Source organism: Kribbella italica, assembly GCF_014205135.1.
Lineage (GTDB): Bacteria > Actinomycetota > Actinomycetes > Propionibacteriales > Kribbellaceae > Kribbella > Kribbella italica.
The window spans coordinates 959,420-1,016,332 of the sequence record NZ_JACHMY010000001.1 but is presented as its reverse complement, the minus strand read 5'-3'; the positions used below and the strand labels follow the sequence as shown (position 1 = coordinate 1,016,332).

Below are 56,913 nucleotides of genomic sequence, written 5' to 3'. Positions count from 1 at the left end.
CTGTAGAGCAGCTGGCCGTTCATCCAGCCGCCCCGCTCGGAACAGAGGAAGCTGATCAGGTCCCCGGTGTCCTGCGGAGTGCCGAGGCGACCGAGCGCGGTGGCGTCGGTCCCCGACTGCTTGATCTCCGCCGACATCCAGCCGGTGTCGATCGGACCCGGGTTGACGACGTTCGCGGTCAGCCCGAGGTGCTTGAGCTCTTCGGCGGCGGCCAGAGTGATCCTGTCCAGCGCGCCCTTGCTCGCGCCGTACGGCAGGTTGTGCACGGTGTGATCGCTGGTCAGTGCGACGATCCGGCCGGTGCCGTACGGCGCGTCGAACTGCTCGGCGTACGCCTTGATCAGCAGCCAGATCGCCCGCGCGTTCACCGCGAAGTGCCGGTCGAAGCTCTCGACGGTGGTGTCGAGGATGCTGCTGTCGACGCTCTCGCAGTGCGCCATCACCAGCGCGCGGACGGGTCCGAGCTCGTCGCGCACCGTGCCGATCAGCGCGGCCGGCGCGTCGACGTCCTGCAGATCGGCCTCGACCGCGAGCACCCGCGCGCCGTGCCCTTCCAGTACGGCGGTCGTCTCGGCACGCGCCTCGGCGTCCGGCCCCCACGGCATCCGCGCGTCGTACCCGGTCAGGTAGCTGAAGGCAACGTCCCACCCGCTCGCCGCGAGCGCCTCCGCGATCCCGGCACCGATCCCGACGCGTCGTCCGACTCCGGTCACCAGCGCAACAGGTCTGCTCGTCATCCCCTCATCCTGCCGTCCGCTCAGGCCCGGCGGCCACCTGTTATTCGGTCAGCTCGATCAGCAGCGGCAAGTGGTCGGAGCCCTTCGCGAGGTCGTCGCGAGTGACGCCGTCGATCTCGTCGAGCGGGATCAGGCGGCCGTGGAGCTCCGGCGACAGCAGGGCGCCGTCGATGCGGCGTTCCGGGTTGTCGGAGTGGAAGGTCGGGCCGGCGTCGATACCGAGATCGGTGAGGCCCTCGTCGGCCAAGCGCTTCCAGACCGGGCCGTCGGGTTCCTCGTTGAGGTCGCCGACCAGGAGGTACGGAAGGTTGAAGGAGCGACAGCCCTTCAGCACCTGTTCCAGCTCGTGCTGGCGGCCGCGGATGTGCAGGCCGAGGTGGCAGACGACCAACGCCAGCGGGGTCGAGCCGAGCGTCACGCGCCCGCCGACTCCGCCACCGGGCAGTTGGGTGGCGATCAGCCGGAACCTGCGGCGCAGGAAAGGCCGCCAGACCCGCCAGTGCAGGGGTTCCAGCACTTCGGTGCTTCCAGCAACCAAAATGGCGTTGCGGGCGGCGCCGGCGACGTACGTCATCCCGAACGACGCCGCCATCGCCCGCCGCTTGCGCCGGGTCCCCCACCAGGTCGGCGCCTCCTGCACCAGCGCGACATCAGGAGCACACGCCTGTACGACGCGCGCCAGCGCCTCCCGGTCGTCGCCCCAGCGATGCACGTTGTAGGAGAGCACCCGCAACGACGGGCCCACGCTCATGCCTCGGGGTCGCCCTGCAGCTCGGGGGTCTTGTCGAGTTGCAGCTCGCCCGGCGGAAGCTCCGGCGCGGCCGCGCGCATTCCGGTACGACGACCGGCCGACTTCCGGGCGGCGCGCTCGTGACGCGTCGAGCGACCACTGCGAGCCCCGGCCGTCTTCGCCGTCACCGCGGTCGTCTTCACCCGGACCCGGCGCAGCCAGGTCGCCTCCTCGCGCGCGAGGTCAGCCGCACCGACCATGCCGGCCTCCGGGCCCAGTACGGCGCGGACGATGCGCGCCTCCGGCCGGAACCCGCGCCCGGTCAGCGTCCGCTTGAACGCCTCACGCGCCGGCGCCAGCAGCAGCTCGCCCGCGTCCGACACTCCACCGCCGATCACGAACGTGCCCGGGTCGAGCGCGGCCGCGAGGTTGGCCAGGCCGATGCCCAGCCAGCGGCCGACGTCCTCGAGCAGCTCGACGGCGACCGGGTCGCCGTCCTTGGCCAGCTCGGTCACCATCGGCCCGTTGATCTTGCGCGGGTCGCCCTCGGCCGCCCGCAGCAGGTTGTGCGCGACCGGCGAACCGGACAGCGCCAGCTCGCGGGCCTCTCGCGTCAGCGCGTTCCCCGACGCGTACTGCTCCCAGCACCCGCGGTTGCCGCACTCGCAGCGATGACCGCCCGGCACCACCTGCATGTGCCCGAACTCGCCGGCGATGCCGAACTTGCCGCGCTGCAGCGCGCCGTCGTTCAGGATCGCGCCGCCGATACCGGTCCCGAGCGTCACGCAGACCAGGTGGCTCTCGCCCTGCCCGCCGCCGAACCGCCACTCCGACCAAGCGGCGGCGTTCGCGTCGTTCTCGACGACGACCGGGAGCCCGAGGCGGCGCTCGACCGCGTCGCGCAGCGGTTCGTGCCGCCAGGCCAGGTGCGGCGCGAACAGCACCGACGACCGCGTTCCGTCGACGAACCCGGCCGCGCCGATCCCGACCGCGATCACGTCGTGCCGCGACTCCAGGTCCCGGACGATGTCCGCGATCGCGTCCTCGGTCTCGCGCGGGTCCTTGGTCGGCGTGTCACGCCGCAACCTGTCCAGGATGTTGCCCTCGGGGTCGACCACCCCGGCGGCCACCTTGGTGCCACCGATGTCGATCCCGATCGTCAGCGCCTGTGTCAGAGCCATCGCACGACCCTCCTCGCCGTACCCCCAACAGCCCCCTGGACCACTTCACCGGACACATCCAGCCAACCACGCCCTGCCAACCGCCGCACACCGCACACCGCGGCCTCCTCCGCCCCGCCTGTACGCAGGGCGCGTACGGCGGACGCGCCGTCCCGGCCACGCGGGATGGGGACGAGCGACTCACGGTGACGCGGCACGCGCGCAACCGACTCACGGTGGCGGGGCTCAACCGACTCACCGTGGCCGGGCTCAACCGACCCACCGATGCGCGGCACGGGCGCAACCGACTCACGGTGTGGCGGCACGGGCGCGGAAGACTCGCGGTTCCCGATCGGTGGCCGGCACTTGGTAGCTGTCGGCGGGGTGAGGCGGAACGGCCCGCCGCGCAGCGGGCGGACCGGCGTACCGGCTGCTCGCCGCACTAGCGGTTCTCCACCGGGCGGCGGGCCAGGTCGGCGGCGCCGATGATGCCCGCGTCGTTGCCGAGCTGGGCCATCACGATGCTCGGGTGCGGACGGTTCGCGCGGGCCGGCAGGTTCTTCTCGAACGCGACCTGCGCCGAGTTCAGCAGCAGGTCCTTGGCCGCGCTCACGCCGCCGCCGATCACGATCGTGCTCGGGTCGAACAGCGTCGCGAAGCTCGCGAGTCCCTCCCCCAGCCAGCGGCCGAGGTCGTCGAGCAGCTCGACCGCGCACGGGTCGCCGCCCGCGGCGGCCTCGGTGATCATCGGCCCGGTCAGCTCGGCGGGGTCGGTGATGCCGATGACGCTCATCAGCTGCGCCGCCGCCAGCGAACCGGACTCCGCCTGCGCACGCCCCTCACGCACCAGCGCGCGCCCGGAGGCGTACTGCTCCAAGCACCCGCGCGCGCCACAACCACACCGATGACCACCCGGTACGACGCGCATGTGGCCGAGCTCGGCCGCGACGCCGTGCGCACCGCGCAGCAGCTCACCGCCGATGACGACCCCGCCGCCGATGCCGGTCCCGACGGTCACGCAGACCATGTGCTCGACGTCCTTGGCCGCGCCGAACGCGAACTCGCCCCACGCCGCGGCGTTGGCGTCGTTCTCGACGACGACCGGAACCTTCAGTACGTCGGCCACCCGCTTCCCCAGCGGCTCGTCGCGCCAGGCCAGGTTGGGTGCGAACAGCACGGTCGCCCGGTCCGACGACACGAACCCGGCCGCGCCGATCCCGACCGCCTCGACGTCGTGCCCCGCGATCAGCTCCGCGGCCGCGTCGCAGATCGCCTGCGCGGTCTCGTCGACCGATCCCGCCGGGGTGTCACGGTGCGCACGCGCCCCGATCGTCCCGTCGCGGCCGACCACGCCCGCCGCGATCTTCGTACCGCCGACGTCGATGCCGATGGTCAGTCCCATGGTTCGGGGTCCTCACTCACGTCGATCCGGTCCACCCGCGACCGAGCTGGTCTTTCCGTGTCCTGCTCCCCAGCGGCCCGCGACTCTGCGTCCACCTTCGCCTGCCGCGCCGCCTCGGCCGCGGCCTCCACCAAACCCCGCACAGCCCCCAGCACCCCCGCCGCCGCCGTGGACAGCTGCTCGATGGTCTCGGGACTGGTCTGCCGCACCTTGCCAATCAACTGACACACAGGACACCACTGACAGTTGGCCCCGTGCTCGTGATCGGCCCCAGCCCCAGACCGATCAGCCCCCGCACTCCCACGCTCTTCTCCGGCCGCAGCGGCCCCAGCCCCCGCGGCCTCACCGGCCGCATCCGCGCTAGTGGCATAGGCCCCCTCCGCGGCAAAGCCGCTGGAGGCCGAGCGCCCGCGGCCGCCCCGCTCACCACCTGCCGAGCGCACCCGGCCGCCCCGCTCGCCACCTGCTGTGTCGTCGGCCTCGGCACCCCCACGCTCTTCCCCGGCCGCAGCGGCCTCAGCCCGCGCGGCCTCGCCGGCCGCATCCGCGCCGGCCTCAGCCCGCGTGGCGGCGGGGTCGGCAAAATCCGCGGCACCAGCAGCCCGCAGTACGGCGAACAGCTTGGCCGCCTCCTCGGCGACGGACCCCACGGGCTCCTTCGGCGGTGTCATCGAGTGCCCTCCGGGATCGGCGTCTCGTCGAGCTCCATCTGTTCGCGGAACTCCTCGGCGAGGTCCGGCTCGAGGACCGGCCGCGGCAGCGGATCGCGCGGCGCGAACCGCACCTGCAGCTTCCCGTCGTCCAGCCGGGCCCCGGCGACGACCCCGCGAGCCAGTGCCGCCGGCAACGGAATCACCCGACGGTACGACCCGACGGTGATGATCAGCTCGTCCCCGTGCCGCGCGAGCTCGAGATCGGCGGCCGATGCCAGCGGCAACGGCAACGTCAGGATGTACGTCCGCCCGTCGGTGTCGATGTGCCGGTCCACCAGCAGCGAGGTCTCGTCGGAGGCCCGCGCGAACGGATCGTCCCCGCCGTACATCTCGACGGCGAACGCAGCGAGCTCCTCGACCCCGACCGGCTCGCAGGCCCGGTACGGCGACTCCCAGATCGGCAGCGGACTGAACGAGTCCTGGACGTCCTCGAGGATCCCCCGCTGCGCGGCGACCCACTGCCGCCGCCAGTTGTCGGCCCCGGCCGCCGGGAACACCCGGTTCGCCACGATCCCGTCCACGCGGTACCCGTACAAGGAAAGCGTCGTCATCGACCGACGAGCCTCGGCGACCACCACGGCCTCCGGCGTCAGCACCAGCCGCACCGACGCATCCGGCCCGGCCAGCAACGCCCGGATGTCCGCGAGGTCCTTCTGTAACCGCCGTAGCGCATCGAAGACAGTGTCGTCCGGCATCGGCAACCCCGACGCCTTGCCGAGCAACGGCCGGAACGACCGCAGCACCTTGCGCTCGGCGTTGATGATCCGGTCCATGTACCAGCTCAGGGCCTCCGGCAGCGCGAGCAGCCGCAGCGTCTCCGCCGTCGGCGCGCAGTCGACCACGACGACGTCCCAGCGCCCGGACCGCACGTGATCGCGGACCTCGAGCAGCGCGAGCACCTCTTCGGCGCCCGGCAGCACGGTCAGTTCCTCGGCCTCCATCGGGTCGACCCCGACGACGTGCAGCACCGACCGTAGGTAGGCCTGGATGTCACCCCAGGACCGCTCGAACCGCCGCTGCGCGTCGATCTGCTGCACGAACAGCAGGTCGTCGATCTCGGTCGGCTCGCCGCCGACCTCGGAGTCGAAGGCGTCCGACAGCGAGTGCGCGGCGTCGGTCGACAGCACCAGCGTGCGGAGGCCCCGCAAGGCGGCCAGCGTGGCGGTGCCGGCCGCGGACGTGGTCTTGCCCACGCCACCTTTACCTGTGTACAGCAGAACGCGTGTCACGGAATCAGGACTCGACGCGCTTCTTCAGCCCCTTGAGGGCCGTGTCGATGATGACTTTCTCCGCCTTGCGCTTGAGCATTCCGATCATCGGGATGGCCACGTCGACCGCCAGCCGGTAGGTCACCTCGGTCCCCTCGGCACCGAGGTCGCGCAGCACGTACGCGCCGTCCATGCCCTTGACCATCTTGGCCTGCACCAGCGACCAGGTCACCTCGTTGCGGGACCAGACGTAGTCCAGCGTGTACTCGTCGGAGATCGCCCCGGCATCCACCTTGAACCGGACCTGTTTGGGCCGGCCGGCCTCGTCGGTCGACAGCACCTGCGTCTCCCGCATCGAGTCCGCCCACTCCGGGTAGGCCTCGAAGTCCGCGATCACCGCCATGATCGCCTTCGGGGTCGCGTTCACGACGATGGTCGAGGTGGTCTGCTCTGCCATCGATTCACCTCTCCGCTGCCGGGACGGTCGCCGGTCCGCGTGCAGGTTGTTCTGCGGCACGGCCGGGTGCGGGGCACCGGTGCCCCTCCCGGAGACTATCGCGGGTTCCCAGCCGGACCTGCGCTCGCCCGCGGCGCGGCCCGTTTCGACTTCGTCCTTGAACCGCCAGATCCGCTCCCGGTACCGCGCGACGTACGACTCCTGCAGCCGCCGCAACCGCCGTACGCCGGTACGCCGTACGGGGTCGGCCCGCAGATACCAGTGCACGACGACACCGTCGCGGACCTCCTCCAGCCACCACTCCGCCGTACCGACCGCGGCACCGGTGACGGCCCAGCGGACGCCCTCCACCCCACGTCGCTCGGACGGGGTCAGGACGAGTTCGGGCCACCATTCACGCCACAGGGTGTCCGAACCGAGCCGCTGCGCCACGTAGGCTGGATCCGCGACGACCAGGTCGTCGCAGCTGATGTCCAGCTTCGTGACGTGCATGCATCTGTCCTTGGTTCCTTGGGTCACACTGACCTGGCTACTTGTGGGTAAGTGACTGTAACGTGCGCCGAAGCCGACATCCTGCCTGACATCTCGACCGAGGAGACGCGGATGCGTGAGTACACCGTCCCTGCTGTGATCGACGCCCCGACCACTGGCGGGCTGGCCGATCCGGTCTGGGCGAACGCATCGTCGCACCCGGACACCGCGGTGTTCAGCAAGCGGGTCGAGGGCGGCTGGCTCGACATCACCGCCGCGCAGTTCGCCGACCAGGTCGCGGGCGTGGCCAAGGGCCTGATCGCGGCCGGCGTGAAGCACGGCGACCGGGTCGCCCTGCTGAGCGCGACGCGGTACGAGTGGACGCTGATCGACTACGCGATCTGGAGCATCGGCGCCGCGACCGTGCCGATCTACGAGACCTCCTCGACCTCGCAGGTCCAGTGGATCCTGACCGACTCCGAGGCCGTCGTCGCCGTCGTCGAGAACGCCGCGCACGGCGCCGTCGTCGAGTCCGCCCGCGCGGAGGCTCCCGCACTGCAGGAGATCTGGCAGATCGAGTCCGGCGCGGTCGACGAGCTGACCGTGCTCGGCCAGCAGATCAGCGACGCGGAGCTCGACAAGCGCCGTACGGCGGTCGTGCCGGGCGACCTGGCCACGCTGATCTACACCTCGGGTACGACGGGCCGGCCGAAGGGCTGCCACGTCACCCACGCGAACTTCATGGACGAGCTCGGGTCGGCGACGAAGATCCTGCCGGACCTGTTCCGGCTCGAGGGCGCGTCGACGCTGCTGTTCCTGCCGCTGGCGCACGTGTTCGCCCGGATCATCCAGGTCGGCTGCGTGATGATGCGGGTCAAGGTCGGCCACACCGCCGACGTGAAGAACCTGGTCGCGGACCTCGGCGAGTTCAGGCCGACGTTCATCCTCAGCGTGCCGCGGGTGTTCGAGAAGGTGTTCAACACCGCCAGCCAGACCGCGCACGCGGCCGGCAAGGGCAAGATCTTCGACGCCGCCGCGGCGACCGCGATCGCGTACTCGCAGGCGCTCGACCAGGGCGGCCCGGGGATCGGTCTGAAGGCCAAGCACGCGCTGTTCGACAAGCTGGTCTACGGCAAGCTGCGCGGCGTACTCGGCGGGCAGGTCGACTACGCCGTCTCCGGCGGCGCGCCGCTGGGCGACCGGCTCGGCCATTTCTTCCGTGGCATCGGAGTCCCGGTGCTGGAGGGCTACGGCCTGACCGAGACCACCGCCGCCGTCTCGGTGAACCTGCCGAACGACATCCGGATCGGCACCGTCGGGCGCCCGCTGCCCGGTGTGACGGTCGGGGTCGCCGAGGACGGCGAGCTGTGCTTCAAGGGTGGCCAGGTGATGGTCGGCTACTGGAAGAACGACGAGGCGACCGCGGCCGCGATCGACGCCGATGGCTGGTTCCACACCGGTGACCTCGGCGAGTTCGACGACGACGGCTTCATCCGGATCACCGGCCGCAAGAAGGAGATCCTGGTGACGGCCGGCGGCAAAAACGTCGCCCCCGCTGTGCTGGAGGACCGGATCCGCCTGCACCCGCTGGTCAGCCAGTGCATGGTCGTCGGCGACGGCAAGCCGTTCATCGCCGCGTTGATCACGATCGACACCGAGACGATCGGCAACTGGGCGTCGAAGCACGGCAAGCCGACCGACCTCGAGACCTTGTGCACGGACAAGGACCTGATCGCGGAGATCCAGACCGCGGTCGACGACGCCAACACGGCGGTGTCCAAGGCCGAGGGCATCAAGAAGTTCACCATCCTGCCGACCGACTGGACGCAGGAGAACGGCGAGCTGTCCCTCAAGCTGTCGCTGCGCCGCCACATCGTGATGAAGAAGCACGAGGCCGACGTGGAATCCCTGTACAGCAAGTAGTTCTCAGCTGCTGAAGTCGGCTTCGGCAGTGGTGGTCGTGCCGGCGGTGCGGCCCGGGGCCTGGTGGTTGTCCCAGTACAGGTTGGTGTGGGCGATGACCAGGTCCGGCGTGGGCGCGCCCCACTCGGACAGGTCTTCCGTGGTGTGGGCGTCGGCGACGAGAGTGGCGTCGTAGCCGCGGGCGATGGCTCCGTGCAGGGTGGAGCGGATGCACTCATCGGTCTGCGCGCCCGAGACGAACAGGCGGCCGATGCCGCGCTCGGCGAGGACGGGCTCCAGGTCGGTGGCCTCGAAGGAGTCCGGGTACTGCTTGTGGACGACGGACTCGCCCTCGGCGCGGGCCAGCTCCGCGACGTACTGCCACTCGGCGGTGCCGCGCTTCAGGTTGTCGCTGCTGTGCTGGACCCAGACGACCTCGACGCCGGCCGTGCGGGCCTTGTCGACCAGCGCCGCGATGTTGGCGACCACGGACTCACGGTCGTGGGTGCCGTCCATCACGCCGTTCTGCACGTCGATGACGAGCAGCGCGGTGTTCGGTCGATCGGTCAGCGTGGTCATGGGCCCTCCCGGAGCGCTGTTCGAAGCCTGATCCCGCGATCGTAGATCCCGTCGCCGACAGTTTGTGTCTGTCCCGAAAGTTCTTCGGGAAAGTGCTCATTGGGTGAGCACTTATCCGGCGCAGGATGGTCTCATCGCGGTGGACACGCCACCGCGGAGACTCAGGGAGAACCCGATGTTCCGAGGATTCGCCACCATCAGCTTCTACGCCGACGACCTGGCCGCGGCCCGGGACTGGTACACCGAACTGCTCGGCCAGGAGATCGACTTCGCCTTCCCGGCCGCGCCGGCGCCGCCGGCATACATCGAGTTCCGGATCGGTGACGACGGCGACGAGCTGGGCTTCATCGACCGCAAGTACGCGCCGCCCGGCGCCGGCAACGCACCCGGCGGCGCGGTGATGCACTGGCACGTCGACGATCTGCAGGCGACGTTCGACAAGCTGCTGGCGATGGGCGCCCAGGAGTACCTGCCCATCACGTCGCACTCCGGCAGCGACTTCACCACGGCCTCGGTCGTCGATCCGTTCGGCAACGTGCTGGGCATCATGCACAACCCGCACTACCTGGAGATCATCGAAGCCCGCCAGGCGCGCTGAGTCGTCGCCCACGTTCCAGTAGCTGGGGAAGCCGAGGTCGCCGGAGCAACCGGACCGGGCGCCCGTGGCCACCACTGATCGGCCCACCTCGTCCGGCGGGGCGCCCGCTCAGGGCCGCGCGTCGGTGATCCTCGCCGTCCTACGCGGGGCGGCGTGGCGGGTGGGGTTGATCAGTGGTGGGCGTCGGCCGGGAGGCTGAAGGCCGCCGCGATCTGCTCCGCCGTCTGGTGCGCGGTGAGGTGGGTGTTGTCGATCCGGAGGTGGTCGTACTTCTCGATCAGGTCCTCGGCCTTCGTGCGCGGGCCGCCGGTGTTGAGGGTGTGCTTGGCGTCCATCTCCAGCAGGTTGGTCTGTGAGAACTCGAGGTCGCGCTTGCTGGCCTTGCGTTCGAGCCGGAACGGCGTGCTGTTGCGCGCGATCCGCTCGGACTGCTCGGCGTAGAGCTCGACCAGCCGGGAGCGGCCGCCGTGGGACTCGCCGATCTCGAGGTACGACGCGACCAGGTCGGCGTCGCCGGGATTGTCGAGGCCCCACACGAAGGTGAACACCAGGCCGGGCAGGTCCGAGGCCGCGGCCTCCTCGATGACGAGGCGGCGGAACTCCGAGACCAGGCGGGTGAACGGCGGCGAGCCGAACGGGAAGATCTCCAGCACCGGTTCGATGATCGCGTGGTTGTGGAACAGCTTGTAGCCGGTGAGTTCGCACAGAGCGTGCCCTACGGCCATTTTTCCGACGGCTGAGGGTCCGAAGATGATCACCAGGTCCACACCGGACATCGTGCCAGTCCGTACGCCGTTGGTACGAAGTGTTTAGGTCAGCACCTTCTCCAGCGCGGGCTCGAGGAACCGGGTGATCCGGCTGATCCGTTCGCCGTCGATCGTGAGGACGAACCGGCCCGCGTACCAAGGGTCCCGGCCCTCGACGAGGAAGTAGCAGATGAGGCCCGGCTGGTGGTTGCACCCGCTCGCGTCCAGCCGCAGCTGCGCATCACGGCGGCCGTCCGCGTTGGCGCTCGCCCGGAGGAACGCCGCGATCGCCACGGCGCCCTGGTACTCGTGCGGCGCCGGCGGCATCGCCAGCCAGGCGTCGTCGGTGAGCAGACTCGTCACCGCCTCGATGTCATCGGCAACAAACGCCGCCGCGAACCGCCGAGCGACCGCCCACTCACGCTCGCTGTCAACGGGCACGTTTCCCGCCCGCTCCCGCGCGCCGTAGACCGGCACATCGCCGGCGCGCTCGCCCGCGCCGTCACCCGGCACACCGCCTACCCGCGCCCCCGCGCCGTCACCTGGCACACCGCTCGCTCGCTCCCCCGCGACCGGCACACCGACCACCCACTGCCCCGCGCCGTCACCCGGCACACCGCCCGCTCGCTCCCCCGCGCCGTCAACCGGCGCGCGGCCCGCCCGTTCCCCCTCGCGGTCAGCAGCTCTGCGGGAGCGTGGTTGCTTCATCGCGGCGCGGGCGCGTTGCAGGGCGCCCTTGGCGGCCGTCGGGGTGGTGTCCATCTGGTCGGCGACTTCGGCGATCGTGAAGCCGAGGACATCGACCAGCACTAGCGTCGCCGTCTGGCGGGGTGGGACGCGTTGCAGTGCGGTGACGAAGGCGAGCTCGATGGTCTCCCGGCGTACGGCGTGGTCCTCGAGCCAGGTGTCGGGGTACGGCTGCAGCCAGGTGATGTCGCCGCGCCGGGTCGGCTCCGGTGGGTCGAACGGCGGGAGCGGCTCGGTCGGCGGGCGGCGCTTGCCGTCGCGGATCGCGTTCAGGCAGCGGTTGGTGGCGATCCGGTAGAGCCAGGTGCGCAGCGACGACCGGCCGGCGAATCCGTCCAGCCCGGTCCACGCCGCGAGCAGGATCTCCTGCAGTAGGTCGTCGGCGTCGGTGACCGAGCCGAGCATCCGGTAGCAGTGCAGGTGCAACTCGCGGACGTGCGGCGCGGTGAGCTCCTGGAACGCGCGCTCGTCCCCACCCTGCGCACGCTCCAGCAACGGACTCGTCATCGCCCCATCGTGTCAGTCAGCGTGGACAGTTCCGATCGTGGTCCGAGCGGTGTCTACCCATTCATCAGCCGTTCGACCGGAAGGATCCACCCGATGACCGCACTCGACATCGCCCTCGCCTACCACCGCGCCTGGACCGGCCACGATTTCGAGGCCGCGATGCAGTACGTCGCCGACGACATCGTCTGCCTCGCCCCGGCCGGACCGATCGAGGGCGCCGAGGGGTTCCGTGAGTTCATGGAGCCGTTCTCGAAGATCCTGCTCGAGGCCGCCCTCGTCGCGTCGTACGGCGACGAGTCGACCGCGCTGCTGATGTACGACACCCGCACGGTCCCGGTCGCCAGCGCGCCCGGCGCGGAACTGCTCACGGTCGAGGACGGTCGCATCACCCACCTGCGCATCATCTTCGACCGGCTCCCCTTCGCCGAAGCCCGGGCCGCCGATGCACCCTGATCGCCGCCAGGGCCAGGAACTCCTCGACGAGCTCGCCGCCGCGTACGACGACGTACCGGACGTCGATCGCTCGCTCATGTTCGGCAGCGAGGCGTTGCGGGTCGCGCCCGACAGCGGGGCGAGATCGTCCAAGGTGTTCGCGTTCGTGGGTCGCGAGGGAGAGCTGATTCTCAAGCTCCCCGCGCCCCGCGTCGCCGAACTACTGGCAGCCGGCGAGGCAGAGCCCGTACACATCGGCCGCAACCAAACCCGCGAGTGGGCCGCTGTGCCCTACCCGACCGACCCCACTCGATGGGGTGACCTCTTGGCCGAGGCGCACACCTTCGTCAGCCGCGGCGGCTGAAGGTCACCGTCTTCGCATGCGGGACGATCCCGGCGCCGTCGCCGAGCGCCCACTCGGCGACGCGGGACACGACGGCGGCCGGGATCGCCTCACCGAGCCCGGGCGTCCCCGGTACGCCGGTCGTGCCGTGCGCGTCGTGCGGCAGCACCACCCGGTACCCGCGATCGAGCGCCGTCCGGGCAGTCGCGCTCACACACATCTCCGACATCAGCCCACAGACCACCAGCGACTTCACCTCCGCCGCGGTCAGCAGCTCCTCCAGCGAGGTCTCCCGGAACGCGTCGTCGTACTCCTTGCGGATCACCGTCTCGCCGGCCACCGGCGCGAAGTGCAACTCCCACCCCGGAGTCCCCGGCGCGTCCACTTGCCCTTCCTCACCGTCGTTCTGGACGTGGACGACCAGCGCCCCCGCCTCCCGCGCCGCGTCGAGCAGCACTGCGACCTGCTCGGCCAGCGGCCGCGCGTCCGGTACGGCGTGGTCGCCCTGGACGTGCCCGACCTGGACGTCGATGATCAGCAGCCCGTCGACAGGCTTCCCGCGCTCAGACATGGGTGGATCATCGACGAGCACCGCCATCGGGTCAACCGGATTCCCCCGGCCCCGATCACCGCCCGCCCGTGAAGGTGATGCCGTTCGTGATCTGCTTCTGGGCCAGGAAGAAGATCGCCAGGCACGGCAGCGTGATCAGCACCGAGGTTGCCATCAGCAACGGGGTGTCGGTGCCGTTGACGGACTGGAAGCCGGCCAGAGCCAGCGGCAGGGTCTTCCACTGGTCGGAGTTGATGTAGATCGCCGGGCCGAGGAAGTTGTTCCAGTAGCCCATGAACAGCAGGATCGAGATCGCCACCACCGCGGGACGCGCCAGCGGCAGGTAGACGAGCAGGAACATCTTGAACCACCCGCACCCGTCGACCACTGCGGCGTCGGCCAGCTCGGCCGGCATCCGGGAGAAGAACTGCCGGAACAGGAAGATGTAGAACGGCGACCCGAAGAACGCGGGCAGGATCAGCGGGTACAACGTGTCGATCATGCCCAGGTTGTTGAACAGCATGAACTGGGGAACCATCGTCACCTCCCCCGGCAGCAGCATCGTCGCCAGGACGACGGCGAACACGACCCCGGAGAACCGCACCCGCAGCCGCGCGAACGCGAACCCGGCCAGCGCGCAGGAGAACACCGTGCCGACGATCGGGATCAGCGTGGTGAGCATCGAGTTCAGCGCGTACCGCCAGAACGGGAACGACGTGATCGCCCGGGTGTAGTTGCCCCAGAGGAACTCGCTCGGCCAGATGCTCGCGCCGGCGTTGCCGACCCCGGCGAGCGAGCGCAGCGACGTCGCGATCATCCAGAGGAACGGGTACACGAAGGCGAGCGATCCGAGCCCCAGTACGACGTACAGCACGAGCGTGAGTGGCAGGTTGCGCCGCCAGTAGGGCCGGTCCGCGCGGCGAACGGTCGCTGCCGTGTCGGTGGCGCGGCCGGTGTCGACCAGTGCGGCCATGGCTCAGCCCCTCCTCACGCGCGGACGGCGGCGCCGCCCGCCCATCTCGGTCTCGTAGTAGATCGCGAACGCGCTCCCGCGCAGCGTCACGGCGGTCAGCGCCATGATGATGACGAACAGGATCCAGGCCAGCGCCGACGCGTAGCCCATCCGGAAGTTCTGGAACGCGTTGTCGTACAGGTAGTAGACGAAGAACAGCAGCGAGTCCTTGGGGCCGCCGTTGACGATGAAGCCCTGGGTGAAGATCTGCAGGGCGCCGATGATGCCGGTCAGCACGTTGAACAAGATGATCGGGCTCAGCTGCGGCAGCGTGACGTGCCAGAACAGGCGCAGCGGTCCGGCACCGTCGAGCGCCGCGGCCTCGTACAGCGTGGTCGGCACGTCCTTCAGTCCGGCCAGGTAGATCACCATCGCGCCGCCGACCGTCCACAGACTCATCAGGATCACCGTCGGCAGCGCCCAGGATGCGTCGTTGAACCAGCCCGGCCCGGCGATCCCGACCTTGCCGAGCATGTCGTTCACCAGCCCGTACTGCGGGTTGAAGACCCAGAGGAACAGCACGATCTGGGCCACGCCGGACACCAGGCTCGGCAGGTACCAGATCGTGCGGAACAGCCGGATCCCCGGCAGGTCGACGTTCATCAGCAGGGAGACGGCGAACGCGAGCGCGGTCTGCAGCGGCACGCTGATCACGGCGTACAGCAGGGTGACCTTGATCGCCTGAGCGACGCGCGGGTCCTGGAAGGCCTCGGAGTAGTTGGCCACGCCGACGAACTCCGGCGGCGTGATCAGGTCCCACGAGGTCAGGCTGACGTAGATCGAGGACAGCATCGGGCCGACGGTGAAGATCAGGAAGCCGATCAGCCAGGGCGAGATGAAGAGCCAGAACGCGATCGTCTTGTCGGCTCGCGGCCACTTGCGCAACGCCCCGTACGCCGCAAGCCCGATCACGGCGTACAGGACGATCAGCAGGACCAGGAACGGGACCAGCGGCACCAGGACCGCGGGAACTCCCCAGGACTCCGCGAGCTGGCGGATCCATCCGATGGTCGGGTTCACGGTCTACCTCACTGCTTCAGGGCCGCGGTGCACTTGTCGTTGAGGCCGGGCAGGACCTTGGCCACGTCGTCCTTGCCGCTGCCCAGCGGCGTGTAGCTGGTGATGCCCTTGTCGGCGTCACCGGCGATCTGTCCCTCGCGCGGCACCGACGGGCTGATCTGGCCGGTCTTCATCGCGGTGGTGAAGGCCGCGAGGTTGCGCCCGGCCGGCAGCACCTTCTCCAGCGTCGGCGTCGAGGCGGCGATGATCGGTACGCCGAGCGCGGTGTTGCCCTGGATCAGCAGGTCCTGAGCCACCTGCTGCGTGCTGGCGAACTCGACGAACTTCTTGGCGGTCTCGGCCTTCTTGCCACCCGCGTTCTTCGCGATCGCCAGGCCACCGATCTCCAGCGGGAATCCCTGGCCCGGCACCGGGACGAGGGTCCAGTTCGGCTTGCTGATCTTGGCGAAGTCGGCGACCGTCCATGGCCCGAAGTCGCTGAAGGTGCCGAGCCGGCCGGCCGCGAACCACTGCGCCTGGTCCTGGCCCTCGATGTCGATCGAGTTCGGCGCGACGCGCTCCTTCTGCAGGTCGACGATGTACTGCGCGGTCGAGATGCCCTGGCTGTCGCCGAACGTGCAGGCGGTGGCGTCGGCGTTGTAGAAACCGCCGCCGGCGGCCGTCAGCCAGCCCTTGAACCACATGTTGCTGGTCCCGAACACGCGGTTCTTGCCCTCGCCGTGGGACAGCTTCGCGGCGATCGTCCTGAACCCGTCCAGGGTCAGCGGCGTGGTCGGGCTCGGCGCCGGCAGCCCGGCGGCCTTGAAGGCGTCGAGGTTGACCGCCATCACCTTCGGCTTCGCGGTGAACGGGGTGGCGTAGTACTTGCCCTCGAACTTCAGTGCCTCGGAGATGTTCGGCTGGACGAACTTGCCGGGGTCGACCTGCTGCTCGGCGAAGCTCGGCGCGAACCCGGCCAGGGTGTTGTTGCTGATCTCGATCACGGTGGACTGCGTTCCGGCCGCGATCGAGGTCTGCAGCTTCTGCTCGTAGTCGGCCTGGATCCAGTTGGTGGTGACCTTGGTGCCCGGGTTGGCCTGCTCGAAGGCGGCCGCGATCGCCTTCAGCGAGGCGGCCTCGGAGTTGGTGCCCCAGAACGAGAAGGTGATGTCGCCGTTCTCGTCGCCGCCACCGCTGTTGGCGGCCGGCTGGCTGCCGGTCGCACATCCGGCGGCGAGCAGCAGGGCGGTGAGTCCGGCTCCGAGCGGGAGCAGGCGGTTGCGAAGTTTCATGAGGGGTCCTTCGTCTCTGTGGTCACCCGGACGGTCCCGCCGGGCTGGATCGTGCTGGTGCCGGCCGATCCGACGGTCACCGTGAGCGGCCCCGGTCCGCTGTGCACGGTGACCTCTGTCGTGTGCCGTCCTTCTTGGGCGATGCGGAGGTCCCACCCGCCGACCCGGACGTGGTCGGCGGTCAGTCGGCCGATGTCGGCCGGCAGGTGGGAGTCGATGGACAGGGTGGCCGCCGCGGCGTCCGGTCGCAGCCCGAGCAGCCCCGCCACCAGGTGGTGCACGACGGTGAACGAGACCTCGGGATAGTCGTCGCGGCTGTCGATCAGGTGGCGCAGCCAGCGCCAGGCGGACTCGTCGCGGCCGTGCCGGAAGAACACCTCGGGCAGGTAGCTGAAGGCTTCGATGTTCTTCGGCGGCGACAGCTCGAGCTGCTGCTCGACGAAGTCCAGGAACAGCTCGTTGTGCGGGCCGTCGCCGGTGAGTCCGGTCATCGGCCCGATCCAGCTCGCCTCCAGACCCCAGCCGAAGTCGAGACCGTGGTCGACGGTCCGGCCGCGGGCGAACCGGCCGTGCCGCTCGTCCCACCAGGTCGCCAGGAACTCCTGCTGGATCTTGTCCGCACGCTGCCCGTACTCGTCGCCGTACCGGCGCGCGAGCGCGTTGAGGGCGGCGTACTGCAGGGCGATTCCGTCCGCGGCGACGATCAGCGGGTGCTCGGCGTCCTGCTCGTTGTACGTCGCGGAGCCGACGAAGATGTCACCGGTCCCGGGAGCTTCCGGTACGCCGTCGCCGTCGTGGTCGTGCGCCGCGACGAACTCGCCGACCGATCGCCGGTAGTACGCCGCGAGGTCGGGATCGTCGAGCCAGCGCCGGTCGCCGGTCCACTCGTACTGCTCCAGGGCGCGCCAGGTCAGGTCGAAGACGGCGGGGATCTCCCGCACGAACTCGTCGTCGCCGCGGTAGTCGAGCGCGGCGATCGCGCCGTCGAAGTGGAACGCCCAGACCGGGTACCACTTGCGGACCGCAGTGGCGGACGCGGCGAAGTGCTTCAGCATCGCGAAGTTCTCCGCGTCGAGGCCGAGTAGATGCGCACCGCCGGCCTGGTGGCAGACGTCGCGTGAGTAGAACATCTCCCGCGACGGATACCCCGCCCAGTACGACGGCAGGTTGGCCGGCGCGGCGTCCGTCATCACCCACGCCAGCGCGCGCTCACGCGCCCAGGCGAAGGCGTTCTCGACGTACGCGCTGTCCGACGTGACGGTCGGCTCCGGCATCGCGGCCACCTTTCGACGAATCCGTGTTTAGCGGTAAAATTAGCACGGATGGCGCATTCGTCAATACCTTGGGTGCAGCCTTATTTTACCGCTATAGTCAATGCCGAGAGTGAAGTCCCGACGACAGGAGTCGCCATGCCCGTCCCGCTCCAGGCCTCCTTCGAGGTGCGCTCCTCCGACGGCTCGACCACCCGGACCGCCACGGTCTCGGCCGGCTCGGTCCGCGTGCTGGACGCGCCGGCGACCGGAGTGCAACTGGTCGAGCTCGTCGCCGCGGACCTGCGGGCGGAGCCGGTGCGGATCCGGTGGACCTGGCCGGTCGAGGGCGCGGCGACGCTGTGGCAGGCGACTCAGGGGTCGCACCGCAACCTCCCGACCGACTGGGGCTCGCAGCGCGACGTCCGCTCGGTCCGGTCGGCGCCGGTCGCCGCGTTGGTGCGGACCGACGACGTGAGCCCGCTGGTCGTGTCCTTGTCGTCCGGCGTGCGGGGCTGCGACTTCGCCGTGGGGGTGAACGAGGAGACCGCCGAGCACCTGGTCGAGCTCGTGGTCGACGACGTCGAGCTGGTCGACGGGCAGCACCGGTTCACGCTCAGGATCGATCTGCGCGCGCTGCACTTCGCCGCCGGGCTGCGGGGGGTCACCGACGCGTGGACGGCCGAGCTCGGCGACCGGATCGTGCCGGTGCCGGAGGTCGCGCGCACCGCGATGTACTCGACCTGGTACTCCGACCACCAGCACGTGTCCGAGGAGTCCGTGGAGCGGCACGCGTCCACCGGCGCGCAGTACGGGTGCAGCGCGGTGATCGTCGACGACGGCTGGCAGACCGACAACACCGCGCGCGGTTACGCGTACTGCGGTGACTGGGAGCCGACCAGCAGCAGCTTCCCCGACATGGCCGAGCACGTCCGGCGGGTGCACGCGCTCGGCGTCGCCTACGTGCTGTGGATCGCGCCGCCGCTGATGGGCCGGCACTCGAAGGCCTGGGACCGGTTCGGCGACCGGGCGCTCGGATTCCTCGACGACGAGCAGACCACGGTCGCACTCGACCCGCGGTACCCGGAGGTCCGCGAGCATCTGGTCGAGTGCTGCGTCCGGCCGGTGCGCGACTGGGGTGTGGACGGGCTGAAGATCGACTTCATCGACAGCTGGGCCTGGAAGAACCCGCCGCCCGCGCCGGAGGGCGACTGCGCGACGGTCGACGAAGGCGTCGAGCTGTTCTTCGCCGCGGTCCGGGACGAACTGCAACGGTTACGGCCGGACCTGCTGATCGAGTTCCGGCAGGACTACGTGAACCCGCGGCTGTGGCAGTACGGGACGTTCCTGCGCGCGGGCGACTGCGCTCTGGACGCGGTGGAGAACCGGGTCCGCACGGTCGACGCGCGGCTGCTCGCCGGCGACCGGGCGGTGCACTCGGACATGCTGATGTGGCATCCGGAGGCGTCGCCGGAAGCCGTGGCCGAGCAGTTTATCGGGGTGCTGTTCAGTTCGGCGCAGGTGTCGGTGGAGCTCGGTTCGTTGCCGGAGGCACACGATCGCGTGGTGCAGTACTGGCTCGGGTTCCTGCGCGATCATGCGGCGACGCTGCTGCGGGGCGAGTTGGTGCCGGTGCGGCCCGACGCCCGGTACACGCAGGTCGCGGCGATCTCGGCCGAGGAGACGATCGTGGCGGTGTACTCGAATCCCGTCGTCCGGCTGAACGCGCCGGCCGGCGTACTGCTGCTGGTGAACGGCGGGAACGAGCCGACCGTGCTGCTCGACGGTGCCGGTGACGGGCCGGTCGAGGTCGTCGTGTCGGACTGCTCGGGCGTCGAGGTCGGGCGGCGTACCGCGACTCCGCCGGAAGGGTTGTGGGCGCTCGACGTACCGGTCGGTGGGGTGGCCAGGATCGAGCGAGTCGCCGGGTGACGCACGGCGCTGGTTGGATGGGCGTGACGAAGGGGGATTGATGGCGACCGAGCGGAAGAGCCGGCGGACGACCGTGGCCGACGTGGCGCGGAAGGCCGGGGTGTCGGCGATGACCGTGTCCAACGTGCTGAACGCGCCGCACCGGGTGAGCGACCAGACGGTGGCGTCGGTGCAGGCCGCGATCGACGAGCTCGGGTACACGCCGAACCACGCCGCCCGCGCGTTGTCGTCCGGCCGCAGCCAGGTGATCGGCCTGCCGCTGTACCTGGACGACGACGTGGACCCGGGGCTCGGTGGTTTCCTGCACGGCCTGCTGGGCGGGCTGGTGAAGGCCGCCGCGGTCTCCGGGTACGGCGTGCACGTGACGACGCCGACCGAGGGCAAGACCGAGATCGCGTTGTACGAGCAGCTGATCGCCGCGCGGCAGGTCGACGCGATCGTCGTCCTGGAGACGATGCCGCACGATCCACGGATCGAGTTCCTCAGCGCGAAGGGGTTTCCGTTCGTGGCGTTCGGACGCACCGGTCCCGGGCAGCGGCAGTGCTGGGTCGACGTGGACAACGTCGAGTCGATGGCGGCGATCGGGCGGTACCTGCACACGAAGGGGCGCTCGCGTGCGGCGTACCTGCGAACGATGAGTGAGCTGCCGTGGGTGCACCAGCGGGAGGAAGGGTTCCGGCGGGAGTTCTCCGCTCCGCACTCGACGGAGTCGTTCGACGACCTCGATCGCGTCGGTGCTTTCGTCACGGCCGCGATGGAGTGCGAGCACCGCCCGGACGTGTTCGTGGCCGACAACGACGCGTTCGCCGTGGTCGCGATGCGGGCGCTGCAGCGCCTGGGGGTGAAGGCCGGCGAGGAGGTCGCGGTCACCGGCTTCAACGACTTCCCGTTCGCGAGCATGCTCGACACTCCACTGACCACGGCACGGATCCCGCTGCGGGACATCGCGCACAGCCTGTTCCAGCGCGCCTTGCGGGAGATCGCCGGTGAGTCCGACCAGCCGGGGTGCCTGGTGACCGCTCCCCTGGTCGTCCGCGCCAGCGCCTGAGGCGCAGCGGGTCGTCGACGAGCTGGACCGCGCGTCGTCTCACCTGGGGAAAACCCCTGCGGGGCCCGTCGGTGCGGCTGTTAGGTTCACCGAGGCGGTGACGACGTGAGGAGTGGCGATGGTGGTCAGCACGGAAGCATTGATCGGGATCGCACTGATCGAACTGGGTCTCGTGGTGATGCCCGGGCCGAACATGATCTACCTCGTCTCGCGGTCGGTCGTCCAAGGGCGCCGCGCCGGGCTCATCTCGCTGGCGGGCGTTGGCACCGGGTTCCTGATCTACCTGCTGGCGGCGGCTGCCGGACTCGCGACGTTGTTCGCGCTGGTGCCGGAGATCTACGTCGGGCTGAAGCTCGCCGGCGCGGTCTACCTGCTCTGGCTGGCCTGGAAGGCGCTGCGCCCCGGCGGCAGCTCGGCGTTCACCCCGAACGCCCTGGAACCGGACCGCCCGCGGAAGCTCTTCGGTATGGGCCTGCTCACCTGCCTGCTGAACCCGAAGATCGCGATCCTCTACATCTCGTTGCTGCCGCAGTTCGTGGATCCGTCGCGGGGGCACGTCGGTGCCCAGAGCCTGATCCTCGGGCTCGTGCAGACCGCGGTCGGCGTCCTGGTGAACGCGATCTTCGTGATCACCGCCGGTTCGGTCGCGATCTTCTTCAGCCGCAAACCGCTGTGGGCCAAGATCCACCGCTATGTGACGGGCACCGCCCTGGCCGTGTTCGCCGTGAAGCTCGCCACCGACCGAGCCCAGCCGGTCGCGGCTCCGTAGCCCACCGACCCGGTACGGTCGCGGGATGGGGTGGACGGATGGACCGGTGCACGGCCCGGTGTCGCGGGTGGTGGTGATCGGCGTCGCCGGGGGTGGGAAGTCGACGGTGGCTCGGGGGTTGAGCGGGCGGCTCGGCGTACCGCAGGTCGAGCTGGATGCGTTGTTCTGGCAGGCCGGGTGGACGAAGCTCGGGGAGGACGAGTTCGTGGAGCGGGTCGCGGCGGCGACGGCGTCTGGTGGTTGGGTTGTCGACGGCAACTACTCGGCGCGGATCCGGGCCATCACCTGGGGAGCGGCCGATGCCGTGGTGTGGGTGGATCTGCCGCGGGTGGTCGTGATGTGGCAGCTGATCCTGCGCACCCTCCGGCGGACGGCGACCGGCGTCGAGCTGTGGAACGGGAACCGCGAGCGGCCGCTCAGGGATCAGCTCAGCGGGGATCCGTCGCGGTCGATCGTGGTGTGGGCCTGGCGGACGTACGGACCGAGCAAGCGTGAGTACGAGGCGGTGGATCAGGCCGCGTTCCCGCAGGCTCAGTTCATCCGGCTGCGGTCCCGGCGTCAGGTGCGGCGGTTTCTGAGCTGATCACCTTTCTGGCCAGAGTCAGGGTGACCAGTACGCCGAGGACGCCCGCGCAGGTGATGGTCAGGTTGGGGCGGACGAAGGTGCCGACGACCCCGGCCAGGGCGATGGTCACGCCTTGGACTGTCATCAGGCCGCTGGTTTGGACGGTGAAGAGGCGACCTCGGTACGACGGGTCGGCGGTGGCCAGGATCATCGGGTCGATGGCCTGGTTGAAGGCGTGGCCGCTTCCAGCGACGGCGAGCAGGACGGCCGCGCCTGCGACCGACGGGGTGAAGGCGAAGGCGATCGCGGGGAGTTGGGTTGCCAGGAGCAAGGGAACGAGGAGTCTGCGGCGGGTCGCGGGACTGAGGCGCGTGGCAACCACCTCGCCCAGGACGGTGCCGGCGGCGTAGCCCGTGAAGAGGGCACCGGCGGCAGACGCGGCGGCGCCGGTTTGGGCGGCGTACGCGACGGCCAAGCCGTCGGGGACGGCGGAGAAGGCGGGGGCTGCCCAGGTGAGCAGGAGCAGGTTGCGGACCTTGGGCGTCGTGAAGAGGTAGTGGAGGCCTTCGCGCGAAGCCTGCAGGGTGTTGCCGCCGGCTCCTGGTGCTGGGGTCGGCGGCGTACCGAAGCGGATCAGTACGGCGGAGAGCGCGAAGGTCAGGACGTCGAGGGCCAAGAGCCAGGTCGGACCGATCGCGGCGACCGCGATCGCGCCCAGGGCGAAGCCGGTGAGGACCGTGGTTTGGCTGATCGTGCGCAGCAGGGATCGGCCGGTCGGGAAGAGGTTAGCGGGGAGCAACTGGGTGAGGCTGGCCGAGCGGGCACCGGCGAAGATCGGGGCGATCAGGCCCGTGAGCAGCAGCAGCCCGAGCAGGGCTGCGACCGGTAGGCCGGGGATGAGCATGGCCGCGATGCACAGCGCGCTGAGGAGATCGCAGGTCACCAGGAGCGGGCGAGCTGGGTAGCGGTCTGCGATGGACGAGAAGACTGTGCCGCCGAGGGCGTACGGCAGGAACGAGCAGACCAGGACGAGCGCGGAGAGCAAAGGTGAGCCGGTGCGGTCGAAGATCAGGATGGAGAGCGCGACCTGGGCCGCGACGGTGCCGACCATGGAGACGGCGTGCGCGGTGAACACGGCGCGGAGGCCGGGGATGCGCAGGACGGACAGGTAACTGGTCGACTGCGCGGGCCTGGTCGACTGCGGGGCGCTGGCTGGCTGCGTACTCACGCTGCGAGCGTGACCCCACGACAGCATCACGGACTATAGTTTCGGAAATGACCGAAAGTTCGTGCCGATGACCGTCCTGCGGTTCAGCCGGGCCGACGCGCTGCGGTGCCGGTTCGGGATGTCGCCGCTGTGGGAGACGGTGTCGGCGGTGCGCGTGCTGAACGGGAGCAAGCACCGGCCGCTCTACTCTCCCTGGGTCGCGGCGAAGGCCGAGGCGGCAGCGCGGCTCGACCTGACCATGCTGCGGGCAGTGCAGCCGCGGAGCGGATTCACGCCGGACTTCCTCACTCCCCCGCCGAAGGCTTCGCGGGCCAAGTTCAGTACGGAGATCGCGCGGGTCCGGACCGCGCCGCTCGACGTCGTACGGGCTGAGCTCATCAGGTCGCGGGACGAACTGAACAACCCGGCGGCGCCCGCGATCGACCGGATGCTGGCCGATCCGGCCGGTACGCGGGAGCGGTTCGCCGACCAGATCGAGAGCGCCTGGACCACTCTGATCGAGCCCGACTGGCCGGCGATCAGTCGCGTGCTCGAGGACGACATCGCTCACCGCGGTGAACAGTTGACCAGCGGCGGACTCGCGAAGCTCTTCGACGACCTGCATCCCACGCTGTCCTGGAACGACCGCCTGATCGCGTCCCGCTACCGCGAGCCGGACAGCGAGCTGACCGGCGAGGGCCTGCTCCTGGTTCCCGGCGCCTTCGCCTGGCCGTACCTGGTCGCAGTAGTTGCCCCCGGCTACCAACCGACGCTGGTCTACCCGGCCCGCGGCGCGGCCCGCCTCTGGGACGACGCACCGGCCGCACCCGACCCCCTGGCCACCCTGCTCGGCCGCACGCGCGCGACCCTGCTGACGGCGCTGGACCCGCCCGCTACGACCAGTGCGCTCGCGGCGCAGTACGGGCTGGCACTGGGCACCGTGGCTGAACATCTCAAGGCCCTGTACGGCGCTGGGCTGGTGACCCGGCGTCGGACGAGCCACCAGGTGCACTACCGGCGTACGGACGTCGGGCAGGCCGTGGTCGACGCATCCGTCGGCTAAGGGCACCGACGCGTCAGAATGCTGGAGTGATCAAGGTCCCGAAGGCTGTAGCGCTCAGCAAGAAGCACATGCGCAGGTGGCCGGCATCGCTCGCGGTGCTCGTCGTACTGGCGCTGCAGGTGGCTGTGCCGGCGCAGGTGCTGTCGCTCCCCCGCTGGCTGCTGCCTGCGATGGGTGCCGCGCTGTTGGTGCCGCTGGTGTGGATGAACCCGTTCCACCTGAGCCGCGACGAGCCCTGGCTCCGGTGGGTCGAGCTGGCGCTGCTGGGCGCACTCGTGGTGTTCAACGGGATCTACCTGGCCGGGCTGATCGACTACCTGACCTCCGGCAACGCCACCGACGGCATGGTGCTGGTGAAGTCCGCGCTGCTGATCTGGGTGACGAACGTCGTGGCCTTCGCGGTCTGGTACTGGGAAGTCGACCGCGGTGGGCCGTTCGCGCGGGCGCCCGAGCACGAGCACGAGGTGGAGCGGGCGGACCTGCTGTTCCCGCAGATGACGGCCGAGATCCCGGGGTGGGAGAAATGGCTGCCCGGGTTCACCGACTACCTCTTCGTGGCGTTCACGGCGGCGACCGCGTTCAGCCCGACCGACACGATGCCGCTGTCGGCGCGAGTCAAGGCGCTGATGACAGTGCAGTCGGCGATCTCGCTGCTCACGATCGCGGTGGTCGCGGCCCGGGCGGTCAACGTGCTCTGACCACGACGACGACCAAGGCCTGGAAACACCCTCGACGCCGTGTAATGGGTGTGACAGCATGACGCCCATGACACAGGATGCTGCCCGGACCAAGTCGATCGGTCTCGGTTTCGCGCTCTTCTCGGCGATCACGTTCGGCGGGTCGGGGCCGTTCGCCAAGGCCCTGATCGGCGCCGGGATGTCGCCGCAGCAGGCCGCCTGGCTGCGGATCCTGGGCGCCGCCGCCCTGCTCGTCCCGCTGGTGCTGATCTTCCGCGGCGCGGCCGGGCTCCGGGCCGCGCGCGCGTCCTGGCCGCAGCTCGTGCTGTACGGCCTGACCGGGATCGCCGGCTGCCAGACGCTGTTCTTCATCGCCGCGAGCCGGCTGCCGGTCGGCGTGGCGATCCTGCTCGAGTTCTCCGGGCCGGTACTGGTCGTCGCGTGGCTCAAGTTCGGCCGGAAGGTCGCCGTGCCGAAGTCGGCCGCGCTCGGCGTCGGGATCGCGCTGGTCGGGCTCGCGACCGTGGTCGAGGTCTGGTCCGGCGTCCAGCTCGACCTGGTCGGCCTGCTCGCCGGGCTCGGCGCGGCCGCGTGCCAGGCGACGTACTTCATCCTGATCGACAAGCTGACCGGCGTCGCCGACCCGCTGGTGATGACGGCCGCGGGCAGCGTCGTCGGCGCGATCCTGCTGACCGCGATCGCGGCACCCTGGGGCATTCCGTGGAACGCGCTCACCGACACGATCGCGATCGGCGAGCGATCGGCGCCTGGCTGGTTGTTCGCGGCCTGGCTGATCGTGGTCAGCACCGTCGTCGCGTACCTGGCCGGCGCGGCCGCGGTCCAGCGGCTCTCGGCGGCGATCGGCGGAGCGGTCGCGTACGTCGAGGTGGTGGCCGCGACCTTGTTCGCCTGGATCCTGCTCAACGAGACGCTGAGCACCAACCAGATCATCGGTGGCGCGATCGTGCTGCTCGGCGCGTTCGTCGCGCAGTCGTCGGTCGGCAAGGTGGCGCCGGCCGAGATCCCGATCACCGATGAGGTTCCGGAGTCGGTGCGAGGATAGGCCGCATGGAGCTGACAGTTGAGGGCGGACGGATCCGGGGCGTCACGACCGGCGGCGTGACGGCGTACCTGGGCGTCCCGTACGCCGGAAGCCCGGTCGGCTACGCGGCACCGAAACCGGTCACCCCGTGGGACGGGGTGCGCGACGCGACCGAGCTGGGGCCGACCGCGCCGCAGCCGCCGTACGACCCGCCCTTCGACGTCCTGCTGACGAACCCGACGCAGGACGGCGACGAGTTCCTCAACGTCAACGTGTGGACGCCGGGCGGCGACGGGCTGCCGGTGATGGTGTGGATCCACGGCGGCGCGTTCCGCAACGGGTCCAACGCCACACCGGCGTACGACGGGAGCGCGTTCGCCCGGGACGGTGTCGTGCTGGTCGGCGTCAACTACCGGCTCGGCGTGCAGGGCTTCGGCGTACTGCCGGACGCGCCCAGCAACCGCGGACTGCTCGACCAGCTCGCGGCGCTGCGCTGGGTCCGGGACAACATCGCCGCGTTCGGCGGCGACCCCGAGCAGGTGACGATCTTCGGTCAGTCGGCCGGCGGGATGAGCGTGGCGACGCTGCTCGCTGTGCCGGCGGCGAAGGGGCTGTTCCGCCGCGCGATCGTGCAGAGCGGGTCGGCTGAGGCGACTGCACTGGACAGCGACTTGGCACTCGTCACGGCCGAGGTGGCCAAGCGGCTCGGCGTACCGGCGACTGCTGCCGGGCTGGAGTCCGTGGAGACGGCTGAGCTGATCGCCGTCCAGCAGCAGGTGTCTGCTGAGCTCCGGGCTGCGCCCGACCCGGCTCGGTGGGGTGTGACGACGGTGCAGGCGGGTGGCGGCATCATGCCGTTCTTCCCGGTGATCGACGGGCAGCTGATCGACCAGCAGCCGCTGGCTGCGATCAGAGGCGGCGCTGCGACTGGTGTCGAGGTGATGGCCGGTACGACGCGGCACGAGTTCAACCTGTTCAGTGTGCCCAGTGGAGTCGCTGCGAGCATCACTGCTGAGGCCCTGCCCGTTCTGCTCGGGCGGGCTGGGCTGGACCCGGCTCTGGCGCTGCAGTACACCGGTACGCCGGGTGAGATCTTCACGGCGATCAGCAGCGAGCGCGCCTTCACCCAGCCGACCATCCGGCTCGCTGAGGCGCAGCAGGCAGCAGGCGGTACGGCGTACGTGTACGAGTTCAGCTGGGAGTCGCCGCTGGAGGGGCTGGGCTCCTGCCACTCGCTGGAGCTGCCGTTCGTGTTCGACACTCTGTCGACGGCGACGTCTCCGCTCTTCGGGTCGGAGCCGCCGCAAGAGCTGGCCGACCGGGTGCACGCCGCCTGGGTGAGCTTCGCGAAGACCGGGAGCCCGGGCTGGTCGCCGTACGACACGACCACCCGGGCCATCCAGGTCTTCTAAAGCAGGGCGTCCACCAGCTCCCGCGGCAGGCCGTGGGTCTCGTGCAGGTACTCGAAGTCGCTCTCGTCGAGCGGCTTGCGGAAGCGGTCGTGGCTGAGGATCTTCCGGCCACGGTCGAGCAGGTTGGTGAAGCGGATCTCCTCGTCGATCATGATCCGCCGCACCAGCGTGACCAGTTCGCCCTGGTGGAAGTGGTCCAGGGTCTGCTGGAACAGCTCGATCGGCAGGTCCGACAGCGAGCGGGTCTCGTCGTCGCGCCACAGGATCGTCAGCACCCGGCGGATCAGCCGGCGCAGCACGTAGCCGCGACCGGTGTTCGACGGGTGCACGCCGTCGCCGACGATCACGATGCTGGAGCGGAGATGGTCGATGACGATCCGCTCCGACTCCTCGTCCAGTTTCCACAGCTTCGGAACGGTCTGCGTCCAGGGCTCGAACAGGCTCGTCTCGTACACCGACTGCTTGCCCTCGAGCAGCATGGTCAGCCGCTCCAGACCGAGGCCGGTGTCGATGTTGCGCTGCTCCAGTGGCTCCAGCGAGCCGTCGTCGAGGCGGCGGTAGCGCATCATCACGTGGTTCCACACCTCGACCCAGCGGTCGTCGGTGGTCGGCGTGCCCTCGGGCGAGCCTTCGCCGGTCCAGACGAAGATCTCCGAGTCCGGGCCGCACGGACCGGTCGGGCCGTTCGACCACCAGTTCTCGTCGGTGGTCAGCTCGATCGGCAGCCCGAGCGACTGCCAGGTGCGCAGCGACTCCTGGTCCAGCTCGACCTGGTCGTCGCCGCCGAACACAGTGACGTACAGCTGCCCGGGGTCGATCCCGAACCGCTCGGTGAGCAGCTCGTACCCCCAGCGCAGGGTCTGCTCGCTGCCGTAGTCGCCCATCGACCACGAGCCGAGCATCTCGAACACGGTCAGGTGGGTCGGGTCGCCCACCTCGTCCAGGTCGGTCGTGCGCAGACATCGCTGCACGCCGACCAGGCGCCGTCCCAGTGGATGTGGTTCGCCTTCCAGGTACGGCGTGAGCGGGTGCATGCCGGAAGTGGTGAAGAGCACCGGATCACCGGGGCGCGGGATCAGCGAGGATCCCGTGGTCGGGGTGTGGCCGTGCTCGGTGAAGAAGTCGACGAAGGTCTTGGTGATGGTCATTTCGGGTCCTTGGGGTGTGGACCGGAAACGATGTGCAGGCCTCGGAAACGCGAAAACCGGCGGACCGTTTCCGGTCGCCGGTTTCTGTGAGAAGAGGTCAGGCCGCGGCAGCCGGAGAGCGGGAAGCTCGTACGGCTGCGGCAAGGCGCGACATCTGATGCATGTCCCCAAGAGTACACACTTTTGGTCAGACGTCGAGCAGGCCGCGGAGCTTGGCGCCGGACCGGGCCCAGGTCCACTCGGCCTCGACCCACGCGCGGCCGGCCCGGCCGAATGCTTGCGCACGGCCCGGATCGGTCAGCAGTTCGATCAGCCGGACCGCGGTCGCGACCGGGTTGTACGGGTCGACCAGATACCCGGTCTCGCCGTGGCGGACGGTGTCCGCCGTACCGCCCGAGTCGCCGACGACCACCGGCTTCCCGGTCGCCGCCGCCTCGAGCGTGACGATGCCGAGGGCCTCCGGCTCGAGGCCGAAGCGGCGCGTCCGGGTGGGCATCGCGAAGACGTCGGCAGCGTCGACGTACGGCGGAAGGTCCTGCCAGGGAACGGCTCCGGTGAAGCGGACCGCGTCTCCGAGTGGTTTGGCGAGCGTCTCCAGGCGGTGGCGATCGGGGCCGCCGCCGACGAGCAGCAGGACAGCATCCGGTACGGCGGCCAGGACGCGGGGCCAGGCGCGGATCAGGGTGTCCTGGCCTTTGCGGGGGATCAGGCGGGAGACGCAGGCGACGACCGGGCCTCGGAGGCCGAGGCGTTCGCGGACCTCGTCTCCCCCGCAGCCGGGGAAGAATCTGGCCGTGTCGACGCCCGGCGTCAGGCGCTCGATCGTTGCCTTGGGCGACAACGCGCGGGCGATTCGCTGCTCGCACCAGGCCGAGACGGTGGTGACGGCGTCGGCGGAGTCGCCGATCCTTCGGAGCGCTTGACGGGTCGCCGGGAGGCTCGCCCACCAGGTTTCGTGACCGTGGCTGAGGGCAACGATTCGCTGGGCGCCGGCCTGGCGCAGCGCCGGGCCCATCAGACCGAGCGGCGCGGCGGCGCCGAAGAGGACGCGGTCGGCGTCGTACTCGTGCAGGAGCTGGACGGCGCGGCGGGTGACGCGAGGTGTGGGCAGGAGCATCGAGGTGCGGTCGCGGATCACCGGGAAGTCCAGCGTGCGGTCGTAGGACTTGTCGGCTGATGTGTGAGAGGTGAAGACCACCGGATCCGGCAGCTCGTCGCACAGTGCCCGGACGAAGGTCTCGATGCCGCCTTGTCTCGGCGGGAAGTCGTTGGTGACGACCAGGACCGTCATTTGACCAGTGGCGGGACGGGGTCGCCGTGCTCGGTCCCCCAGGCCCGGCCCATCGCGATGCGTTCGGGTGGGGTCGGGTGGCTGGCGAACATCCAGTAGCGCCAGGCGCTCGGTTCGAGGCCGGAGATGTTCGTCACCGACAGCGCGTGCTGCATCTCGACGAAGTCCTTCGGGTCGTTCGTCAGCCGCAGCGAGTGGTAGTCGGCGCGGGCCTCGATCTTGCGGCTGACCAGGTTCTGCACCGGGGCGGCCAGCGTCGTCCCGGACACGATCAGGGCCAGCAGCAACGCCGTACGCCGTGGGTCGGCCATCCGGGCCCCGAGCAACAACCGCAGCAGCACCACGGCGAACGCCGCGCCGAGCGTCCCGATCAGCGTCCCGTGCAGGACGTCGTCCTCGGCCGCGTGCCCGAGCTCGTGCGCGACCACGAGCCGGACCTGCGCGGGCGTCGCGTCGTTCAGCAGCGTGTCGTACACGACCAGCCGCCGCGTCGACCCGAAGCCGGACACGTACGCGTTGAGCGCGGTCGTCCGCTTCGACGCATCGGCAACTAGGACATCCTTCACCGGTACGCCGTCCTCGCGCGCGAGTTGCATGAACGCGTCGCGCTGCGCTCCGGGCGCCATCGAGGTGAAGTCGTTGAACCGCGGCTCGACCAGCACCGGGTAGGCGAACGACACCCCGAGCACCAGCACCGCGCCGGCGATCGCGGCCGGCGCCCACCACCAGGTCCGCCACTTCTTCGCCAGCGCGATCAGGCCGAGCGCGATCGCGATCAGGGCGACCGACATCAGCAGCCAGTTCACCGCGCGGTCGCGCAGCCACAGCCCCCAGCTCTCGGTCGACAGTCCGTAGTCGCGGGTGACCTGCTCGGCCAGCGCGTCGGTCGGCAGCGTGATCACCGAGGTCAGCAGCCCGAGCGCGGCGACCAGCACCGGGACGGCCAGCCACCAGCGGCGCAGCCGCAGTACGTCGTACAGGCGTTTGCCGAGCGGGCTGAATCCGATCGCGAGCGGGACGACCACCGAGAGCACCCAGGAAGTCGTTGACCACGGCAACAAAGCGTGCCGGAACCGTTGCTGGCGGTCGATCTCAGCGCTGGTGAAGTCGAGCGCGGGATCGGGCTTCGGCAGGTCGATCAGGTGCCAGGGCGTGGTGGTGACGATCACCACCACCAGGGCGGCGGCGACCAGCAGACCGGCGATCCAGGGGGCGCGCCGGTCAGACACCGGCGAGCCGCTTGATGTAGTTCTGCCAGTCGGCGACGAACTGCTGCTCGGTGGTGCCCAGCACGGTGCGGAACGCGTCGGCCAGCCCGGTCGGGCTCTTCGACGCGTGCACGGTCCGGTAGAACTTGACCAACTTGCTCTGTCCTTCCCGCTCGGCGATCAGGCGGCACGCCAGCCAGCCCGACTCGTAGGCCTGCGGGAGCTCCGTCGACGACGCGGCGAACGCCTCCGGGGCCGGCAGCCCCTTCGGGACCTTGCCCGCCCGGATCGCCTTGAACAGCTCCTTCGCCGCCGACTCGTCCTGCACGGACACGGCGGTGAAGGCGACGTAGTCAGCGAACCCTTCGGCCAGCCACAACGGTACCGGCGAGGCGGTAGCGGTCGAGGCGACGTGGGTGGTCTCGTGGGTCAGCACGATCCGCCGGCCCTGCTTGCCGAGCTCGTCGAACAGCTTCGGGTTCGCGACGATCCGGACCGGGGCGCCGACCTGCGGGGTGTCCAGCTCGGCCATCGTGACGGCCGCGATCTGGGTGTAGGTGCCCTGCTGGGCGCCGAGCACGTTCTCCATCTGGGACTGCTTGGACGGCAGGTAGATGACCGCCTTCTGCCGCCAGTTGCGGCCCCAGACCTTGCTGACCGAGTCGACCGCGCGGTCGGTGACCTCGGCGTAGTCGTCGGCGTTGGCCTGGGAGTCGAGGCTGATCACCAGGCTGTGCTCGCTCTTGGCGACGTCGATGCTGCCGAGCGCCCAGATCGGCCGGCGCTGACCGGCGACGAAGCGCTCCGAGAAGGAGGCGGCGTACGTCGTACCGTCGTCGCGGGTGACGAACGTGACCGGCAGGGTCTCGCGCGCCGGCTTCGCGTCGAAGCCGGTGAGCTGCCAGGAGACCTCGACCTGGGCGAGCCAGGACTCGGTGCCGCCGAGCTGGCGGGTGCGGTCCGGCTCGAGGGCGGCCGGGTCGTCGCTGACGTAGCGCAGCTGGAAGGTCGCGAGCGGGAGCTTGCCGAGGTTGGTGTAGATCGTGCGGGCCTGCTCGTCGAAGCTCTTGGCCTGCGGGTCGATCGCGGCGAGGAACTCGGTGCGGTTCTCGGCACGGACGGCGTCGACCATCTTCTGCAGCACGGCCTCGCCGGCAACGGCCCGTCGTACACCCTCGGAGGCTTCATCGGGGGTCGTGGAGGTCTGGCCGGGGCTGGGCGTGCCGTTCGGCCCGGCCTGGTCGGCGGGATCGTCGCCGAGCTGCTGGATGCCGGCGAACGCCGCGACACCGACCACCCCGACCGCGGCGCCGAGGGCGATCCGCTTGACGAGAGGCTTGGGCAGGGGCCAGACAACACCCTTCCAGGAACCTTCGCCTGGGGGTTTGTCACTGCTTCCGAGAAGAGCAAGTTGAGGATCTGCTGTGGCCGGCGCCGGCCGTTCAGCTGCGGTCTTGATCTCGCCTGCGGGAGCGTCGTCCCACCAGCCGCCACCTGTGACCGGAGTCTTCTCCGGGCGGCGTGCGGCGTGCTGGGCGGGGATGACCACGGTCGTCTGGTCCGACGGCGGCTTGCCCGCGGGGTCGCCACGAGGCGGAACGGCAGGCAGCGGCGTCGTGTCGCGCTGGTCCTCGTTCACCTCGGCCCCTTGCTGCTCACCTGCCCCCGTCCGGGGAGTCACTTTAGGCGTCCTCCCCGACAGGAGAACACACCGGTGGTGAAACGACGCGGCCCCGGGGGTACTTCCCCGGAGCCGCGATCACGAATCTGAACCCGCGCCTGCTCAGCCCGGGCGGACCGCGCCGCTGTACGGCATGACGTTGATGGACTCGGTCTTGACCGGCTTGCCCGGGCGGCTGGCGTGCACCATCCGGCCGTTGCCGATGTACATCCCGACGTGGCTGATCGGGCTGTAGAAGAACACCAGGTCGCCCGGCTGCAGCTGGCTCTTGCTGACCCGGCGGCCTTCGTTGATCTGCGCCTTCGAGGAGTGCGACAGCGAGACGCCGGCGCGGCTCCAGGCCGCCATCGTCAGGCCGGAGCAGTCGAACGAGCTCGGACCCTCGGCACCCCAGACGTACGGGTCGCCGAGCTGGGCCATCGCGTAGTTGACCGCGGCCGCCGCGCGGCCGCTGGCCGGAACGTTCGGCAGCTCTTTGTCGTCGTCCTCGTCGTCCATCCGGCCGCTGCGGCTGGTCCGCTGCTCGCGGGCCTCGTCGGCTTCCTTCTCGTTCTCCGCCTGGATCCGCTCCCGCTCGGCGTCGCTGAGCTTGCCGAGCACCTTCTCGGCGGCGTCCAGGTTGGTCTGGATCTGCTTCTTCAGGCCGTTCTGCTGCGCCTGCACGGCCTGCAGCGCGGCCAGCTCGGTCTGCTCGCTGGCCTGGAGGTCGGCCAGCTTGCCCTGGGCGGCCTGGAACTTGCGGAGCGCGGAGTTCTGCTGGCCGGCGTACGCCTGGGCGGTGGAGGCCTGGCTGAGGAACTGGTCGGGGTTCGTCGACAGCAGCAGCTGCGCCGTCGTCGTCATCCCGGAGGTCTGGTACCCGGCGACCGCGAGCGAGCCGATCTGCCGCTTCACCGCGTCGACCTGGGCCTGCTGCTTCTTGATCCCGGTCTGCAGCGCCTTCACCCGGTCGTTCGACGCCTTGATCTGACCACGCAGATCGTTGGCGGACTCACCGGCCTGCTCGGCCTTGTGCTGCAGTGCCGCTACCTGGGCCTTCGCCTGATCCAGCGTGGGCTTCGGGTCCGCGTCCGCGGCGCCTTGGAAGAACAGCAGCCCCGCGACGACGGCGGAGCTGGTGATGGCGGCGAGAGCGATTCCCTTGGTGCGGTTGATGCGTCCGGTGGACACAGCCCGGTCGGTCCCTTCCTCTGCTCGCGCCGTCCCCGTCGACCGCACGTTCGTGGCGCCGAACCTACTCCCAGCAGATCCGCCGCCAGCCGGTGGGTCACCCTTCGGCTGGTTGCTGCCCGGCCGGTCCGGTAGACCGACACGCTGAGGCAACGAGAGGTAACAGTAGTAACCGATTCGTGACCGGTGCAATTCGCCCCTCGGGTTTGATCCAAAATTAACGTGGGCAAACCCTTGCCCCTGCCGTACCGGTCGCGGTGCACGCGCGACCCGTACGCGGGATCAGACAGCGTCGGCGGCCGATTCTCCTTCCGTGGCAACATCCGGCTCGACACTGCCGACGGCATGGACCAGCCGCAGCGGTGGCACCAGACCGGACTGGGCCAGTACGTCGAGCGCCGCGCGCTCGTCGTCGTCGATCCGCAGCTCCGGCGCCGGTTCGGCCGTCAGGCCGAGCACCACCGTGACCACGCAGTCCCGGCAGCCCGGGCCTCTCATCACGCACGCGTCGCAGTCGATCAGCACAGCGTCCTCCAAGTGGGGAAGGGCCGGACTTGCATCCGGCTGAGAAGGACGCTAAAGAACCCCGCCGACAGTTTTCGCGCCGGCGCGGAATTCCGGTGCGTCACGGCCGCGGGGATGGTGCCGTCGGCTTCGGCGATCGCAGGATCGGGCCGTTCCTCCCGGCGGACGGCGGGATCGGCTTCAGGGACGGGCGATGCGGGCGATCAGGCTGACCGCGGACAGCGCCCGGGCGCCGAGCTGGATGATGCTCTCGGCAACCTCACGGTCCGACGAGACGACCACGATCGGCCGGCCCGCGGGCTCGGCGCGAACCAGTTGCCTGATCACCTCGTCGGCGATCACACCGGCCGGGCTGAACCGGACCCGCACGCCGCGCGGCGGGGTCAGCTGGACCGGTCCGGACAGCTCCGCGCCGTCGAACACCACCGTCACTTCCACGCGGCGCTGCGCCACCAGCGCGCCGAGCGCGGTGACCAGTCGCTGCCGCTGCGAGTGCAGCGGCGAGTTCGGCCAGACGGTCTTGGTGACGTTGTACCCGTCGACGATCAGGTGCACCTGCGGCAACGCCAGCAGCTCGTCGAACAGCGCGGGATCGTCGTCGGGCGCCGTACGCCCGACTGGTGACGCCGACGGCTCGACACCAGCGACGGTGTCGGCAGGGCGGAGCTCTCCGCCGGGCGGCAGCGCCAGCTCGCGCCGTAGCCCACCGGCAGCCTCTACGAGCGTGTCCAGCAGCAGTCTGGTCCGTGTGGACGCCATCTCCCGCTCCTGGCCCGCCGTACGACGTGCTGCGTGCTCAACGGCCTCCAGCTCGGTCACGCGGGCCCGCAGCTTGCGGACCTCCCGCTCGACCTCAGCACGGGCAGCGGCGACCCGCTCGTCGGCAGTGGTCGCCTCGATCGTCCGCTGCTCGAGCTCGCTCTGCAGACCGGTGATCCGCTGGCGCGCCTCGTTCAGCTTGCGGCGCAGGGTGACGTTCTCCGACTTCAGCTCGGTGACCTGCTCGCGCAGCCGCTCACGGACCTGGCGGGTCTCGGTCCGGGCCTGGTCGAGCTGGTCGTTGAGGCGGCTGACCACCTGGTCGTCAACGACGGGCGTGGCCGGCTGCACCTGGGCAGCCGCCGTCACCCGCTCCTCCCAGTCGTCCGGACGCAGCAGGTACGCCAGGGCGGCTGCCTCGACCGGCTCGGCGGCAGGGACCGGTACGCCCTCGGCGATCGCGTCGCCGAGCTCCGGGTGCTCCCGGCGTACCTCGAAGGCGATCAGCCGGCGGAAGTGCTCGTCGGTCGCGAGGATCGGGCCCAGCACGGACGCCGACAGCTTGGCCCGCTTGGCCGGAGCGAAGCTGGCGAACCGCCGCAGCGGGGCCGGGATGTCGGTCGCGGGCAGCTGGCCGAGGGCCTGGGCGGCGAGGGCGACGACCCGTTGCCGGACCGGTTCGGGCAAGGCGGTGGTAGCGGACCCGGCGGCGGTGCCTGCCTCAGTCACCGGTCCGCAGTCCGGCCCGGACGGAGGTCTGGCTCAGCCAGTGATGCAGACCACAGCGGCCGGGCACCGGGCCCGGAATCACGGTGATCGCTTGAATACGCATACGGGCAGCGTAGTCGGTCGGGCCGCGTGTCAGCGCAGGAATTGTCGGTGGGGGCTTCTAGCGTCGTGGCCATGAGCAGCCCCTCGCCGGATCCCGCCGCTGCCCCGGCGCCCGGACCGCTCGCGCCGATCCGTGGCGTGCAGCCGAGTTTCGACGACCTCGGGACCCCGCTGCGCGACGTGACCTTCTGCGTGGTCGACCTGGAGACCACCGGCGGCGCGCCGGGCGACTCCGGGATCACCGAGATCGGCGCGGTCAAGGTCCGGGCCGGCGAGCTGGTCGGCGAGTTCCAGACCCTGGTCAACCCGTCCGAGCCGATCCCGCCGTTCATCGCCGTACTGACCGGCATCACCGACGTGATGGTTGCCACGTCACCGCGGATCGGCTCGGCGCTGCCGGCGTTCCTGGAGTTCGCCCGCGGCTGCGTGCTGGTCGCGCACAACGCGCCGTTCGACGTCGGCTTCCTCAAGCACGACAGCCAGGTGCACGGGTACGACTGGCCCGACTTCCCGGTCGTCGACACCGCGCTGCTGGCCCGCCGGGTGCTCACGCCGGACGAGGTGCCCAACTGCAAACTCGGCACGCTGGCGAAGCTCTTCCGCGCGACGACGACGCCGAACCACCGCGCGCTGTCCGACGCGCGCGCCACGGTCGACGTACTGCACGGGCTGTTCGAGCGGGTCGGCTCGCTCGGCGTGCAGACGCTGGAGGACCTGCAGACGTTCTCGGCGCGCGTCGCGCCCGCCGTACGGAAGAAGCGGCACCTGGCCGAGTCGTTGCCGCACGCCCCTGGCGTGTACCTGTTCACCGACGACCGCGGCGAGGTCCTGTACGTCGGCAAGTCCAAGGACCTGCGGACCCGCGTCCGGTCGTACTTCACCGCCTCGGAGACGCGGACCCGGATCGGCGAGATGATCGGGATCGCGTCGGGCGTGCGCGGGATCGAGTGCGGCACGTCGCTGGAGGCCGAGGTGCGCGAGCTGCGGCTGATCGCGGAGCACAAACCGCGGTACAACCGGAGGTCGAAGTTCCCCGAGCGGCAGCACTGGCTGAAGGTCACCGTCGAACCGTTCCCCCGGTTGTCGCTGGTCAAGCAGCTGAAGGACGACGGCGCGGGGTACCTCGGGCCGTTCAGCTCGCGCAAGACCGCCGAGCGGGCGATGGCCGCGCTGCACGAGGCCTTCCCGATCCGGCAGTGCACGCCGCGGATGTCGCGTGCGCCGCGGATGTCGCCGTGCGTGCTGGCCGAGATGGGCCGCTGCGTCGCGCCGTGCGACGGCCGGATCGACATGGACGCGTACGGCGCGTTCGTGGAAGGGCTGCGGGCGGCGCTGGTGACCGACCCGAGCCCGGTGATCGAGGCGCTGACGCGGCGGATCGACGTCCTGTCCGCCGACGAGCGTTTCGAGGACGCCGCGTTGCACCGGGACCGGCTCGGGGCCTTCGTCCGCAGCAGCGCGAAGATGCAGCGGATGGCGGCCGTCACCAGCTGCCCGGAGATCTGCGCCGCCCGGCGTACCGAGGACGGCGGCTGGGAGCTCCACGTCGTCCGCCACGGCCGCCTGGCCGCCGCCGGCATCGCCGTCCGCGGCACAGACCCCCGCAAGTACCTCGACATGCTCCGCGCCTCCGCCGAAACCGTCCTCCCCGGCATCGGCCCGGTCGCCACCGCCTCTCCCGAGGAGATCGAGCTGGTCCTGCGCTGGCTCGACCAGCCCGGCATCCGCCTGGTCGAGATGAACGGCACCTGGACCTGCCCCATCAGCGGCGCCGGCCGCCACCTGCGCCGGCTCGACCCGCCCCGCTCCGAGGACCACCACCACCCGTCCGAACGCCGGCGCCGCTCGATGCGCCCACTCGGCCCGGCCCGAGTCGGCACGTGACCCGGCTGCTCCCGGCCGCTGACCAGCAGCTCCCGCCCAGCCGATAGCCGACCTCAGCCGCTCCGGCCCAGTCGGCGGCCGCATTGGTCCGAACGGTCCGCACACCCAGCGGCGTCGGCGACCGCATCCGTCCCCGCCAGCTCGCGCTTTGAGCACCACCCAGCCGCAGTTTCGTCACGAATCCGGCTGGACCGTGCACAAGGTCGCCGCGACCACCCGCGGGATCACCGAGTGCCGCCGTTCAGGACGACTGCAGCCGAATGCCACGACTGGCGCGGTACACCGCGTCAGTCATCGAACTACGCGTCAGTCAACGCGCCCGGAGACGGCGGATATCCAGCGGCGGATACGGCGACGCTGAACCGGATGCCCGACCCGGCCGCTGCGCGCCGTTGGCGGACGTGATGACGTGTGGCCGGTGATCGGCTGATCCGTCCTCGGCGCCAGGTCGGCTGTACGGCGTACGGCGGTGAACTTCGGCTGGTTGTCCACAGGTGAGGCTGTCCGGGCGGCGAGGGAGGTCGCGGCGGAACTATGCTTCAGCGCGGTAGGGGTTGCGGGGAACTACGGAGAGGACGTCATGGTCACGGCGATCGTGTTCATCAAGGCGGATGTGGCTCGGATTCCTGAGGTGGCCGAGCAGGTCGCGGCGATCGAGGGCGTCAGCGAGGTGTACTCGGTGACCGGCGGGCTGGATCTGATCGCGATGGTGCGGGTGGCTCACCACGACGACCTGGCGACCGTGATTCCGGACCATGTGAACCGGGTGCCGGGGGTGCAGAGCACGGAGACGCACATCGCGTTCCGGACGTACTCGACGCACGACCTCGAGGCCGCGTTCAGCCTGGGCCAGGAGGATGGTCTCTGAGGCTGGATCGCGTGGCCAGACTGACACCCCGCTGAAGTTACGGTGAACCCATGAGCAACCCTCCCCCCGGCTGGTATCCGGACCCCACCGGACAGCCCGACACCATCCGCTGGTGGGACGGGACGCAGTGGACCAACAAGACCGAGCGCGAGACGCCGGACGAGCCCACCTCCGAGCCGGAGGACGCCACCGAGGAGATCAGCACGGCGGGCTGGTCGAGCACGTCTGAGGGCGCTGGGAACGAGAGCGGCGGTACGGCGTGGGGCGGCGGAGCCGCGGCCGGTGCTACGGGTGGCGGCGAGACTGCTGGCGGTACTGGTTCCGGTGCAGCGTGGGGCGGCGGGGCCGCGGACGGTAGTGCGGGCGCCGGTGAGACTGCGGCCGGTACGGCGGCGTCTGGTTCCGGTGCAGCCTGGGGCGGCGGGGCCGCGGCCGATACGGCGGACGCCGGTGGGTCTCCGGCCGGTACGACGGGCTCTGGTTCCGGCGGCGGTGCTGCTTGGGGCGGTGGGGCCACGGCCGAGACGACGGACGCCGGTGGAACTGCAGCCGGTACGGCGGGCTCTGGTGCTGCGTGGGGTGGCGGGGCGACCGGTGCGGAGGAGGCCGGCGACGCCGAGGAGACGACCGGGGCTGGTGGCACCGCCGCTGGGGCCGGTGGGTGGACTCCGTCGTCTGCTGGAGCTGGGGCTTGGGGCGAGAACGGGGCGAACAACGCTGCAGCCGGCACCTGGGGTGCGGTGGGAGCTGTGGGGTCTGATGACTTGGACACGGGCGCGGCCGGGGGCTCGAGTACTGGTGGGGTCAGCGCGAGTGGTTCGGGGACTGGCGGCTGGGGTGAGGTCGGGGCTGCAGCGGCAGGCGACGGGCAGGGCGGCGTACAGGCTGGTTCTGGTGGCGGTACCAGTGCTGATGCCGCGGCGTTGAGTGCTGCGGAGAAGGCCCGCGCGACCTGGACGCAGAAGTCGGCCGGGCAGACCAACGCCGGGCACTGGACTCAGCAGGCGCCGCCTGAAGCGAGCGATCAGATCAGCGGACCAGACCCGACGACTGTCGCGGGTGACGCCGGGCCGGCGCAGGGCGAGTGGACGTTGTCCTTGGCAACAGACCCCGCGACCACGACCGACGCCGGCGACGCGGCCGGGGACGAGAAGCCTCAGCTGTGGCAGGTACCCGACGAGACGCCGACGAACGACGACTTCCCGGATCACTGGCGTACGGGTGACGAGCAGCAGGCGACACCGCAGTGGGGCCAGGCCGGTGAGCAGGGGCAGTGGGCCGACCAGCAGACCACCCAATGGCAGACCGGTGAGCAGCAGGGCGCTCCGGAGTGGCAGGGCGACCCGCAGCAGAGCACGCCCGACTGGCAGGGCAACAGCCAACAGGGCAGTCAGCAAGGCGGGCAGGGTGCGGCCGGCTGGCAGACCGAAGACCTGCAGAACGAGTGGCAGACCAACAGCCAGCAGGGTGCGACTGGGTGGCAGACGGAGGGACAGCAGAACGACCCGTGGCACGGCGTCGGCCAGACCCAGCAGGTAGGGGTCGAGCAGGGCGGCGCAACTGGATGGGGACCCCAGCAGGGCGGCCAGACGCAGTGGCAGGCCGGGCCAAGCGGCCCGACTGGCGGCGGTACCCGGCAGAAGTCGCCCGGCGGAGACAAACCAGGCGGACCGCCCAAGACGCTGCTGATCGTCGCCGGCGCGGTCGGGCTGGTACTGATCATCGTCGCCGGAGTGTTCTTCGTCGCCAACCGCGACGACAAGCAGGCCGAGCCTGAGCCGACCAGCAGCGCACCGACGACCACCCCGAGCGGCACCCCGACCACGCCGACCGCACCGACGAGCCAGCCGACGACTCCCCCGGGCAGCCAGAGCACGGTGCGGCCCGGTCAGTCCAAGGACCCGAAGCTGCACGAGGGCGGACGGATCGCCTCCGAAGCGATCTCGTTCCCGCGGCAGCGCCCACCGTGGTCGGACCGCAAGCGACTCGTTCCGCAGCTGGTCAACTCCAGCGGGCAGTACGTGCTGCTGCAGGAGAAGTTCGACGGCAAGAACAGCTGGTACGCCGACGCGTTCGTCGGTTCGCTCGGGACGTCGGTGCTGTTCAACGGCGACGTGAAGGCGACCGCCGGAGACCTGTCCGGGCAACTGCGCAGCACGCTGTACGGCGACATCCCGGTGAAGTTCGCGGACCTGCGCAACGGCGCGGTGAAGCGATCCGGCAAGAACGGCTGGTACTTCCAGCAGTCCGTCACGGCGACGAACCCGAAGATCGCCGCCCGGGCCCTGACCCTGACGGTCGCGGTGTTCGATCTGGGCGACGGCACCGCCGTCGCCTACATCAGCGACATCCCGACCAACCGGCCGGATCTGAGGACGGCCGAAGCCCAGCTCTACAAGGGAATCAACGTTGGCTGAGAACGAAACCCCACCCCGCCACAGCGCACCGTCCCCGCCGCCGAGCCCTCCACGCCGGCCGGACTTTCCCCCGGATGCGCTGGGCGACGAGTCGCGTGCGCACACACCGGACGACCGTCCTCCGGTGTCGCAGGGTGGCGCCGGATCGGATGCCCTAGGCAACCGCCCGCCGGCCTCACTGGACGGCCAGTCACAACCGCCGACGGTCCCGCACGCGGGCTCGGCCGGCGCCTCGTCCGCTCCGCCGAGCGGTGGGTCGTCGGATCCGCTGAGCGGTGGGCCGTCAGATCCGCTGGGCGATGAGTCGAGGACGCGCACCCCGCACGACCGTCCACCGGCGTCGCAGGGCGGCGCCGGATCGGATGCCCTTGGCAACCGACCACCGGCCTCACTCGACGGCCAGTCACAGCCGCCGACGGTCCCGCACGCTGGCTCGGCCGGTGCCTCGTCGGCTTCGCCGAGCAGTGGGTCGCCTGACCCGCTGATCGAGCCTCGGCGTTCCCCGACTGGTGGATCGTCAGACGCGCTGAGCGGTGGGTCGTCAGATCCCCTGAGCGCTGCGTCGTCAGACCCGCTGGGCGGCCGTCCGACCGTGTCGCAGAGCGGTGGGTCGTCAGACCCGCTGATCGAGCCTCGGCGTTCTCCGACTGGTGGATCGTCAGATGCGCTTGGCGCGTCCTCGAACTCGTTGGCTGGCGGGGGTCCGGATTCGCTGGGTGGGTCTGACCCGCTGTTCGGGCAGTCGCGGGCGCCGGCTCCTCCGCCGCCGCCTCCTCTGCGTCCACGCGCCTCTGATGGACCAGTCGGTGGCGGACAGCAGACACCCGGGCAACCGATGCAGCAACCGCGTAGGCCGATGACACAGCAGGCCCCACCCGTTGGTGGGCAACCGCCGAGCGGTGCACCGCAGCAGGCAGGTGGCCCGGCGCAGCACCCAAGCGGTTGGGCGCCGTACGCGGGTGCGCCGGTGCAGCAGTCCGGTGGTCCGGCGGAGCGGTCGAGCGCGCCTGGGCAACAGACTGGTGAGCCGGTCCGGTACGCCGGAGGTCCGGCGGAGCACGCGGGTACGCCCGTGCAGCAGTCGGACGGGCCTGGGGGACGGCAGTCGGGTGGGCCGCGTCAGGGACAGCAGCAGCCGGGTGGGCCGGTGGGTTCGCAGGCGTCGTACGGGCAACTGCCGCAGCAGGGTCGGTCGGACGCGCCTGGGCAGTACGGGCCGGGACCGGGTGGACAGGGTCCTGGGCAACCAACCGGTTGGCAGGCGCCGATTGGGCAGCGGCAGCCGAACGGCCCGCAGGGACCAAGTGCGCAAGGGCCCGGGCAACCAACCAGTCCGCAGGCGTCGGTTTGGCACGGGCAGCCGGGCGGTCCGCAGGGACTAGGTGGGCAACGGCCTGGGCAACCAACCGGTCCGCAGGCGCCGGGTGGGCAAGAGTCCGGGCAGCCAGCCGGTCCGTCGGCGCAGCGTGCCGGGCAGCCAGGCGGCCCGCAGGCACAGGGTCCTGGGCAGCCTGCCGGTTCGCAGGGGATGGGTAAGCAAAGGCCTGCTCAGGCTGGTGACTCGCAGGGACCGCGTGGGGCTGTTGGGTCGCAGGGGCCTGGGATTGCTGTGCCTTATGGGCAGCGTCCGCAGCAGGGGCAGTGGGCTGGGGCGCAAGAGCCTTGGCAGGGCGGACAGCAGGGGCCCGGGGCGTACCAGGGTCCGGCGATGCAAGGACCGCCGCAAGGTCCGCCGCAGGGACCTCCGTCTCAAGGGCACGTTCCGCAGGGGCCGCTGTCTCAAGGGCAACAGCCGCAGGGGCCTCCGTCTCGCGGGCAGCAGCCGCAGCGGTTGGGGGGTGTGGAGCAGTCGCCACTGGGCGCTGGACCGACCTCTCGCCCTCAGGTGCCGCTGGGCCCGACCGAGCAGGCACTGCCGGGCCAGGACCAGGCCCAGCACGGCTCCCAGGCCCAGCACGATTCCCAGGCCCAGCACGGCTCCCAGGCTCGGCGCGCCGCCCGTGGCGGCTGGCAGAACCAGGAGGTCGGCGGGCCGCCGGATGACGGCGGGGACGACGACTCCTACGGCGTGGTCGACCGTCCATCGGGCGGGAACATCCAGCGGGCTCGGCTCATCGGTGCGTTGTCGCTGGTCCTGGTGGCCGTGCTGACGACTGTGCTCAGCGCGTCCTGGCTGTGGTCCAATGCGCAGGCCGTCTCGCCGGTTGATGTGCCGGCGGGGACCGCGGGTGACGTGAAGACGATCAGCCCGTCGATTCGCCCCTCGCCGACGCCGACTCCTGAAGGTCGCGTCATCGGTGGGCTGTTCTACAACGGCGTGGACGACACGATGCCGATGATGTCGTCGGCGTGGACCTCGCAGGGCGACAGCACCGGTCTGAACGGCGGCGCGGCCGGCGTGATGACCGTCCACAAGGACTACGACGGCAAGGAGGACTGGATCAACTACGTCGCCTTCGGCAGTCTGGGCAAGGGCATCGTGTTCACCAACACCCCGGCCGGTCTCAAGAGCGCGACCATCAAGGCGACGGAGACAGCGCTGGTCCGCCTCTACGACCCGAACGTGAAGCTGATCGGCAAGGCCACCCACCGACCGCTGACGGTCGACGGGCACGCGGGCCACGAGTTGACGATCAAGGTCGACGTCCGCAAGCCGAAGCTGCCCGAGACGTTCTCGACCGTGATGGTCGCGGTGGTCGATCGCGGCGACGGTACGGCGGTCGTGTCGGTCGCCGACATCGCCGGCTCCACCCCGCAGTGGCTGCCGGTCTGGCGTACCAAGGTCTCCCAGATCCAGTTCAGCAACTAGCCCGGACAGCACAGCGCCCGCTCCTCACCACGAGGAGCGGGCGCCGTACAGAACAAGCGTCAGCCGCGAACTTCCCGGCAGATCGTGATCCACCGCTCCAGCACGTCCTTGGCCGCACCCGAGTCGATCGCCTCGGCGGCACGGTCCATCCCGGCCCGGATCCGCGTCTGCACCGTCCCCGGCTGAGCGTCGTACGCCGCCAGCGCCGCACCCGCGTTGAGCAGTACTACGTCCCGCACCGGCCCGGTCTCCCCGTCCAGCAGGGCCCGGACCACCTTCGCGTTGTACGGCGCGTCGCCGCCCCGCAGCGCTCCGGTCGGCACCGGCTCGATCCCCAGCTCGCGCGGATCCAGCGTCACCGGTCCCTCGACCGATCCACCGCCGACCGACCAGACCTGCGACGTGGTCATCGTGGTCAGCTCGTCCAGCCCGTCGTCGCCGTGGAAGACCAGCGCGTCGATCCCCCGCCGAGCCAGTACGCCGGCCATCAGGCCCGCGACGCGCCCGTCGCCGACCCCGACGGCCTGGGCCGACGGGTTGCCCGGGTTGGCCAGCGGGCCGAGGAAGTTGAACGTCGTCGGTACGCCGAGCTCGCGCCGCGGGACGGCCGCGTGCCGCAGCGCCGGGTGGAACGCCGGCGCGAAGCAGAACGTGATCCCGGCCCGCTCCCCCACCGCGGCGACCTGGTCCGCGGTCAGGTCGAGCGGGATCCCGAGCTCTTCCAGTACGTCGGCAGCGCCGCACGCGGACGAGGCCGCGCGGTTGCCGTGCTTGAGGATCTTCGCCCCGGCCCCGGCCGCGACGATCGCCGACATGGTGGAGATGTTCACCGTGTGTGCTTGGTCACCCCCGGTGCCGACGACGTCCAGCGTGCGGCCGGACACCTCCAGCCGGGTGGCGAAGTCGCGCATCGTGGTGACGAGTCCCTCGACCTCGACGACCGTCTCGCCCTTGGACCGCAGCGCGATCACGAACCCGGCCAGCTGGGCCGGTGTGGCCGCGCCGGACAGGATCTGCTCCATCGCCCAGCCGGTGGCGGCGCCGTCGAGGTCCTCGTGCCGCAGCAGCGGGTTGAGCACCTGCGGCCAGGTGAATGCGGCGGTCATCGCCGGATCAGGTCGTCGCGGGCAGCGACTCGACCCGCTGCCGCAGCAGCCCGGCGGTCACCTCGGCGAGCCGGACCGGGTCGATCGGGTGCGAGACCGCGGCCTCGGCGCGCGACCAGGTGGCCAGCCAGGCGTCCTGCGGACGGCCGGTGATCACCAGGACCGGCGGGCAGCGGAAGATCTCGTCCTTGAGCTGCCGGGCGATGCCCATCCCGCCGGCTGGAACGGCCTCGCCGTCCAGGATGGCCAGGTCGATGCCGCCCTTGTCCATGGTCTTGATCACGGCCGGCTCGGTCGCGCACTCGAAGTACTCGAGCTCGGGCAGGTCGGCGGCCGGCCGCTTGCCCAGGGCGAGGCGGACCGACTCCCGCGTCGTACGGTCGTCGCTGTAGACCAGCACCTTCAGCGGACGCTCTGAACTCATCGCTTCATCCCAAGCTGTGTGTGGACAGGCAGATAACACCGCGCATGCTACCGGGGTGGCCGCGCGGCTCTGCGCGCCTGTTCCTCCAACCGGTCCAGCCGCCGGTCCTCACGCTTGGCCTCACGCTGCGACTGACGCACCCACTGGACGAAGAGCACGCCGAAGAAGATCAGTCCGACGATGTCGCCGGAGCCCCAGAGCAGACCGCCCGCGATGTACTGGTCACGCAGCGGTGACGGCGGCCAGGAGCGGCCGAACGCGGTGTACCAGTCCTCGGCGATCAGCTTGTTCGCGGACATGATCGTGATCCCGAGGAAGGCGTGGAACGGCAACGTCAGGAAGGTCAGGATCAGCCGGAACGGGTAGATCACCCGGCCGGGCACCGGGTCCAGGCCGAGCAGCGGCCAGAAGAACAGGGCGCCGACGGCGATGAAGTGGACGTGCAGCAGGTCGTGCAGCAACGTCGAGCGCAGCGTCGCGTCGTACCAGCCGCTGAAGTAGAGGGCCCAGGGGCTCAGGACGAACAGCGTGAAGCCGATCATCGGGAAGCAGATCACCTTGGCGAACCGCGAGTGCAGGACGGAGAGGAGCCATCCGCGCGGCCGCTGCGGAAGGGTGCGCAGAGCAAGCGTCACCGGCGCGCCGAGCGCCATCGCGAGCGGGGTGAGCATCGACAGCACCATGTGCTGGGCCATGTGCACGCTGAGCAGGACGGTGTCGTAGGCACCGAGCACCGACTGGGTCGCGATCACCGCGCTGCCCAGACCGACGCCGACGAAGGAGAACGTCCGTCCGCGCGACCACTTGTCCCCCCGCGCGCGCAGGCGGTGGACGCCGTACAGGTAGAGGGCGCCGACGGCCACGATCACGGTCAGCAGCACCGGTTCGAAGGTCCAGGCGGTCAGCAGCCGCAGCGGCGTGATCGGCTCGATCTGATCGCCGGGTCCGGCGTGGAGGGGAAGCACGTTCCCACAGTAAGAACCAGGCTGTGTGATTTACAAAGAGAGCCGACATGCATGGGGGTGGGCGTGCTGTCAGGAACCTGGACCGACATAATGACCGCGTGGCCACTGCAACCGCACTCCCAGCGTCCCGTGAACACGGACACCACGACCGTCCCAGCATGGTCAGTGTCGGCACGATCGTCTGGCTCTCGAGCGAACTGATGTTCTTCGCCGCCCTGTTCGCGGCGTACTTCACGATCCGGTCGGTGACGACCGCCGCCGCGGCACCGGGAGCGGAGACTCTGTGGGACGCCTCCACAGCGCTCCTGAACATCCCGTTCGCGGCGGTGAACACCACGATCCTGGTGCTGTCGTCGTTCACCTGCCAGTTCGGCGTCTTCGCCGCCGAGCACGGCCGGGTCGGCCGGACCGGATCGGTGCTGAACGTCCGCTCCTGGGGCATGCGTGAGTGGTTCATCCTCACGTACCTGATGGGCGCGGTCTTCATCGCCGGCCAGGTGACCGAGTACGCCACGCTGATCCACGAGGGTGTGACGATCGCCTCGTCGCCGTACGGATCGGTCTTCTACCTGACCACCGGGTTCCACGGTCTGCACGTGACCGGCGGTCTCATCGCTTTCGTGTACGTGCTCGCACGGACGTACATGGCTCGTAAGTTCACCCACGAACAGGCCGTCTCGGCGATCGTCGTGTCGTACTACTGGCACTTCGTCGACGTGGTCTGGATCGCCCTGTTCGCGACCATCTACCTGCTCAAATGAGTGAGAAGAGACTTTCCTTGTCACCGGCGCGCTTTTTGTCTGCGCGACGACGGCACCGGTCAGCCGGCCTCGTCGTGCTCCTGTTCGGCCTCCTCGCAGTGGGTTCGGCGTACGCCGCCTTCGCCCCTGACAACGCGGTCGCCGACAACTCGGCCCAGTCCCAGCAGATCGAGGAGGGCAAGAAGCTCTTCGCGGTCGGCTGTGCCAGCTGCCACGGCCTGAACGCCGAGGGCGGCGGCAACGGCGAGGGCGACCTGGCCGGTCCGTCGCTGATCGGCGTCGGCGCGGCCGCGGTCGACTTCCAGGTCGGCACCGGCCGGATGCCGGCCATGCAGCCCGGCGCGCAGATCCCGCGCAAGACCCCGGCGTACACGCCGGAGGAGATCGAGGCCCTGGCCGCGTACGTCGCGTCGCTGGCGCCCGGCCCGGCGGTGCCGGCGTCGGAGTCCTACGACATCAGCAAGGCGACCGACGACCAGGTGACCCGCGGTGGCGAGCTGTTCCGGACCAACTGCACGGCGTGCCACAACTTCGCCGGAAGCGGCGGCGCGCTGCCGAACGGCCGCTACGCTCCGTCGCTGATGGGGGTCGACCCCGTCCACGTCTACGAGGCGATGCTCACCGGGCCTCAGCAGATGCCGGTCTTCTCCGACCAGGTGCTGCAGCCCGATGACAAGCGCGACATCATCGCCTACCTGAACGCGCTGCAGGAGCAGAAAGACCCGGGTGGCTTCGGACTCGGCCGTCTCGGCCCGGTCTCCGAGGGTCTGTGGGGCTGGCTGGTCGGGATCGGCCTGCTGGTCGGCGTAGCGGTCTGGATCGGCGCCAAGGGCGTCAGGGCCAAGGGAGCGAAGGCCGAATGAGTGACAAGAACCTTCCCGCGGTGAGCGGGGACGACGACCACGGCCATGGCGCCGTGGAGCTGGCCGAGCCGATCGCCGATCCGGGCATCGAGCCGCACGAGCACCGGATCACCGACATCGACCCGAAGGCCGCCGACCGGGTCGAGCGGCAGGTCGCGACGATGTTCACGCTGGCCGGCCTGCTCGCGCTCGGTTCCTGCGTGGGGTACTTCGCGATCCCGCGCGACGCGATCCTGGAGTTCGGCCCGCTGTCGGGCAACGCGAACAACATGACGCTGGGCCTGTGCCTGGGTCTGGCGCTGTTCCTGATCGGCGCCGGCGCCATCCAGTGGGCCAAGAAGCTGATGGTCGACACCGAGATCGTCGAGCTGCGGCACGACGCGAGCGCCAGCCCCGAGCAGCGCGCGGACATCATCGAGGGCTTCCAGGCCGGTGCCGCCGAGTCCGGCTTCGGCCGCCGTACGCTGATCCGCCGCTCGCTGATCGGCGCGATGGCGCTGCTCGGCCTGCCGGCCGTCGTCCTGCTGCGCGACCTCGGCCCCTCGCCGGGCCGCAAGCTGTACGACACGATCTGGGCCCAGGGCATCCGGGTCGTCAACGACGTCACGCTGCGCCCGATCAAGCCGTCCGACCTGGTGGTCGGTCAGCTGGTCAACGCGGCGCCCGCGAACCTCGCTCCGCTCCAGGAGGAGAGCGCCGTCGAGTACCAGAACGCCAAGGCCAAGGCGGCGGTGATCGTGGTGCGGATCGCACCGAGCGAGATCCGTCCCCCGGCCGGCCGCGAGAACTGGGGTATCGACGGCATCCTGTGCTACTCGAAGATCTGCACCCACGTCGGGTGCCCGATCTCGCTGTACGAGCAGACCACCCACCACGTGCTCTGCCCGTGCCACCAGTCGACGTTCGACCTGGCCGACGGAGCGAAGGTCATCTTCGGGCCTGCTGCCCGTCCGCTCCCGCAGCTACCATTGGCCGTGGACGCGGAGGGCTACCTGGTCGCGCAGAGCGGCTTCACCGAACCGGTCGGCCCGAGCTTCTGGGAACGAGGGTGACAACAGTGGCCACGAAAGAACTTCCCCCGCCGGTTGCCTGGGTCGATGACCGGATCGGCATCGCCAAGCTCGGCAAGAAGAACCTGCGCAAGGTCTTCCCCGACCACTGGTCGTTCATGCTCGGTGAGATCGCCCTCTACAGCTTCATCATCCTGCTGCTGACCGGCGTCTTCCTCACCTTCTGGTTCAAGCCGTCGATGGCCGAGGTCGAGTACCAGGGCTCGTACAGCCTGCTCAAGGGCCTGCACATGTCCGAGGCCTACGCCTCGACCCTCGACATCTCGTTCGACATCCGCGGCGGCCTGCTGATGCGGCAGATCCACCACTGGGCGGCCGTGCTGTTCGTCGCCTCGATGATGGTCCACCTGCTGCGCATCTTCTTCACCGGCGCGTTCCGCAAGCCGCGCGAGCTGAACTGGGTGATCGGCTTCGGGATGCTGTTCCTCGGCATCATCGAGGGCTTCATCGGCTACGGCCTCCCCGACGACCTGCTGTCCGGTACGGGGTTGCGCATCACGCAGGGCATGATCCAGGCCTCGCCGGTGATCGGGACCTGGCTGAGCTTCTTCATCTTCGGTGGCGAGTTCCCCGGCGACGACTTCGTCTCCCGGTTCTTCACCGTGCACGTCCTGCTCATCCCCGGCCTGATCCTGGCGCTGGTCACGGCGCACCTGATGCTGGTCGTGTACCACAAGCACACCCAGTACCCCGGTCCCGGCCGGACCGAGAAGAACGTCGTCGGCTACCCGCTGATGCCGGTCTACATGGCCAAGGCCGGCGGCTTCTTCTTCGTCGTGTTCGGCATCACCGCCCTGATGGGCGCGCTGCTGCAGATCAACCCGGTCTGGCTGTACGGGCCGTACAACCCGGCCGAGGTGACGGCAGGCTCACAACCCGACTGGTACATGGGCTGGCTGGAAGGCTCGGTCCGCATCATGCCCGGCTTCGAGTCCCATTTCTGGGGCGTGACGCTGAGCTGGAACCTGCTGATACCGGCGCTGATCATCCCGCCGGCGTTCGTCACCCTGGTGGCCCTCTACCCGTTCATCGAGCAGTGGATCACCGGCGACAAGCGGGAGCACCACCTGCTCGACCGGCCGCGCAACCAGCCGACCCGGACCGGGATCGGCGCCGCGTTCATCACCTTCTACGGCCTGCTGTGGATCGGTGGTGGAAACGACCTGGTCGCCACGCACTTCGGGATCTCGCTGAACTCGGTCACCTGGTTCCTGCGGTTCGCGGTGTTCCTCGGCCCGGTGTTCGCCTTCTGGGCGACCCGCCGGATCGCGATCTCGCTGCAGCGCGCCGACAACGACCGGCTGCTGCATGGCCTGGAGACCGGCGTCATCATGCGGTCGCCCGACGGCGAGTACACCGAGAAGCACGCCCCGATCTCGAACTACGAGGCCTACTCCCTGACCGCCCGCGACCGGACGCTGCCCCTCGAGGTCGGCCCCGAGACGGACGAGAACGGCGTAGCGGCTCCGCACCGCGGCCTGACCAGGGTCCGCGCGGCGCTGTCCCGCTTCTACTTCGCCGACGCGGTGCAGAAGCCGACCGCTACGGAGATCGAAGAGGCTCACGCCCACGGCCACGGTCACGACGACCACGAGGAGCTCGGTCACAGCGACGAGGTCCCCGGGCTCACCGGCACCGTCGAGGTCGACGACGAGACGGCCCGCGGGCAGATCACCAAGCACTGACCCGCACGACGTGAAGGCCCCGGCTCGATTGAGCCGGGGCCTTTGCTGTCGGGCGTCTGCCCGGGAGGTCGCCAGGGATTTGCTCGCTTCGGCAGCTCCCCGTCGGTCAGTGGAGCAGGACGATCTTGCCGCGGGCGTGGCGGGAGTCGCTGAGTTCGTGGGCCGCCGCTGCCTCCGTGAGCTTGAACGCCGCCGCCACCGGGATCCGAAGCCGGCCGTCGTTCGCGAGCTCGACTGCCGCACTGAGCCCATGCATGGCGAGCTTGTCCGCGGCACCGACGACCTCACCGGTCTCGTCAGCCGGCGCGCTGTGCGACATGTGGACGCCGTACCGCGCCGCCTCGAAGTCGGCGATCGTCACCACGCGCGACGGATCTCCCGCGATGGCGACCAACTGCTCCAGAGCTCCCCCGGCGCAGTCGAACACCGCGTCGACCCCGCCCGGCGCCAGCTCCCTGACGCGCTCCTCCAACCCAGGCCCGTACGTCGTGGGCTCGGCGCCCAGAGACTCCAGGAAGCCGTGGTTGCGCTCACTCGCCGTACCGATGACTCGTGCACCGCGGGCGGCAGCCATCTGGACAGCAACGGTCCCCACGCCCCCAGCCGCACCCTGGATCAGCACGGTGTCGCCTGAACGGACCCTCAGGCGGTCCAGGACGCGCGTAGCGGTCTCCACGCTCCCAGCGGCCCCTCCGGCCTCTTCCCAGCTCCAAACGGCCGGTTTTGGCGCCCAAGCAGCCAGTACGACGAAGTCGGCGTTCGCCGCCCGGTCCGTCATGGTGGTGAACCCGAAGACCTCGTCCCCGACACTCACCCCAGCCACGCCCTCGCCGACCTCGTCGACCACACCGGCGGCGTCGAAGCCGGCCCGGTACGGGAACTCCACCGGCACGAACTCACGGAATCTCCCCGCCCGGATCGCCACCTCCCCCGCGGACACCCCCGAGGCGCGCGTGGCGATCCGAATCTGTCCCGGCGCCGGCCGCGGCGCCTCCACCTCCCCCACACGCAGAACACTCGGCGGTCCGTACTCGCTGAACTCCAGAACTCTCATGTCCGCGAACGTAACGGAACACCCCGTCCGGTTAGCTAAAGTGAGAGAGGTGACAACAGAAGTGGGAACGCGCCTCAGGTCGGACGCCCGGGACAACCGGGAGCGGATCCTCGCCGTCGCCCGCCTGGCCTTCGCCGCTGAAGGCCTGGAGGTGCCGATCCGGGAGATCGCCCGGCGGGCGGAAGTCGGCGTCGCGACGCTCTACCGGCACTTTCCGACCAAGGAGGCCCTGCACGTCGAGGCGTTCGCCGAGCAGATGGACTTCTGCTCGACCATCGCACAGGACGCCCTGGACGCCGCCGACCCCTGGGTGGGCTTCAGCCGGCTGATCGAGCGGATGATGGAGCAGCACGCCCTCGACCGCGGCTTCGCCCGGGCCTTCACCTCGAGCCTGCCGCCCGCGGCCGGCTTCGCCGCCGAGCGCGACCGCACCCTCCGCTCGCTCCTGGAGCTGATCCGCCGCGCCAAGGAGGCCGGCGCCCTCCGCGACGACTTCGTCCTCGAGGACCTCTCGCTTGCCCTGATGGCCAACGAAGGCATCCGCGCCGCCACCCCCGACCTCAGGGTCGCAGCCTCCCGCCGCTTCGCCGCCCTGATGCTCCAGTCCTTCCAGGCCGACCCCGTACGCCGCGAGCTCCCGCCCGCCGTACGGCTGCCCGTCTCCAGGGCCTAGCAACGCGAACCGCCCCACGCAGAGGCTGCGTGGGGCGGTTCGGCGTGCGGGAGGTCAGGCGAGCGCGGAGCCGGCCTTGTACTTGGCCCAGGAGTCGTTCCAGTCGGTCCAGCCGTTCCCTGTGGTCATCGGCCGGTTGGTGCCGGTGACGACGACGGGGTCGCCGCGCAGCGTCTGGGCGAAGTACCAGGCGCCGTCCTTCAGGCTCATGCCGACGCAACCGTGGCTGACGTTCTCGGTGCCCTGGCTGCCGCTTGACCACGGGGCGCCGTGGATGAACTCGCCCGAGCTGGTGACGCGCTGCGCGTACTGCACGTCGTGGATGTCGTAGTACTCCGGGTCGCCGGGCTGGATGCCGACGGTGCGGGCGTCCATCCGCTTGGTGCGGTACTTCTCCATGATCACCTTCACGCCGCTGCGGGTGGTGAAGCCGTCCTTGCCGGCGGTGATCGGGATGGTCCGGGCCAGCTTGCCGTTGATCGTGACGGCCATCGTGTGCTTCTTGACGTCGACCTTGGTGACGACCGACTTGCCGATCGCGAAGTCGATCTGCCGGCTGGCCGAGCCCCAGACGCCGCCGCCGGCGTTCACGCCCTGGGTGGCGATGTTCACGGTGATCTTGGTGCCGGCCGGCCAGTAGTTCTTCGGCCGGTAGTTGACCTGCTTGCTGTTCATCCAGTGCCAGGTGCCCTCGACCGGGACCGAGGTCTTCAGCGACAGCCGCTTCTCGACCGCGGCGCGGTCCTTGACCGGGTTGTTCCAGTAGATCTGGATCGGCATCGCGACGCCGACGGTCTCGCCGTCCAGCGGTGCCACCGAGGCCTTCAGCTTCAGGCCCGCGGCCAGGGTCTTGAACGTCGAGCTGATCTGCACGGTCTTGCCGTCGCTGCCCTGAGCGGACCCGGCCACCGTGTACGTCGCGCTCGGCTTGAGCTGCGGCAGCGACGTCCACTCCGACTTGGCGTCGTTGAACGAGCCGCTGACCTTGCCGCCGTCCTTGTCACTGACGGTGATGTTGTCCAGCGTGCCGGAGCTGGTGACGACCTTGACCGGCTGGTCCGGACGGACCGCCGCGGCGTTCTTGGCCGGCGTGACGGTCACGTTCGCCGCGGCCGGGTCGGCCGACGGGGTCTGGCTCTGGTCGCCACCTGGTGTCGTCGAGGCGCCGGGAGTGGAGCTCGACTGAGGGCCTCCTCCTGCGGCTGGACTCCCGCCGTCGGTGTCACTACACGCCGCCGCGACCACCAGCATCGCGCAGATCCCCGCCACGGCCAGGCCGCGCTTGCGCACCGAACTACCCAACACCCTGAGCTCCCCTGAGATTCGTCGCACCGCCCCGGCAAGCGTAGCTCGCCCCACGGCTCTTCCAGACGCACCGGATCGCCACCAGCGCGGCGGGCCGATCACGGCCCGCAGTACTGATGACGATCGGTACTGCGATTTGGTTCGGTTTTCACCGGCCGCGAGAGCCGATGTCACGCACGGTCAGTGTGCGTGGTCCCCGCGGTAGTACTCGAAGATGAAGCCGGACAGCGCGACGATGCCCAGCCCGGTGCCGATGATGAACAGCCACCAGCCGAAGACCAGTCCGAGCACGATGATCGACAGCGTCGCGGCGCACCACAGCGGCCACCACGAGTACGGCGGGAAGAAGCCCAGCTCGCCGGCTCCCTCCGCGATCTCGGCTTCCTTGCGGTCCTCCGGACGGGCGTCCATCCGGCGGGAGGTGACGCCCAGGTAGAACGTCACCAGCAGCGCCAGGAAGAACGTCATCACCAGCGCGGTGGTCCCGGTCGGGTCCTCCGACATCACCCAGTAGATCGGGGCGACGATCAGGACGAACAGCGTCAGGATGCCGAAGACCCAGGCCTCGACCTTCATGCCTTACCCTCTCCGTCCCCGGTCGTGCCGGTGCCCGCGTTCAAGTTGCGCTCGAGGTTCTCGACCCGGCCCTGGTCCTCACCGGCGTCCAGAAGGTTGTCCCGGGGCGCGCCGCTGTCGCCGTACTCCATCAGGGCGATGTCCGGGTGGTGCAGGTCGAAGGCCGGCGACTCGGAGCGGATCCGCGGCAGGCTGACGAAGTTGTGCCGCGGCGGAGGCGAGCTGGTCGCCCACTCCAGCGAACGGCCCCAGCCCCACGGGTCGTCGACACCGACCAGCGGCGCTTTGCGCGACTTGTAGACGTTGTAGAAGAACGGCAGCATCGACAGGCCGAGGACGAAGGCACCGATGCTGGAGACCTCGTTCAGCGTGGTGAAGCCCTCGTTCGCGCCGTACGACGCGTAGCGCCGCGGCATGCCCTCGACACCCAGCCAGTGCTGCACCAGGAACGTGGTGTGGAAGCCGATGAACAGCAGCCAGAAGTGCAGCTTGCCCAGCTTCTCGTCGAGCATCCGGCCGGTCATCTTCGGCCACCAGAAGTAGAAGCCCGCGAACATCGCGAACACCACCGTGCCGAACACCACGTAGTGGAAGTGCGCCACCACGAAGTAGGAGTCCGACAGCTGGTAGTCCAGCGCCGGCGAGGCCAGGATGACGCCCGTCAGGCCACCGAACAGGAAGGTGGTGAGGAAGCCGATCGACCACAGCATCGGGGTGTCGAAGGACAGAGATCCGCCCCACATCGTCCCGATCCAGTTGAAGAACTTCACCCCGGTCGGGACCGCGATCAGGAACGTCATGAACGAGAAGAACGGCAGGTTCACCGCTCCGGTGACGTACATGTGGTGCGCCCAGACCGCCACCGACAGCACGGCGATCCACAGCGTCGCCGCGACCAGGCCGATGTAGCCGAAGACGGGCTTGCGGCTGAAGACCGGCAGGATCTCGGTGATGATGCCGAAGAACGGCAGGGCGATGATGTAGACCTCGGGATGCCCGAAGAACCAGAACAGGTGCTGCCACAGGAGTGGACCACCGTTCGCGGCGTCGAAGACGTGAGCCCCCAGGGCTCGATCCGCCTCCAGCATCAGCAGCGCGCCGGCCAGGATCGGGAACGCGATCAGCACGAGGATCGAGGTGACCAGGATGTTCCAGGTGAAGATCGGCATCCGGAACATCGTCATCCCCGGAGCGCGCATGGTGATGATCGTCGTGACGAAGTTGACCGCACCGAGGATCGTGCCCAGACCGGCCAGGTACAGACCCATGATCCACAGGTCACCACCGACGCCCGGCGAACGGACCGCGTTCGACAGCGGGGCGTAGGCGAACCAGCCGAAGTCCGCCGCGCCGCCCGGGGTGAAGAAGCCGCTGACCGTGATCGTGCCGCCGAACAGGAACAGCCAGTAGCTGAACATGTTCAGCCGCGGGAACGCCACGTCGGGCGCGCCGATCTGGACCGGCATGATCACGTTCGCGAACCCGACGAACAGCGGCGTCGCGAACAGCAGCAGCATGATCGTGCCGTGCATCGTGAACAGCTGGTTGTAGACCTCTTCGTTCACGATCTGCAGACCCGGCTTGGCCAGCTCGGCGCGGATCAGCAGCGCCATCACGCCGCCGATCAGGAAGAAGACGAACGAGGTGATCAGGTACAGGTGGCCGATCAGCTTGTGGTCGGTGGTGGTCAGCCACTTGACCGCGATCTGGCCTTTGCTGCGCCGCCTCGGCAGCGCGCTCGCGGCCCCTACGGCGCCGCTGCGCTCAGCGAAGTCGGTCACTTCTCACCCTCCTGCTCCCCGTGGCCGGGAATGGTGGTTGCGTCCTGGCCACCGGTGGCGGCGCCGGTCTGGCCCTTGGCCGCCAGCTCCCGCAGGTGTGCCTGGTACTCGTCGGCACTGACCACGCGGACGGTGAAGATCATCCGGCTGTGGTAGAGCCCGCAGAGCTCGGCGCACTTGCCGGCGAAGGTGCCGGTCTTGGTCGGCGTCAGCTCGAACTTCCCGGTCCGGCCGGGAATGACGTCCAGCTTGAAGTAGAAGGCCGGCACCCAGAAGGAGTGGATCACGTCGGGCGAGGTCAGCTCGAACTCGACCGACTCGTTCACCGGGAGCACCAGCTCGGCCGGCTGGTCGAGCGTGCCGGTCTCCCAGACGCCCTGCTGACCGTCGACGGTGTCCTTGTAGTTGAAGGTCCACTGCCACTGCTGGCCGACCACGTTGATCTGGTGCACCGAGGCACCGGAGTTCTTCGTGATCACGTTGCCGTGCTCGACGGTGTAGAAGAACAG

52 protein-coding genes (2 of these 52 only partly in view) are annotated in these 56,913 nt (G+C 70.0%); 21 read left to right on the top strand and 31 right to left on the bottom strand.

The window, feature by feature from the left end; genetic code table 11:
- The 7 genes from HDA39_RS04780 to HDA39_RS42110 all read right to left on the bottom strand — a co-directional run.
- Positions 1-737 carry the 5' portion of an SDR family oxidoreductase gene (locus tag HDA39_RS04780; protein ID WP_184794021.1) on the bottom strand. It extends 22 nt beyond the left edge of the window, so the window shows 737 of its 759 coding nt (coding positions 1-737); its start codon is at positions 735-737; the stop codon falls past the left edge of the window.
- A 40-nt stretch (positions 738-777) separates the two neighbouring features.
- Entirely contained in the window at positions 778-1,488 is a 711-nt protein-coding gene (locus HDA39_RS04775) for an endonuclease/exonuclease/phosphatase family protein (protein ID WP_184794020.1), read from the bottom strand.
- The gene (locus HDA39_RS04770; RefSeq protein ID WP_238355977.1) at positions 1,485-2,648 is read right to left on the bottom strand and encodes an ROK family glucokinase; all 1,164 of its coding nucleotides are present in this window, start codon (positions 2,646-2,648) and stop codon (positions 1,485-1,487) included. The genes HDA39_RS04775 and HDA39_RS04770 overlap by 4 nt, the downstream gene beginning before the upstream one ends.
- Before the next feature lie 421 nt (positions 2,649-3,069).
- A complete protein-coding gene (locus HDA39_RS04765; RefSeq protein ID WP_184794019.1) occupies positions 3,070-4,029 on the bottom strand; it encodes an ROK family glucokinase in 960 nt (319 codons plus the stop codon).
- A complete protein-coding gene (locus HDA39_RS04760; protein ID WP_184794018.1) occupies positions 4,020-4,700 on the bottom strand; it encodes a hypothetical protein in 681 nt (226 codons plus the stop codon). Before HDA39_RS04760 ends, HDA39_RS04765 begins: the two co-directional genes overlap by 10 nt.
- Complete coding sequence (locus HDA39_RS04755) at positions 4,697-5,971, bottom strand: ArsA family ATPase (RefSeq protein ID WP_184794017.1); 1,275 nt, start codon at positions 5,969-5,971, stop codon at positions 4,697-4,699. The genes HDA39_RS04760 and HDA39_RS04755 overlap by 4 nt, the downstream gene beginning before the upstream one ends.
- Before the next feature lie 4 nt (positions 5,972-5,975).
- Positions 5,976-6,899 (bottom strand): SRPBCC family protein, encoded by a 924-nt coding sequence (locus tag HDA39_RS42110; protein WP_238355976.1) that lies wholly within the window; start codon positions 6,897-6,899, stop codon positions 5,976-5,978.
- 111 nt (positions 6,900-7,010) lie between these two features.
- On the opposite strand from HDA39_RS42110, the gene HDA39_RS04745 reads away from it, so the two are divergent.
- Positions 7,011-8,801, top strand: coding sequence for an AMP-dependent synthetase/ligase (locus HDA39_RS04745; RefSeq protein ID WP_184794016.1), 1,791 nt, complete (start codon positions 7,011-7,013; stop codon positions 8,799-8,801).
- A 3-nt stretch (positions 8,802-8,804) separates the two neighbouring features.
- Here the strand turns inward: HDA39_RS04745 and HDA39_RS04740 are convergent, their stop codons facing one another.
- A complete protein-coding gene (locus HDA39_RS04740; protein WP_184794015.1) occupies positions 8,805-9,359 on the bottom strand; it encodes a cysteine hydrolase family protein in 555 nt (184 codons plus the stop codon).
- Between the two features lie 175 nt (positions 9,360-9,534).
- On the opposite strand from HDA39_RS04740, the gene HDA39_RS04735 reads away from it, so the two are divergent.
- Positions 9,535-9,957: a VOC family protein gene (locus HDA39_RS04735; protein ID WP_184794014.1), complete on the top strand. Its 423-nt coding sequence runs from the start codon at positions 9,535-9,537 to the stop codon at positions 9,955-9,957.
- Between the two features lie 170 nt (positions 9,958-10,127).
- On the opposite strand, the gene HDA39_RS04730 is transcribed toward HDA39_RS04735, so the two are convergent.
- Together HDA39_RS04730 and HDA39_RS42105 are read right to left on the bottom strand one after the other, a co-directional pair.
- Positions 10,128-10,733, bottom strand: coding sequence for a hypothetical protein (locus tag HDA39_RS04730; protein ID WP_202892872.1), 606 nt, complete (start codon positions 10,731-10,733; stop codon positions 10,128-10,130).
- Positions 10,734-10,766: 33 nt separating this feature from the next.
- Positions 10,767-11,957, bottom strand: coding sequence for a sigma-70 family RNA polymerase sigma factor (locus tag HDA39_RS42105; protein ID WP_184794013.1), 1,191 nt, complete (start codon positions 11,955-11,957; stop codon positions 10,767-10,769).
- 93 nt (positions 11,958-12,050) lie between these two features.
- On the opposite strand from HDA39_RS42105, the gene HDA39_RS04720 reads away from it, so the two are divergent.
- Both HDA39_RS04720 and HDA39_RS04715 read left to right on the top strand, forming a co-directional pair.
- Positions 12,051-12,410: a nuclear transport factor 2 family protein gene (locus HDA39_RS04720; RefSeq protein WP_184794012.1), complete on the top strand. Its 360-nt coding sequence runs from the start codon at positions 12,051-12,053 to the stop codon at positions 12,408-12,410.
- Positions 12,400-12,753 (top strand): hypothetical protein, encoded by a 354-nt coding sequence (locus HDA39_RS04715; RefSeq protein ID WP_184794011.1) that lies wholly within the window; start codon positions 12,400-12,402, stop codon positions 12,751-12,753. The genes HDA39_RS04720 and HDA39_RS04715 overlap by 11 nt, the downstream gene beginning before the upstream one ends.
- On the opposite strand, the gene HDA39_RS04710 is transcribed toward HDA39_RS04715, so the two are convergent.
- Genes HDA39_RS04710 through HDA39_RS04690 form a run of 5 tightly spaced genes read right to left on the bottom strand, consistent with a single transcriptional unit; the run spans position 12,737 to position 17,859 of the window.
- Positions 12,737-13,303, bottom strand: coding sequence for a cysteine hydrolase family protein (locus tag HDA39_RS04710; protein ID WP_184794010.1), 567 nt, complete (start codon positions 13,301-13,303; stop codon positions 12,737-12,739). The two genes, HDA39_RS04715 and HDA39_RS04710, sit on opposite strands and share 17 nt — an antisense overlap.
- A 55-nt stretch (positions 13,304-13,358) precedes the next feature.
- Positions 13,359-14,255, bottom strand: a complete 897-nt coding sequence (locus HDA39_RS04705) for a carbohydrate ABC transporter permease (protein ID WP_184794009.1) — start codon at positions 14,253-14,255, stop codon at positions 13,359-13,361.
- A 3-nt stretch (positions 14,256-14,258) separates the two neighbouring features.
- A complete protein-coding gene (locus HDA39_RS43610) occupies positions 14,259-15,314 on the bottom strand; it encodes an ABC transporter permease subunit (protein WP_202892871.1) in 1,056 nt (351 codons plus the stop codon).
- An 8-nt stretch (positions 15,315-15,322) separates the two neighbouring features.
- Positions 15,323-16,585: an extracellular solute-binding protein gene (locus HDA39_RS04695; RefSeq protein WP_184794008.1), complete on the bottom strand. Its 1,263-nt coding sequence runs from the start codon at positions 16,583-16,585 to the stop codon at positions 15,323-15,325.
- Complete coding sequence (locus HDA39_RS04690; RefSeq protein WP_184794007.1) at positions 16,582-17,859, bottom strand: glucosidase family protein; 1,278 nt, start codon at positions 17,857-17,859, stop codon at positions 16,582-16,584. Before HDA39_RS04690 ends, HDA39_RS04695 begins: the two co-directional genes overlap by 4 nt.
- 135 nt (positions 17,860-17,994) lie before the next feature.
- Between HDA39_RS04690 and HDA39_RS04685 the strand changes: the two genes are divergently transcribed.
- The 4 genes from HDA39_RS04685 to HDA39_RS04670 all read left to right on the top strand — a co-directional run bounded on the left by HDA39_RS04685 (position 17,995) and on the right by HDA39_RS04670 (position 22,167).
- Positions 17,995-19,767, top strand: coding sequence for a glycoside hydrolase family 36 protein (locus HDA39_RS04685; RefSeq protein WP_184794006.1), 1,773 nt, complete (start codon positions 17,995-17,997; stop codon positions 19,765-19,767).
- Between the two features lie 40 nt (positions 19,768-19,807).
- Positions 19,808-20,815, top strand: coding sequence for a LacI family DNA-binding transcriptional regulator (locus HDA39_RS04680; RefSeq protein ID WP_184794005.1), 1,008 nt, complete (start codon positions 19,808-19,810; stop codon positions 20,813-20,815).
- Positions 20,816-20,933: 118 nt separating this feature from the next.
- On the top strand, positions 20,934-21,584 hold the full coding sequence (locus tag HDA39_RS04675; protein ID WP_202892870.1) for a LysE family translocator: 651 nt from the start codon (positions 20,934-20,936) through the stop codon (positions 21,582-21,584).
- 25 nt (positions 21,585-21,609) lie between these two features.
- Positions 21,610-22,167, top strand: coding sequence for a P-loop NTPase family protein (locus HDA39_RS04670; protein ID WP_184794004.1), 558 nt, complete (start codon positions 21,610-21,612; stop codon positions 22,165-22,167).
- Here HDA39_RS04670 and HDA39_RS04665 read toward each other — a convergent pair.
- Entirely contained in the window at positions 22,121-23,377 is a 1,257-nt protein-coding gene (locus tag HDA39_RS04665; RefSeq protein WP_337925628.1) for an MFS transporter, read from the bottom strand. The two genes, HDA39_RS04670 and HDA39_RS04665, sit on opposite strands and share 47 nt — an antisense overlap.
- Before the next feature lie 67 nt (positions 23,378-23,444).
- Between HDA39_RS04665 and HDA39_RS04660 the strand changes: the two genes are divergently transcribed.
- From HDA39_RS04660 to HDA39_RS04645, 4 genes are all read left to right on the top strand, one after another.
- On the top strand, positions 23,445-24,419 hold the full coding sequence (locus HDA39_RS04660; RefSeq protein WP_202892869.1) for a DUF5937 family protein: 975 nt from the start codon (positions 23,445-23,447) through the stop codon (positions 24,417-24,419).
- A 26-nt stretch (positions 24,420-24,445) separates the two neighbouring features.
- Positions 24,446-25,117, top strand: a complete 672-nt coding sequence (locus HDA39_RS04655) for a DUF1345 domain-containing protein (protein ID WP_202892868.1) — start codon at positions 24,446-24,448, stop codon at positions 25,115-25,117.
- A gap of 67 nt (positions 25,118-25,184) precedes the next feature.
- Positions 25,185-26,159 (top strand): EamA family transporter, encoded by a 975-nt coding sequence (locus HDA39_RS04650; RefSeq protein ID WP_184794003.1) that lies wholly within the window; start codon positions 25,185-25,187, stop codon positions 26,157-26,159.
- Positions 26,160-26,164: 5 nt separating this feature from the next.
- Positions 26,165-27,550 carry a carboxylesterase/lipase family protein gene (locus HDA39_RS04645; RefSeq protein ID WP_184794002.1) on the top strand — a complete coding sequence of 462 codons (1,386 nt, stop codon included), beginning with the start codon at positions 26,165-26,167 and terminating at the stop codon, positions 27,548-27,550.
- Here HDA39_RS04645 and HDA39_RS04640 read toward each other — a convergent pair.
- The 7 genes from HDA39_RS04640 to HDA39_RS04610 form a co-directional block, all read right to left on the bottom strand.
- Complete coding sequence (locus HDA39_RS04640) at positions 27,547-28,698, bottom strand: alanine--tRNA ligase-related protein (RefSeq protein WP_184794001.1); 1,152 nt, start codon at positions 28,696-28,698, stop codon at positions 27,547-27,549. The genes HDA39_RS04645 and HDA39_RS04640 overlap by 4 nt on opposite strands.
- A gap of 187 nt (positions 28,699-28,885) precedes the next feature.
- On the bottom strand, positions 28,886-29,989 hold the full coding sequence (locus HDA39_RS04635) for a glycosyltransferase family 4 protein (RefSeq protein WP_184794000.1): 1,104 nt from the start codon (positions 29,987-29,989) through the stop codon (positions 28,886-28,888).
- A complete protein-coding gene (locus tag HDA39_RS04630; RefSeq protein ID WP_184793999.1) occupies positions 29,986-31,218 on the bottom strand; it encodes a M48 family metalloprotease in 1,233 nt (410 codons plus the stop codon). The genes HDA39_RS04635 and HDA39_RS04630 overlap by 4 nt, the downstream gene beginning before the upstream one ends.
- Entirely contained in the window at positions 31,211-32,836 is a 1,626-nt protein-coding gene (locus HDA39_RS04625) for a hypothetical protein (RefSeq protein ID WP_337925627.1), read from the bottom strand. The genes HDA39_RS04630 and HDA39_RS04625 overlap by 8 nt, the downstream gene beginning before the upstream one ends.
- A gap of 144 nt (positions 32,837-32,980) precedes the next feature.
- Entirely contained in the window at positions 32,981-34,048 is a 1,068-nt protein-coding gene (locus HDA39_RS04620; RefSeq protein ID WP_184793998.1) for an NlpC/P60 family protein, read from the bottom strand.
- A gap of 282 nt (positions 34,049-34,330) precedes the next feature.
- On the bottom strand, positions 34,331-34,573 hold the full coding sequence (locus HDA39_RS04615; RefSeq protein WP_184793997.1) for a hypothetical protein: 243 nt from the start codon (positions 34,571-34,573) through the stop codon (positions 34,331-34,333).
- A gap of 180 nt (positions 34,574-34,753) precedes the next feature.
- Positions 34,754-36,061 (bottom strand): NYN domain-containing protein, encoded by a 1,308-nt coding sequence (locus HDA39_RS04610; RefSeq protein WP_184793996.1) that lies wholly within the window; start codon positions 36,059-36,061, stop codon positions 34,754-34,756.
- Between the two features lie 174 nt (positions 36,062-36,235).
- Here HDA39_RS04610 and HDA39_RS04605 point away from each other — a divergent pair, with 174 nt between their 5' ends.
- From HDA39_RS04605 to HDA39_RS04590, 4 genes are all read left to right on the top strand, one after another.
- Positions 36,236-38,047: a DEDD exonuclease domain-containing protein gene (locus tag HDA39_RS04605; RefSeq protein WP_184793995.1), complete on the top strand. Its 1,812-nt coding sequence runs from the start codon at positions 36,236-36,238 to the stop codon at positions 38,045-38,047.
- Between the two features lie 580 nt (positions 38,048-38,627).
- Positions 38,628-38,915, top strand: a complete 288-nt coding sequence (locus HDA39_RS04600) for an Lrp/AsnC family transcriptional regulator (RefSeq protein WP_184793994.1) — start codon at positions 38,628-38,630, stop codon at positions 38,913-38,915.
- A gap of 50 nt (positions 38,916-38,965) precedes the next feature.
- Positions 38,966-41,332 carry a DUF2510 domain-containing protein gene (locus HDA39_RS04595; protein ID WP_184793993.1) on the top strand — a complete coding sequence of 789 codons (2,367 nt, stop codon included), beginning with the start codon at positions 38,966-38,968 and terminating at the stop codon, positions 41,330-41,332.
- Positions 41,333-43,217: 1,885 nt separating this feature from the next.
- Positions 43,218-44,141: a hypothetical protein gene (locus HDA39_RS04590; RefSeq protein WP_238355975.1), complete on the top strand. Its 924-nt coding sequence runs from the start codon at positions 43,218-43,220 to the stop codon at positions 44,139-44,141.
- 59 nt (positions 44,142-44,200) lie between these two features.
- Here HDA39_RS04590 and trpD read toward each other — a convergent pair whose 3' ends face one another.
- From trpD to HDA39_RS04575, 3 genes are read right to left on the bottom strand one after another with little or no spacing between them, the layout of a single operon-like run.
- Entirely contained in the window at positions 44,201-45,247 is a 1,047-nt protein-coding gene (gene trpD, locus HDA39_RS04585; RefSeq protein ID WP_184793992.1) for an anthranilate phosphoribosyltransferase, read from the bottom strand.
- A gap of 7 nt (positions 45,248-45,254) precedes the next feature.
- Positions 45,255-45,671 carry an Rv3143 family two-component system response regulator gene (locus tag HDA39_RS04580; protein WP_184793991.1) on the bottom strand — a complete coding sequence of 139 codons (417 nt, stop codon included), beginning with the start codon at positions 45,669-45,671 and terminating at the stop codon, positions 45,255-45,257.
- 47 nt (positions 45,672-45,718) lie between these two features.
- Positions 45,719-46,636 (bottom strand): cytochrome c oxidase assembly protein, encoded by a 918-nt coding sequence (locus HDA39_RS04575; RefSeq protein ID WP_184793990.1) that lies wholly within the window; start codon positions 46,634-46,636, stop codon positions 45,719-45,721.
- A 47-nt stretch (positions 46,637-46,683) separates the two neighbouring features.
- Here HDA39_RS04575 and ctaE point away from each other — a divergent pair, with 47 nt between their 5' ends.
- The 4 genes from ctaE to qcrB are packed head-to-tail and all read left to right on the top strand — an operon-like array spanning position 46,684 to position 51,015.
- The gene (gene ctaE, locus HDA39_RS04570; protein ID WP_202892866.1) at positions 46,684-47,397 is read left to right on the top strand and encodes an aa3-type cytochrome oxidase subunit III; all 714 of its coding nucleotides are present in this window, start codon (positions 46,684-46,686) and stop codon (positions 47,395-47,397) included.
- The gene (gene qcrC / locus HDA39_RS04565; protein WP_184793988.1) at positions 47,394-48,260 is read left to right on the top strand and encodes a cytochrome bc1 complex diheme cytochrome c subunit; all 867 of its coding nucleotides are present in this window, start codon (positions 47,394-47,396) and stop codon (positions 48,258-48,260) included. The genes ctaE and qcrC overlap by 4 nt, the downstream gene beginning before the upstream one ends.
- Positions 48,257-49,312, top strand: coding sequence for a cytochrome bc1 complex Rieske iron-sulfur subunit (qcrA, locus tag HDA39_RS04560; RefSeq protein ID WP_184793987.1), 1,056 nt, complete (start codon positions 48,257-48,259; stop codon positions 49,310-49,312). The genes qcrC and qcrA overlap by 4 nt, the downstream gene beginning before the upstream one ends.
- Positions 49,313-49,317: 5 nt before the next feature.
- On the top strand, positions 49,318-51,015 hold the full coding sequence (gene qcrB, locus HDA39_RS04555; protein ID WP_184793986.1) for a cytochrome bc1 complex cytochrome b subunit: 1,698 nt from the start codon (positions 49,318-49,320) through the stop codon (positions 51,013-51,015).
- A 106-nt stretch (positions 51,016-51,121) separates the two neighbouring features.
- On the opposite strand, the gene HDA39_RS04550 is transcribed toward qcrB, so the two are convergent.
- A complete protein-coding gene (locus HDA39_RS04550; RefSeq protein WP_184793985.1) occupies positions 51,122-52,069 on the bottom strand; it encodes an NADP-dependent oxidoreductase in 948 nt (315 codons plus the stop codon).
- Between the two features lie 49 nt (positions 52,070-52,118).
- On the opposite strand from HDA39_RS04550, the gene HDA39_RS04545 reads away from it, so the two are divergent.
- Entirely contained in the window at positions 52,119-52,742 is a 624-nt protein-coding gene (locus HDA39_RS04545; protein WP_202892865.1) for a TetR family transcriptional regulator, read from the top strand.
- A gap of 54 nt (positions 52,743-52,796) precedes the next feature.
- Here HDA39_RS04545 and HDA39_RS04540 read toward each other — a convergent pair whose 3' ends face one another.
- The 4 genes from HDA39_RS04540 to ctaC all read right to left on the bottom strand — a co-directional run.
- Positions 52,797-54,032: a L,D-transpeptidase gene (locus tag HDA39_RS04540; protein WP_337925626.1), complete on the bottom strand. Its 1,236-nt coding sequence runs from the start codon at positions 54,030-54,032 to the stop codon at positions 52,797-52,799.
- A gap of 195 nt (positions 54,033-54,227) precedes the next feature.
- Positions 54,228-54,623 (bottom strand): cytochrome c oxidase subunit 4, encoded by a 396-nt coding sequence (locus tag HDA39_RS04535; protein WP_184793983.1) that lies wholly within the window; start codon positions 54,621-54,623, stop codon positions 54,228-54,230.
- Positions 54,620-56,356: an aa3-type cytochrome oxidase subunit I gene (gene ctaD, locus HDA39_RS04530; RefSeq protein ID WP_202893419.1), complete on the bottom strand. Its 1,737-nt coding sequence runs from the start codon at positions 56,354-56,356 to the stop codon at positions 54,620-54,622. Before ctaD ends, HDA39_RS04535 begins: the two co-directional genes overlap by 4 nt.
- 44 nt (positions 56,357-56,400) lie before the next feature.
- A protein-coding gene (ctaC, locus tag HDA39_RS04525; RefSeq protein ID WP_184793981.1) for an aa3-type cytochrome oxidase subunit II crosses the window boundary here: on the bottom strand, positions 56,401-56,913 show its 3' portion. It continues 387 nt past the right edge of the window; 513 of the gene's 900 nt are visible here — the last part of the coding sequence; the start codon falls outside the window, past its right edge; the stop codon is at positions 56,401-56,403.

Bases quoted from the DNA above. Each gene is read 5' to 3' on its own strand.
- HDA39_RS04775 (WP_184794020.1), bottom strand. From the start codon at position 1,488: ATGAGCGTGGGCCCGTCGTTGCGGGTGCTCTCCTACAACGTGCATCGC.
- HDA39_RS04770 (WP_238355977.1), bottom strand. From the start codon at position 2,648: ATGGCTCTGACACAGGCGCTGACGATCGGGATCGACATCGGTGGCACC.
- HDA39_RS04765 (WP_184794019.1), bottom strand. From the start codon at position 4,029: ATGGGACTGACCATCGGCATCGACGTCGGCGGTACGAAGATCGCGGCG.
- HDA39_RS04760 (WP_184794018.1), bottom strand. From the start codon at position 4,700: ATGACACCGCCGAAGGAGCCCGTGGGGTCCGTCGCCGAGGAGGCGGCC.
- HDA39_RS42110 (WP_238355976.1), bottom strand. From the start codon at position 6,899: ATGCACGTCACGAAGCTGGACATCAGCTGCGACGACCTGGTCGTCGCG.
- HDA39_RS04745 (WP_184794016.1), top strand. From the start codon at position 7,011: ATGCGTGAGTACACCGTCCCTGCTGTGATCGACGCCCCGACCACTGGC.
- HDA39_RS04740 (WP_184794015.1), bottom strand. From the start codon at position 9,359: ATGACCACGCTGACCGATCGACCGAACACCGCGCTGCTCGTCATCGAC.
- HDA39_RS04735 (WP_184794014.1), top strand. From the start codon at position 9,535: ATGTTCCGAGGATTCGCCACCATCAGCTTCTACGCCGACGACCTGGCC.
- HDA39_RS04730 (WP_202892872.1), bottom strand. From the start codon at position 10,733: ATGTCCGGTGTGGACCTGGTGATCATCTTCGGACCCTCAGCCGTCGGA.
- HDA39_RS42105 (WP_184794013.1), bottom strand. From the start codon at position 11,957: ATGACGAGTCCGTTGCTGGAGCGTGCGCAGGGTGGGGACGAGCGCGCG.
- HDA39_RS04720 (WP_184794012.1), top strand. From the start codon at position 12,051: ATGACCGCACTCGACATCGCCCTCGCCTACCACCGCGCCTGGACCGGC.
- HDA39_RS04715 (WP_184794011.1), top strand. From the start codon at position 12,400: ATGCACCCTGATCGCCGCCAGGGCCAGGAACTCCTCGACGAGCTCGCC.
- HDA39_RS04710 (WP_184794010.1), bottom strand. From the start codon at position 13,303: ATGTCTGAGCGCGGGAAGCCTGTCGACGGGCTGCTGATCATCGACGTC.
- HDA39_RS04705 (WP_184794009.1), bottom strand. From the start codon at position 14,255: ATGGCCGCACTGGTCGACACCGGCCGCGCCACCGACACGGCAGCGACC.
- HDA39_RS04695 (WP_184794008.1), bottom strand. From the start codon at position 16,585: ATGAAACTTCGCAACCGCCTGCTCCCGCTCGGAGCCGGACTCACCGCC.
- HDA39_RS04690 (WP_184794007.1), bottom strand. From the start codon at position 17,859: ATGCCGGAGCCGACCGTCACGTCGGACAGCGCGTACGTCGAGAACGCC.
- HDA39_RS04685 (WP_184794006.1), top strand. From the start codon at position 17,995: ATGCCCGTCCCGCTCCAGGCCTCCTTCGAGGTGCGCTCCTCCGACGGC.
- HDA39_RS04680 (WP_184794005.1), top strand. From the start codon at position 19,808: ATGGCGACCGAGCGGAAGAGCCGGCGGACGACCGTGGCCGACGTGGCG.
- HDA39_RS04675 (WP_202892870.1), top strand. From the start codon at position 20,934: ATGGTGGTCAGCACGGAAGCATTGATCGGGATCGCACTGATCGAACTG.
- HDA39_RS04670 (WP_184794004.1), top strand. From the start codon at position 21,610: ATGGGGTGGACGGATGGACCGGTGCACGGCCCGGTGTCGCGGGTGGTG.
- HDA39_RS04660 (WP_202892869.1), top strand. From the start codon at position 23,445: ATGACCGTCCTGCGGTTCAGCCGGGCCGACGCGCTGCGGTGCCGGTTC.
- HDA39_RS04650 (WP_184794003.1), top strand. From the start codon at position 25,185: ATGACACAGGATGCTGCCCGGACCAAGTCGATCGGTCTCGGTTTCGCG.
- HDA39_RS04645 (WP_184794002.1), top strand. From the start codon at position 26,165: ATGGAGCTGACAGTTGAGGGCGGACGGATCCGGGGCGTCACGACCGGC.
- HDA39_RS04640 (WP_184794001.1), bottom strand. From the start codon at position 28,698: ATGACCATCACCAAGACCTTCGTCGACTTCTTCACCGAGCACGGCCAC.
- HDA39_RS04635 (WP_184794000.1), bottom strand. From the start codon at position 29,989: ATGACGGTCCTGGTCGTCACCAACGACTTCCCGCCGAGACAAGGCGGC.
- HDA39_RS04605 (WP_184793995.1), top strand. From the start codon at position 36,236: ATGAGCAGCCCCTCGCCGGATCCCGCCGCTGCCCCGGCGCCCGGACCG.
- HDA39_RS04600 (WP_184793994.1), top strand. From the start codon at position 38,628: ATGGTCACGGCGATCGTGTTCATCAAGGCGGATGTGGCTCGGATTCCT.
- HDA39_RS04595 (WP_184793993.1), top strand. From the start codon at position 38,966: ATGAGCAACCCTCCCCCCGGCTGGTATCCGGACCCCACCGGACAGCCC.
- trpD (WP_184793992.1), bottom strand. From the start codon at position 45,247: ATGACCGCCGCATTCACCTGGCCGCAGGTGCTCAACCCGCTGCTGCGG.
- HDA39_RS04580 (WP_184793991.1), bottom strand. From the start codon at position 45,671: ATGAGTTCAGAGCGTCCGCTGAAGGTGCTGGTCTACAGCGACGACCGT.
- ctaE (WP_202892866.1), top strand. From the start codon at position 46,684: ATGCATGGGGGTGGGCGTGCTGTCAGGAACCTGGACCGACATAATGAC.
- qcrC (WP_184793988.1), top strand. From the start codon at position 47,394: ATGAGTGAGAAGAGACTTTCCTTGTCACCGGCGCGCTTTTTGTCTGCG.
- qcrA (WP_184793987.1), top strand. From the start codon at position 48,257: ATGAGTGACAAGAACCTTCCCGCGGTGAGCGGGGACGACGACCACGGC.
- HDA39_RS04550 (WP_184793985.1), bottom strand. From the start codon at position 52,069: ATGAGAGTTCTGGAGTTCAGCGAGTACGGACCGCCGAGTGTTCTGCGT.
- HDA39_RS04535 (WP_184793983.1), bottom strand. From the start codon at position 54,623: ATGAAGGTCGAGGCCTGGGTCTTCGGCATCCTGACGCTGTTCGTCCTG.